Below are 57671 nucleotides of genomic sequence, written 5' to 3'. Positions count from 1 at the left end.
CCCATCCGCTGCTCGCCGTCGATGGTCATGGTGAGCTGGATCGGCTCCTGGCCGCCCAGCTCCTTCAGCTTGGCCTCCAGCCGGGCCCGCTCGGGGGTGCCGGGGGCGTAGCTGTGGACCGGCTCGTTCACCGGCGCGGGGACCTGGGTCACAGCATCCATGAGCGCGCGATCTCCTTCTCGTCATGGGGGAAGGCCGGGCGGGGGTCACACGCCGGCCATGAAGAAACGCTAAGCCGCCGAGGCCATGGCTTTGGTTGGCCTGGCAGCCAAAGTCGGCCCCTCACCCTTGTACGGGTGAACAGAGCCGACCGACCGGGCTAACCGACCGGCACTTGGGAGAGTGCCCCGCAGGGGCGCGAGGAACTGCGCGCAGGGGAACGGCAGCACGTGCAACTGGCTCGCGTGCCCCGATCCAGCTCTGGGCCGCCTTCCGAACTCGCGCAGTTCCTCGCGCCCCCGGCATCACCACTCACGCCAGCCCACCGTGAGCTCACCGCCACAGGACGGCGATCACGCCGAGCACCAGGAAGATCAGGGCGTGCACCGACAGGACGGTGCGCAGCACGTAGGTGGTGTCCACCTTCTCCGCGGTCGTGGTCGCGGTCTCGGTGAGCACCGCCACGCCGCCTGACGGGGCGTCGGCCGCGGCGGGCCCGGACGGGCCGGGGGCGTTCTCGGCCAGCTGGGCGGCCAGCACCACACGGGCCACCGCGCCGCCGGAGGCGAGGGCGGCGCTGACGTTCTGCACCGCGACCAGCTGGGCGGCCGGGTAGTTCAGCAGCTGGGCGGTGGCCGCCTGGCTGGAGGCGAACATCGCGTTGGCCCCGGTGTTGGAGCCCGCCAGGAAGCCGCCGACGGCGCCGATCCAGGGGGCCAGCAGCAGGTAGCCGACGCCGAGCGCGGCCCCGGCGTCGGCCAGCGCCCGGCTCATCCCGCTGGCCGCCAGCAGGGTGCCCAGCGCCAGGAAGACCACGGTGGTCAGGGTGACCTGCCACCAGCGGCCGAAGGTGGCCCGGGTGGCGGGCGGCAGCACGGCGCCGTCGGTGCCGAGCAGCCCGGGGGTGAGCGCGGCGGTCAGCAGCAGCCAGCCCGCCGGGCCGGCCAGCACCGCCCACCAGCCCTCCTCGATCCCGGCCAGGCCGAGCGCGAGCCGGCTCAGCAGCAGACCGCCGACCAGGAAGCCGTACGGGACCAGGGCCCGGCCGAGCGGGGTGCGGGCCGCGGCGACCGCGGCGGAGCCGCCCAGCCGGGAGACCAGCAGCAGCACCACGACGGTGGTGATGCCGCCGAGCACGCCGGCCAGCGGCATGCCGACGAAGAAGTCCACGGCCCAGACGGTCAGCCAGAGGGTGCCCGCCGCGAGCACCAGCTCGCCGGTCGCGGCCAGCGCCCGGCGCGGGCCGAAGGCGACCACCAGGGCGGCGGCACCGGCGATCAGGAAGACCGGGGCGGAGAGCAGCGCGGAGTTGATGCCCAGCTCCTGGAACTCCACCCCGCCGAGCTCGGCGGCGACCAGGCTGCCGGGGGCCAGCGAGCCCCAGGGCACGGTGACCAGGCCGAGCAGGCCGACCACGGCGGCCTTGGGCGCGGACAGGCCCAGCTGGCGCAGCAGCGGGATCGCCACCACCACGCCGATGCCGAAGCCGGTCAGCGACTCGGCGAAGGGGGTGACGCCCAGCTGGACCAGCAGCACCGCGCGGGCGGCGGTGCCGGCCGAGCCGCCGATCCAGTCGCCGAGGCGCTTCTGGGTGCCGGTGCGGCTCATCAGCTCGCTGAGCAGGATGCCGCCGAACAGGATGGCGGCGAGCTCCACGACGGTGGGGAGCATGTGCAGTTCGGCCCGCCCGAGGTCCCCGGCCGGCTGGCGGAAGGAGGTGAGGGTGACCACCACCGCCGTGGCCAGGGCGGCCAGCGCGGCGTACAGGGCTCGCACCCGGGCGGCCAGCAGCCCTAAGGTGACCAGGATCGGCAGGGTCGCCAGCGCGGCGTTCATCGCGGTCCTCCAGGGACGTTTCGGCGTGGTGGTGGCGCTCGGCGGTCACGGCCACCCCGGGCCGAGAATAGGAACGGCTCGCATCGCCGACGCACGATCGCCCCGAAGCCCGGACAGTCCGGCCGGGACTAGGTCAGGTCGGGGCACTGTGACGGGCCGTCAGGCCGAGCGGTCCTTACCGCACCGGGCACGAGGATGGGAGAACGGATGGCCGCCGCCGGGCTGCCGCTGCGTCAGCTGCTGATGTCGCTGGGCGAACCGCTGGTCGAGCTCCAGGCGGCCCCGGCCGGGCTGGACGTGCCGGTGCGGGACGTGGCGATCCTCGACCCGGAGGACCCGGCCACCGCCTCGGCCGGGGAGCTGGTGCTGGCGATCGGGGCCCGCGGCCGGGCGGCGCTGCCGGCCCTGCGGGCGGCCGGGCGGGCCGGGGCCGCGGCGGTGGCGGTGAAGCTGGACGCGCCGGGGCAGGCGGACGCGCTGCGCGAGGCGGCCACCGAGGCCGGGGTGGCGCTGCTGAGCGTGCGGCGGGAGACTCGCTGGGAGCACCTGGACTCGCTGGCCCGGGCGATCATCGCCGGCCCGGACGCCCCGGAGACCCCGGAGCACAACGCCGGTGACCTCTTCTCGCTGGCCCAGACCGTCGCGGTGCTGACCAACGGCATCGTCTCCATCGAGGACACCTCCAGCCGGGTGCTGGCCTACTCGCGCTCCTCGGACAGCGACGAGGTGGACGACCTGCGGCGGCTCTCCATCCTCGGCTGGCAGGGCCCGGAGCCGTACCTGTCCAAGCTCCGCGAGTGGGGCATCTTCCAGCACCTGCGCTCCTCCGACACGGTGATCGGGATCGACCCGCACCCGGAGCTGGGCATCCGGCGCCGGCTGGCGATCGGCATCCGGGCCGGGGCGCAGCCGCTGGGCACCATCTGGGTGCAGGAGGGCGCGCAGCCGCTGGCCCCGCTGGCGGACCAGGCGCTGGTCGGCGCGGCCCGGGTGGCGGCGGCCCAACTGGTGCGCCGCAGAAGGGAGTTGTCCGCCGACGTCCGGCTCACCCGGACCCTGCTGACCGGCCTGCTGGAGGGCTCCACCGGCCCGCAGACGCTGGCCACCCACCTCGGCCTGGACCTGCGGCGGCCCGCCACCGTGCTGGCCTACGCGGCCGGTTCGCCCTCCGAGGGCTCCGACCTGGAGCTGACCCGGGCCGAGGTGACCGGCCTGATCTCGGTGCACACCGCCGCCCGGCACCGCTCGGCGCTGCTCGCCCCGATCGACTCCCGGGTGTACGTGCTGCTGCCCGAACTCCCCGCCGGGCTGCCGATGTCCACCGTCCGGGCCTGGGCCCAGGAGGTGGTGGAGGCGGCCCGCGAGCACCTGGGCGTGCCGCTGCGGGCAGCGGTCGGCGCCACCGTGGACGGGCTGGCGGCCGTCCCCGAGTCCCGGGCGCAGGCGGACCGGATCCTGGACGCGATGGGCCGCGGCGGGGTGGCGCTGGAGGTGGCCGCGCTGATCGACGTGCAGGCCGAGGTGCTGGTGAGCGAGGTGCTGGCGCTGCTCCAGGAGCGCGGCGGGCTGCGGGACCCGCGGCTGACCGCGCTGACCGCGTACGACCGGCGGCACGGTACCCGGCTGGCCGAGTCGGTGCTGGCCTGGCTGGACGCGCTGGGCGAGGTCCGGGTGGCCGCCGACGCGCTGCACATCCACCCCAACACCCTGCGGTACCGGGTCCGCCGGGCCGAGCAGCTCACCGGGATCGACCTGGCCCAGCCGCAGCAGCGGCTGCTGGCGATGCTCCAGCTGCGGCTACCCGCGGACGAGGCCTGAGAGCCGGCGCAGCTGGTCGCCCCGAGGGCGCGGGTCACCCCGAGGACGCGGGTCACCCCGGGGGCGCGGGGAACTGCGCGAGTACGGAAGGCGGACCAGCGTGAGATCAGGGCAGGCGAGCCAGTTGCAGGTACTGCCGTTCCCCCGCGTGCCCCGCGGCGGAGCCGCAGATCGGCAGAGCCTCGCGCCCCCGGGGTGACCACCTGCGCCGGCGGGCCGCCCCGGCCGGTCCGCCGACCGACCGGGGGACCTGACGGGAGGTCAGTCCTGCGGCTCGGCCGCGACCGGCTGGGCGGCGCGGAAGTGGGCGTGGCTGCTCCAGTGGCTGGAGTCGGCGGCGTACTCGCCCTCCGTGCGGTCCTCGGCCAGGCCCTGGAGCTTGAGGATCGAGGTCACTGTGGTGTCCCTTCGTCGGTGACGGCCCCGGCGGGTCCGCCGGGGAGATCGGTGAGGCCGGGCAGCGGGACGGGGCCGAGCACCGCCTCGTGCAGGGCCAGCATCACCCCCGCCGCCCCGGTGGCCAGATCGGTGGAGAAGCGGTGCAGCCGCCGCCCGGGCACCGCCCAGTGGCCGCGCAGGCCGGCCACCTGGAGCCGCAGCTCCCAGAGGTGGCGGGCCATCAGTTCCCACTGCCCGCCCCGGGCCAGGTGCAGCAGCATCCCGGCCCGGCCCTCGAACAGGCCGGCCGCGGCCACCAGCCGGGGCCGGCAGGCCCGGTCGGCGGAGGCCAGCGCGGCCGCCAGGTCGGGCCTGGTGCGCCAGGCCGGGACGGCGGCGATCAGCAGCCCGGGCCCGACCCCGCCCGCGGCGAGGTAGGGCAGCAGGCGGCGCCCGTCCGGCTCGGTGAGCATCAGCATGCCCTCCGGGCGGGTGGCGCCGGCCAGTTCGGAGCGCAGCGCCGCCTCGGCGGCGGTGGCCCAGCGCGGCTCGCCGGAGTCGGCGTGCAGGTGGTGGAAGAGCGCGGCCAGCCCGGCCCGCCCGTCCAGCAGCCCGGGCGCGTGCGGGGCGCCCGGGGCGCCGTCGGGCACCAGCGCGGTGAGGCCGTCGGCCAGCGCGTACGCCCGCGCGGCCCGGCCGCGGTCCCCGGTGTGCCGGGCCGAGTCCAGCAGCGCCAGCGCCAGCCCGGCCCGGCCGGAGCCGAGCCCGGGGGTGCCGGGCGGGCCGGCCGCCTCGGCCCGGTCGAGCAGCTCCTCGGCCTGCTCCGGGCGGCCCATGCGGCGCAGCGCCCAGGCCACTCCCGCCAGGCCGTCGTACAGGCCGGGCCGCGGGTCGGTGAGCGCGCGGGCGCGCTCCACCAGCCAGTCCAGCTGCTCCTCGGGCACCCGGTAGCCGCAGCCGTGCAGCGCGTACAGCACCCCGGCCGCGCCGTGGGCCAGCGAGAGCGCGGGGCCGCCGGGCTCGAACTGGGCCACGTCGCCCGGGAACAGACGGTCCGTCCGCCCGGGGGTGGCGGTGGCCCGGATGCCCTCGGCCAGCGAGTCCAGCACCGGCCACCAGCCGGCCGGGCCGGTCACCCCCGGCGCGGGCCAGGGTGCGGGCGGCGGGCCGCCGGCCAGTTCGGCGCTGCCCCCGGGCAGTTCGCCGCCGACCGCCTCGCGCAGCGCCGCGCGGGTGGCGGCGGCGAAGCCCTCGGGCACCGGGTAGCGGGCCGGGATCTCGGCCAGCGCCTGCTCGGCCTTGCCGGAGTCCAGGTGGAGCAGCGGGTTGAGCGGGAGCAGCAGGTAGAGCCGCAGCGCCGCCAGCGCGTACCGGTCCACCGCCGTGCCCCGCCGGGCCGCCGGGCTGACGAAGCCGGGGGCGCCGAGCGCCGGGCCCTCGGCCGCGTCCACCGGGAAGGCCAGCTCGAAGTCGACCAGGGCGCACCGCCCGTCCGGGCGCAGCAGCACGTTCCCCGGGTGCAGGTCGCCGAAGACCAGCCCCCGCTCGTGCAGCCGGCCGAGCATCAGCTCCAACTGCCCGACGACGTCCAGCGCCCAGGCGGTGTACTCCGCCAGTTCGGCCGAGGAGGGGTCGGGCCGGGTGAGCGGGCAGCGCCGGGTGAAGGCCCGCTCCAGCGGCTCGCCCTCGATGTGCTCCTCGACCAGGAAGTGGTGCTCCCAGTCCTGCCGGTACTCGTACAGCGCGGGGACGAAGTCCAGGCCGGCCAGCCGCTCCAGCACCGCGCGCTCGCGGTGCAGGCGCTCCACCGCGTCCCGGCCGTCGGCGTCCAGGCCCGCGTGCGGGCGGGCCTCCCTGAGCACCACGGTGCGGCCGTCCCGGCGGTCGGTGGCCCGGTAGACGCCGCCGCCGTTGGAGAAGTGCAGCGCCTCGGCCACGTCGAAGGGGAAGTCCGGCTCGGGCGCGGCGGCGGCCTCGGCGATCTGCCCGGCCACGAACTCCGGCACCGGCGCCCAGTCCGGCACGGTGAAGACCACCCCGCGCACGTCGGGGACCAACGCGCCGTCAGGACCGCGCAGGGCCGGCACCCGCCGGCCGTCCGCGCCGGTGGTCCACTGCCGGCGGTAGGCGCCGTAGCGCAGGTAGAGCGGCCCCTCCTGCCAGCGCAGGTCGCTCAGCACGTACGGCCCGGGGGTGCCCTTGAGCGCGGCCGAGAGCTCGGTCAGGGCGTGGTGCAGCGCCTGCTCGCCCAGCGGGTAGAGGGTGAGCAGCTTGCCGCTCGCCTCGCGCGGGGCGTACTTGGCGTTGGCGGCCAGCAGCCGGGCCGGGGAGCGCAGGAACTTCACCGGCGTGCCGGTGGCCGTGCAGTGCTCCAGCACGGTGGTGATCACCCGCTCGGCCTCCGGCGCGGTGGCCGAGACGTGCACCTTCCACCCCTGCTCGGGCAGCTCGGCGCCGGGCGGGGCCAGGTTGACCCAGGGGCCGTGGACGACCCGCTCCCAGCCGGGCGGCAGGGCGGCGGTGGCCGCCGGGTAGGGCCGCTCGGTGGCGGGCGGCACGTCGTAGAAGAGCGGGTCGGCGAGGCAGTGGCGCTCGTAGCGGTCGTCCATCGGTCTCCCCCTCGCCCGCGGCCGTCAGAGCTCGGGCCGCTTCCAGCAGTCCTCGCCCCAGGCGGTGGTGGCCACGCAGACCGGCTCCCGGAACCCGTCCGCCCGGACGGTGTCCCGCTGGGGCTGCGTTCCGGCCGTCAGCGCCAGCGCGGTCAGCGCCAGGGCGAGCAGGGCGAAGGCTTTCCTCATGGTGGTTCCCCCGGTGAAGAGACGTGCGGCCCGGCCTCTGACGGTCCGTCGGCGAGGGGGCGCTCCGTGCACCACCCTGGCACCCGGGGCGAAGATCCGCTGCGGTTGTAATGTGGCCACTCCGTGCCATGCAGCTTGAGGAGGTACCCCATCGGAGCCGACGCCGCGCTGCCCGAGCTGGGGCCCGGAGCGCTCGCGCTGTACGCCTGGACGGTCCACAACGGCCGTCTGCAGGACGCGGACCGGGCCGCCGCGCTGGCCGGGACGGGGCTGGCCGGAGCCGAGCTGACGGCCGCGCTGGAGCTGCTGCACGCCGCCGGACTGCTGCGCCGGACCGAGCCGGACGGCTGCTGGCGGGCCGTCAGCCCGTCCGCCGCCGGAGCCCGGCTGGTCGCCCCGCAGGAGGACCAGCTCCAGCAGCGCGAGGAGGAGGTGCGGGCCGAGCGGGCCAGGCTGCGGCAGCTGCGCGAGTACTTCGCCGATCTGATGCCCGCCTACCTGGAGCGGCGCGAGCGCAGCCACCCGGAGGTGGCGGTGGACGTGCTGGAGGACCAGCGCGAGGTCCGCGCGGTGCTGGCCGAGACGGTGCGGGACTGCCGGGAGGAGGTGCTGGTCTCCAAGCCCGGTGGCGCCTTCCCGCCCGGCACGCTGCGCGAGGCGCTCCCCCGGGACCTGGCGCTGCTGGAGCGCGGGGTGCGGATGCGCAGCCTGTACCAGGACACCACCCGCTACGACCCGGCCACCCGGCGGCACGCGGCCGCGCTGATCGGGGCGGGGGCCGAGATCCGCACCCTGCCCGAGGTGATGCCGCAGCTGATCGTGGTGGACCGCCGGATGGCCTTCCTGCCCAACCGCTCGAAGGGCAACGGCGCGGTGGTGGTCCGCGAACCCGCCCTGCTGGACCACCTGCTGACGGTCTTCGACCGGGACTGGGCCTACGCGACGCCCTTCACCAGCGGCCCGACCGCCGCCCAGCAGACCACCGGCACGCTGCGGCGCAGCATCCTGGTGCTGCTGGCCAAGGGCTACAAGGACGAGACGGTGGCCCGGCGGCTGGGCTTCTCGCTGCGCACCTGCCGCCGGCACGTCTCGGAACTGCTGGACCACCTGGGCGCGGGCAGCCGCTTCCAGGGCGGGGTGATCGCCGAACGGCTGGGCCTGACCCAGCAGTTCGACCTGCCGGACGAGGAGCCGGAACGGCCGCCCGCCGGACGACCGCCGGCCGAACGGCGGCTGCCCGCCGACGGGGTCTGAGACCTCGTCGGCGGGCAGCCGGTGCGGCTCGCGCGGATCAGTCGTTGTAGCCATGGCCGCCGCGGTGGCGCAGGCGCCACCACGGGCCGGTGATGGCGACCAGGATGCCGGGGACCTGGATGTTGGCGAACAGGGTCTCGCCGTCCTCGGAGAAGTTCACGCCGGTGAACTCGCTGAACTCCGGCGCCTCGGGGGTGCCGATGTTCAGGTCGTTGCGGGCGATCGGGTAGGTCTTGCCGTCCTCGGTGGTGCCGAAGAGGTGCGAGACGCCCTCGCCGTCCTCGGCGATCACCAGGCCGCCGTACGGCGAGACGGTGATGTTGTCCGGGCCGTCGTAGTTGCCGTGGTCGCCCGTGACGTCGGTGTTGACGCCCAGCAGCAGCTTGAGGGTGATGGTGCGGCGCTTCGGGTCGTAGAACCAGACCTGGCCGTCGTGCGCGGCGCCCGGGCTCTCGGTGCGGGCGTAGCTGGAGACGAAGTAGAAGCCGCTGTCGCCCCACCACATGCCCTCGAGCTTGCGGGCCCGGGTGACCTCGCCGGCCGCGAACTGCTTGCGGACCGAGGTGGTCTTGGCGTCGCGGTCCTTGACCACGACCCAGTCGACGCCGTAGACGGTGCCGACCTTGGTGGCGCGGGACAGGTCGTCGACGAAGGTGCCCTTGGAGTCGAAGACCTTGAAGGCCTCCAGCACGCCGGCGTCGGCGGCCAGGGTGCGCAGCTTGCCCTTGCCGTGCTTGAAGCCGGCCGGCGGGGTCCAGCGGAAGAGCAGGCCGTTCGGGTTGGAGGCGTCCTCGGTCAGGTAGAGGTGGCCGCGCTTCTGGTCCACCACGACCGCCTCGTGGGCGTACCGGCCCAGCGCCTTGATCGGCTGCGGGTCGCGGTTGGCCGCCTGGTCGTACGGGTCCACCTCGAAGATGTAGCCGTGGTCCTTGGTGAAGCCGTTCTTGCCGGCCTTGTCCTCGGTCTCCTCGCCGGACAGCCAGGTGCCCCACGGGGTCGCGCCACCGGCGCAGTTGGTGGCGGTGCCGGCGATGCCGACCCACTCGCGGACCTGCTTGCCGCCGTTCTTCACCTCGACGACGGTGCAGCCGCCGGCCGCGCCCGGGTCGTAGACGTGACCCTCGATCAGCGGCACCGGGTGCGGCCAGTTGGCCCGCGCGCCGGCCAGCTCGTGGTTGACCACCAGCAGGGTGGCGCCGTGCCTGCCCTCGAAGGAGGCGGTGCCGTCGTGGTTGCTCGGGGTGGACTCGCCGGTGACCAGCTTGGTCTCGCCGGTGCGGGTGATGACGCGGTACTTGAAACCGCGCGGGAGCGCCAGGACGCCCTTCGGGTCGGCGATCAGCTCGCCGTAGCCGACGGCGCGGCGGGCCGCGGCGGCGGCCTCCGCCTCGGCGACGCCCTCCCCGCCGACCGGGGCCGCGATGGCCCCCGGGGCGGTGGCCAGCACCTCGGCGCTGCCGGCGATGAGGACACCGGCACCGATGGCGGTCGAACGGTTGACGAAGTCCCGGCGGGACAGCGACATGTTCACTCCTGTGAGTGTGGGAGGGCGCGACGCCCAGCAGACTCGGCGCCCACGGTGAACCTCGGGTGAACCCGACGCCTCGTCAGAGTGGTGATTTGCCTACCGTATTCGAACAACCGGAAGGGGGCCCCTCCGTTCGCCCACTCCCGGTCACCGCCCCACGCGCTCGATCCGCCACTGCTCCCAGGCCGTCAGCCACGCCTCCTCCGAGGCCGGGACCGCCCCCTGGGCCCGCGGCGCACCGCCCAACCAGAGGCGCTCCCAAGCCCGTTGGGCCGGCAGGCTGGGCACCTCGCTGGCGAACACGGTGTAGCGGACGACCTCCTCCACCGCCGCCGCGCCCTCCGGGGTGCCGACCGCCCAGTCGGTGTTCTGGGCCAGCCGGGTCAGGTGGTTGACCATCGCGGTCACCGCCTCCCCGGCCTCCTCCCTGGTCTCCGAGGCCAGCCGCATCTGCTGCCGCACCGCCGCCTCCCAGCGCACCGCCCCGGCCTCGCCGCGCAGCCTCCGGGGCAGCCGCGGCGCCGTCCTGGCCCGGGCCTGCGCGGCCAGCGCCACCGCCTCCTGCACCGCGTGGTCGATCACCGCCCGGTGCGCCTCCAGACCGGCCACCGGCGGGAGCTCGCGCTCCTCCAGCACGGCCAGCCGCTCCTGACGCAGCGCCAGCCGGCGCAGCAGGTCGGTGCGGCCCAGCACGTACCGCTCGAAGTCCTCGATCCGGCGCAGCTCCACCCCGCCCGGCGGCACCCCGCGCCCGGTCACCTGGACGGTCACGCCGTCCACCCGCAGCCGCCCGGCCCAGACCGGCGGGGCGGGCGGGTCGCCGTCCGGGCGGCGGTCCTCGTGGATCTGCAGCGCCCTGGGCTCGCCCTCGACGGTGATCCACTCGCGCAGCGCGCGGACGGTGCCGGGGCCGTCGCCCTCGTCCACCTCCAGCTGCTCGTAGACCCGGTCGCGCTCGTCCTCGACCACGTCCTCCAGCTCGGGCAGCTGACGGTGCTCCGCTCCGGGGCGGTAGGTGCGGACGGTCACGTACGGGCCCTCGACCGAGCTCCAGTCGCCGGAGCGCACCTCGACCCAGCCGAGCCGGCCGTTGCTGACCTCGAACTCGGCGAGCGCGTCGCCGTCCTCGGCACCCTCCGACCGATCCGGCCCCTCGGACCCCTCCGGCCGCTCGCCGTCCGGCGCGGCCCGGTGCAGGCCGTGGGCCTGCTCGGAGCGGTCCACGCCGTAGACCGGGAAGTCGGCGTCCGCGAGCACCCGCCGGCTGTGCTCCTCGTGGTCGGCGTAGAAGTCCTCGGGCTCCTGGGGCCTGGTCGCGTCCTGCCTCTTCATCCTCTGCCGCACCCCCGCGTGCTCGCCTCGCCGTAGGTCGCTCCGCAGCTCGCCCCACGTGCGACGAGTGCAGAACCTGCCCAACCTTACGGGCCCCGGACCTGCCGGGCCATCAGCTTCCCCCGTACGGTTGGCAGCTCGCCGCTCCGGCCCCGTACGCCCGGAAATGTCAGTAGCCTTGCCTACGCTGGGCGGCATGACCGCAGCCACGCCGTTCCCCGCCCGGATCAGCATCGTCACGCTCGGGGTGAGCGACCTCGCCGCCTCCGAGGCCTTCTACCAGGCCCTCGGCTGGCAGCGCTCCGGGGCGTCCAACGAGTCCATCGTCTGGTTCCGCACCGCCGACTCGGCGCTCGGCCTCTTCCCCAGCGAGGAGCTGGCCGCCGACGCGGGCGTCCCGGCCACCGGCGAGCCCTCCTTCCGCGGCGTCACCCTGGCGGTCAACCTCGAGTCCCGCGAGCAGGTGGACGCCGCCATGGCCCACGCCGTCGAGGCCGCCGGGGCCACCGTGGTCAAGCCGCCGACGGCCACCGAGTGGGGCGGCTACTCCGGCTACTTCGAGGACCCGGACGGCCACCTCTGGGAGCTGGCCCACAACCCCTTCTTCCCGTTCACCGAGGCCGGGCAGCTCGACCTCCCCTGAGGGTGCCGGCCCGCCCCCCGGCGGGCACCACTCCCGGAGGAGAACGCCGCGCCGCTCGGGAGGGCACCGTCGCATGGACGCCAACCACTACCACCTGGTCTCCACCTGGCTGCTCCCCGCCACCCCCGCCCGGGTCTACGCCGCCCTCCGCGACGTCGGGCACTACCCCGACTGGTGGCCGCAGATCCGCTCCGTCCGCCGCCTCACCGACCACAGCGGCGAGCTGGTGATCCGCTCCGTCCTCCCCTACTCCCTCCGCCTGACGGCCCGTGAGCAGCTCCAGGACGAGGCCGCCGGACTGCTGGCCGCCGAGCTCACCGGCGACCTGGTCGGCTGGTCCCGCTGGACCGTCCATCCCGACGACCCCGACGGCACCGGCACCGGCACCGGCACCCGGGCGGTCTTCGAGGAGGAGGTCCGCCCCGCCAAACCCCTGATGCGCCGTCTGGCCCCGGTCGCGCGCCCGTTGTTCCTGGCCAACCACGCCGCCATGATGCGCAGCGGCCGCCGCGGCCTGCTCCGCCACCTGGCCGTCTGACGGACCGTCACGGAAATCAATTCCGAGATTAGGCGATTCCTTGGCACGAATGAGGTTGACGCGCGAGGTGATTTCCCTCCGCCAAATGACGCGCGGCGCCCCCCGGAAAGCCGCTCCGGAAATCTGACTGACCGTCTGGTCTCTTTCCCGTATCGACCTCACCGCCAATGAGGACAAGGACGGACAAGCCTCCCCAATCTGGCTTGACCGCCCACTCAAACGGAATGCATCGTTCCCCGTCGACCGCCCGCACGAACCATTGCGGGCCCTTCGGAGGGAACACCGAACTCCATGTCCAAGCAGATACGCCACCGAGGCCTGCCACGGCCGGTCGGACTGGCGGGGCGGGCGGTCGTGGCTGCCACGACCACCCTGGGCCTCGCCGTCCTGTCCGTCCCGCCCGCCCTCGCCGGGACCGCGACCCCGGCGCCCGGCGCGACCACCGCCCCGGCCGCCCAGCCGCCCGCCGAGTCGGCCGCCACCAAGGCGATCCGCGCGGCCTTCGCCGAGGCCAAGCGGACCGGCCGCCCGGTGGTGGTCGACGAGCTGACCACCGAGACCAGCCAGACCACCGCCGACCCGGACGGGCGCACCCTCAGCAGCGACGCCGTCGCCCAGGACGTCCGCACCAAGCGCGACGGCCGGTGGCAGACGCTCGACACCACGCTGAAGGCGAACGCCGACGGCACCGTGACCCCGGCGCTGACCGGCTCCGACCTGGTGCTGTCGGGCGGCGGCACCGGCCCGCTCGCCACCATCTCCACCGCCGACGGCAAGAAGCTCTCGATCAGCGCGCCGTTCACGCTCCCCAAGCCCACCCTGAACGGCGGCACCGCGACCTACGCCTCGGTGCTGCCCGACGTGGACCTCGAGGTGACGGCCCGCCCGGACGGCGGCTGGCGCGACGTGATCGTGGTCAAGACCGCGCAGGCCGCCGCCGACCCCCGGCTGAAGAGCCTGCACTTCCCGCTGCGGACCACCGGCCTGCAGGTCGCCTCCGACCGGGCGGGCAACGTCTCGCTGACGGACGAGGGCGGCAAGGTGCGGATGCACGCGCCCACCCCGTTCCAGTGGGACTCCACCCGGCCGGCCCCTCCGGCGCCGCTGCTCAAGCCGGCCCAGGCCGCTCCGAAGTCGCTCTTCGCCGCACCGGCCGCACCGGCCGCGGCCGACGCGCAGGCCGAGGCCGACCGGTCGACCACCGGCCGCCCCGGCCCGGCGGCCGCGGTGTCCGCCATGGCCGTCACCGCCTCCGCCTCCGAGCTGGTCCTCACCCCCGACCAGAACACCTTCGGCAAGGGCACCGGCCCCTGGTACCTCGACCCCGAGACCAGCGTCGACAACGGCCGGCAGGTCAACGCCCAGGTCCAGGAGAACCACCCGGACACCTCGAACGTGAACACCCTCAGCAGCCTGGGCGTGGGCTACTGCGGCTACTCCGACTGCACCGGCTACGGCCGCTACCGGTCGTACTACCAGCTCTCCACCCCGAACGGCCTGTTCGAGGGCAACGGGCACGGCACCGCCAAGATCAACCGCGCCACCCTGCTGGTCGACGTGCCCGGGGCCTCCTCCCCCGGCACCAAGTCGACCATCAACGTCTACAGCGCCCCGGCCTTCCAGGGCACCACCACCTGGAACAACCAGCCCTGCGGCACCAACGGCAAGATGGTGGGCTGCACCTGGGCGGGCAACTCCGACATCACCGGCACCGGCTCGCTGAGCTACGACGTGACCTGGTGGATGCAGAAGATCGTCAACGAGAAGATCCCCGCCTGGACCATCGGGTTCTCGGCCGAGGACGAGTACGACAAGCTGCTCCGCCACCACCTCGGCGCCAACCCGCACGTCGTCACCTACTACGACATCGCGCCGACCGTCTGGGCCCCGCGCACCACGCCCCAGCCCGGGTACGTCAACGACCCGGTCTACGGCAACCAGCGCAACGACTGCCAGACCCCGGGCGGCAGCGCCTGGAACGCCCCCGGCTGGGTAGGCGCCAACCAGTTCGTCTACCTGCACGCCAACAGCTGGTCCCCGATCGGCGCGAACGTCACCACCAACTACCACATCTGGGACGACAACCAGGCCGGGTGGCACGCCTACCCCAGCGCCGCGGGCGGCTCCTGGAACAGCGACGCCCCGGCCTCGGTCGGCAACCTCACCGACGGCCACCAGTACGGCTGGCTGGCCAACGTCACCGACGGCTCGCTGACCTCCGGCGACACCCCCTGGTGCTACTTCCGCGTCGACAAGACCGCGCCGACCGTCTCGGTCACCTCGACCGACTTCCCCGCCAGCGGCACCGTCAACGCCACCCCGAAGCTGAAGGTCAACCAGCAGGGCACCTTCACGGTGACCTCCAGCGACCCCGCTCCGGGCACCAACCTGCACGCCTCCGGCGTCGCCTGCGTGCGCTGGTCCGCCGACCCGACCCCGGTCACCGGCTGGACCTGCTCCTCGCCGAACGTCGTGGACGCCACCAACACCTTCAAGTTCACCCCGGCCAGCTGGGGCACCAACACCCTCTTCGTCCAGGCGATGGACCGGGCCGGCAACTACAGCCAGCCCTTCCCGTACACCTTCTACGCCCCCTGGAACGCGGCCACCGGCGCTGCGGTCCCCGGTGACCTGAACGGCGACAAGCGGGTCGACCTGCTGCAGGCGGACGCCAAGGGCAACCTGCGGATGATGACCGGCAACACCGACCCGGGCACCGCCGTCTCGGCCCCGCCCGGCCTCGCGCCGGCCGGCAGCACCTGGGACAAGGTGCAGACCTCCCACCTCGGAGCGCTGCGCTCGTTCGGCGTGGACGACGTGCTGGTGCACGTGCCGTCCGCGGTCGACGCCACCAAGTCGCCGTTCCTGTACGTCTACCCGAACAAGAACGACGGCACCTTCAGCACCTCCGGCCTGGTCGGCCGTCCGTCCGGCTGGGTCGCCGCCGACGGCACCCTGCTCGACACCGCGCCGACCGGCTGGAACGCGGACTGGTCGCACGTCAGCCAGTTCACCGCCCTCGGTGCGCCGAAGGCCCTGCTCTCCCCGCTGGACAGCGACCTGGCCAAGGACTACACCTCGGCGGTCACCGTCGAGGACGGCCGGCTCTGGCTCTACCGCTCCAACAGCATCAACAACCTGGACGCCGACGCCACCGCCGTCTCCACCGCCACCACCTGGGGCGGCTACGAGCTCTACGGCCCCGGCGCGGCGAGCGGCTACGCCCAGCCGACCCTGTGGAGCCGCGACGGCAGCGGCACCATCCGCTCCTACGCCGTCAAGACCAAGGGCGACGGCACGCTGGACGTCGGGGCGCTGGCCACCCCGACCGGCGGCACCGTCCTCGGCACCGGCTACACCACGGGGCTCTACCCCAAGATGGGCTCCAACGGCGACCTGAACGGGGACGGCCTCGCCGACCTCTGGGCCCTGGACACCGCCAACCACCTGCGGATCTTCCCCGGCGTGGCCGGTGACTCCAGCAAGCCCACCGCCGTGACCGGGTTCGGCACCGCCACCGACCAGGGCGACGCCCGCCCGTACGTCGACCGGCTGAAGCTGGACACCAGCGCCGGCACCGCCCCGGTCACCACCCCGGACGTCTTCGGCCGGGCCTCCGGCGTCGTCAGCGGCGGCGTCACCTTCCCGACCGACACGGTCAACGGCCGAAGCACCAAGGTGGCCCGGTTCGACGGGGAGAACGGCGAGATCAAGACCCCCGGCCTCGGCGTCGACCCGACCAAGTCGTTCGCCGTCTCGCTCTGGACCAAGCCCGAGGTGCCCACCAAGAAGGACGCCAACGGCAACCTGATCGACGGCGTGGTGATCAGCCAGAGCAACAACGCCGACAGCGCCTTCATGGTCTGGGCCGCCACCCTCGGCGACGGCAACGTCAACTGGCACCTGGGCATGTCCACCGCCGACAACAACGGCTGGCCGTACGACACCACGGACACCCGCAGCGCCGCCGCCCGCGTCCAGTTCGGCACCTGGACCCGACTGACCGTCAGCTACAACGCCCAGACCGGGCAGATGGCGCTGTACGTCAACGGCGCGCTCGCCTCCACCGGCATCCACAAGACCAAGCAGGCCTCCACCGGCCCGCTGGTCCTCGGCCACTACCGCTACCAGAGCAGCGACGCCTGGAACTACTACAAGGGCTCCGTCTCCGACCTCACCGTCTACGACGGCTCGATCGACCCGGGCACCCTGTCCGGCCCGCTCACCGCCGACGCCGCCGCCAACGTCTGCGCCGAGGTCAAGGACGGCCTCACCGCCGCCGGCACCCCCGTCCAGACCCACACCTGCACCGGCGGCGCCGGCCAGCAGTGGAAGGCCCAGCCCAACGGCACCATCCAGCTCGCCGGCCGCTGCCTCGACGCCACCGGCGGCGGGACCGTCAACGGCACCCGCATCCAGCTCTGGGACTGCCTCGGCGGCACCGCCACGCCGAACGCCAACCAGGTCTGGACGATCCGTCCCGACGGCTCGATCTACAACGACAACTCCAAGCGCTGCCTGGACATCCCCAACGCCGTCACGGCCGACGGGAACCAGCTGGAGCTGTACGACTGCAACAGCACCCCGGCCCAGCGCTGGCTGACCCGCCCGGTGGTCTGACCCCCGGAAGGGCCCGGAACGACAGGGAGCCCGGCTCCGCAGGATGTCCTGCGGAGCCGGGCTCCGTGCTTCTCCGGACCGTCCGAATCCATCGACCGGATCCCACGGGTGGACATTTCCCACGGATTCCGGGATCCATTCGGAATATCGGCCGCCCGCGTGGTCAAACCAGCTTGAACTGGCTCCGGATCTCACCGTACTCGGCCGGCGTGACCAGGCACGTGTAGTGACGGCCGAGAAGCTCCGACAGCTCGATTCCGAGCTGCTGCGCCAGCATCGGGGCGCCCGTCCGGAGAGTCCGGGAGGGGTTCTTCACCGCCTGGTAGTGGGCCGTGACGCCGCGGATCTCCACCACCACGTACTCGATGCGCTCGCCCGCATCGACGGCAGCGTGCACGTGCTGGGAATCCACCAACTGCCCGCAGATTCCGCAGAGTTCTTCGTTTCGCGAGGTTTCCATGGCGCCGATCATAGCGCAGGGCTCCTGCCGGGCACAGTGTGCCACCTGCCCGGCAGGAGCCCCGTTCACCAACCCCTGAAATGAGGGCCGGTCATCCCCTCACCATGGGACGGGATGGATTCCTTCGGTCATCCGTCGAATGACCAGATGTTCATTCCTCCATTTCCGTCGGGCCACAGATATTCGAATGTGGACGCGGTGTCCTCGGCGGACAGCCTCATCTGTTTCTGGCACGGGCCGCACGGAGCCTTGGTGCCCGTGATGCGCACCATTCCGCCCTCGGGGACCGGGCTCGCCATGAAGTACGGGTCGTTGTGGATGACGTGGTCCTTCACCATCGGCGCGCCACCGGCGGCCCGGGCGGCCCGGTGCTCCGTGTGAACGGCCTGCCGCGCCCGGCCGACACCGATGGCGGCCTCCTCCGGCGAGGTGGAGCCGCTCCGCAGGCTGTACGTGTCGATCACGTTGCCGTGCGCGTCCGACACCTCCACGTCCGCGAAATGGGTGTCCGAGGTGATCGGGCCGCACTGCTCGGGCAGGTTGGCGTTGTGCACGAGGACCGGCACGCCGCCCGCGAGCACGTAGTAGGTGTGGACCCGGGTGATGGTGAGGTCGTGGGTGACGACCTGCTGGTGGTAGTTGCGGACGTCGAGGACGGTGACCTCGGTGCCGTCGACCTGGCGCAGCCGGTGGCCGGCCTGGAGGTCGTGGGCGTCCACCCACTTCCGGGTGGTGGCGTCCCAGTACGGGTGGTGCCAGGTCGAGGTGAGCTTCACCGGGCCGGCCGAGGTGCCGTCCGGACCCTCCGGACGCAGCACCAGGTCGGTGAAGTCCTCGTCGTCCGGGGTGGTGATGGTCGCGCTGACCGGCTCGGCGGTGGTCGCACCCGACTGCGGGTCGGTGGCGACGACCAGGTCGCCCTGCTGCACCTGCTCGATCGGCTTGGAGCTGCCGTCGGCCAGTCTGACCGGTGTCCCCTCGGGGAAGCTGTGCGGTCTCGGCGTCCAGGTGCAGGCCGAGGCACCACCGCCCTCATCGGCGTGGGTGGCCGCCTGTTCCGCCTCGGAGGCCTCCTTCTCGGTCTTCCGGGCCGTGCTCAGGGCCTCTTCGGCGTCCTTCGCGACGCGCTCGGCACCGCGGATGGCGTCGTAGGCCTTCTCACCCTCCTTCCAGAGCTTGAACGCCTTGATACCGACCTTGACGGCCTTGAAGACCTTGCTCCACGGGACGAAGTTCAGGGCCGTGTTGATGCAGCCCATCACGTCGCCCTTGGTGAAGCAGTCCCGGGCGTCGTTGAAGCCGATCAGGTCGCCGACGACGTCGACCACCTTGCTCATCAGCTCTTCGCGCTGCTGCTTGGCCTTGGCGAGGGCCTCGTCGGCCGCCTGCTTCTGCCGCTGGGCGGCGGCGAGGTCGGCCGCGGCCTTGCTCCGGGTGTCACTGGACGTCGACGTGGTGGTGGTGCCGGGGGCTCCGCCACCGGTACCGGTACCGGTGCCGCTGCTGCCGTTGGTCTGGTTGAAGTAGGCGGTCCAGGCCGCGGCCGACATGCACCGGCCGGCGTCGTCGGGGATGCAGGTCCCGGTCGGGTCGGCGTGGTTGACCGGGTTGTTGTCGGCGTACGCGTAGCCGTTCCAGGACTGCGGGTCGCCCTCGGTGAAGACCGGGTCGGCGGACAGGAACCGGCCGGCGACCGGGTCGTACTGGCGTGCCCCGAGATTGGTGAAGCCCGTGCCCTCGGTGGTGCCGCCGACGAAGCCCTTGCTGCCGGCCCACACACCCGCACCCGGCTGGCTGCCGCGCGGGTTGCCGAAGGGGTCGGTCGGCCGGCGGACCACGGTCAGGGTCGCGGCGTCCATCTGGACACCGTTGGTCCCGTGCGGATCGGCGGCCTGGTAGTAGAGCTTGCCGCCACCGGCGTCGGTCACGCGGGCGATGGTGAGCCCGCCCGGCCCCCCGTAGTAGCGGGTCGACGTCAGGGCCGTGGACGCGACGTCCATGGTGATCTCGTCGATGCCGAGGTTCAGCGTGACCTTGGAGTTGGTGCGGCGGATCAGCTGGTTGCCGCCCGCGTCGTAGACGTAGCTGGTCGGATCGGCGGTCCCGCTCTTGTCGACCTTGGCCACCTTGCCCTGGTTGTCCCAGGTCAGGCTCTTGGTGCCGTCGGTGTCGGTGATCGCCGTGGTCTTGCCGGTCTCGTCGTACGCGTAGGTGGCCTGCTTCGACGTGCCGTTCACCGTGGTCTTGGCGGTGAGCAGCGCGTGCGGACCGCCCGTGCCACCACCCGTGGACGGGTCGGTGGTCTTGGCGTTCGGGCCGGTCGCGAAGGTCTGGTCGACCGTCTTGTCCTTGGCCACCACGCCGGTCACGTCGTGCTGGACGAACTTGGTCCGGTTGCCGGTGAGGTCGTAGGAGTAGGACTGCCAGTACGGCGCCGGCCCACCGACCCGGGTGGTGGCGGTGGCCGCGGTCGGCTCGCCCCCGTTCGCACATCCGCCGATGCCCGGGACCGAGGGCGCCGGAGCGGTGGTGACGGTCCCCTTGTCGGCCCAGGCCGCGGTCAGCCTGCCCAGGTAGTCGTAGGTGAAGCACTGCAGGTCGGTGTTGGTGCCGTCCTGGAGGTCGCTCACCGAGGTGAGCGCCCCGGCCTTGTTGTAGGTGTAGCCGGTCAGGTCGACGTGGGTGGAGCCGGTCTGCCGGTCCAGGGTGGACTGGACGACGCGGCCGGTCCCCTGGTCGAACTGCTGGGTGGAGACGACCTGCTTGCCGTAGACGCCGACGGTGGTGCGGGTCGGGTGGGCGAAGACGTCGTACTGCACGTCGCTGACGAGCGCGTCCTTGCCGCTCGACCCGATGAAGTTGCCGTCGAGGTCGTAGGAGTTGGTGATCCGTTCGGCCAGGTAGCCGGTGGGACCGGTCAGCGTCGTGGTCTTCGGCAGTCCGAGGACGGCGCTGTAGGTGAGTGCGGTGTTGTAGGTGCCGCCGAGGGTCTTCTCGGTGGACGGGATGGAGACGGTGGTCCCGGTGGGCCGGTAGCCGAGGTCGTAGCCGGTGAAGGCACTGGTGTACGCCTGGCCGTTCAGGCCGCCCACGTAGGTGGTCGAGGAGGTGGGCTTGCCCTTGGCCTTGGTGTCGTAGACCCACGAGGCCGTCTGGTTGGCCGAGTTGGTGACGTCGGTCCCGTCGAACTGCGCGGTCTTCCGGCCGAGCAGGTCGTAGGTGAAGCTGGTCGACCTGCCCTTGGCGTCCGTCGCCGTGACCAGGTGACCCGCCCCGTCGTACGAGCTGGTGGAGGTGCCCGTGTCCGGGTCGGTCGCACTGACCTGCTGGCCCAGCAGATCGTAGGTGTAGCGCCACTCGTGGTTGGTCGAGTCACGACGCCAGATCGGCTTGCCCGAGGCGTCGTGGCCGTAGGTGGTGGAGTTGTACGCCCCGGTCGGGGTGTTCCCCTGGTACTGCCGGAGCTCCACCGTCGCGCCGGTGGCGTCGGTGACGGTCGAGGTCGCGTACCCGCCCGCGGGCGGGGTCAGGTCGACCCGCTCGGCGCCCGGGTAGGCGGTGGTGTTCCGCCACTGCTCCTGGGCGTAGGACATGAACTTGGCCGCGGTGATCCGGCCCAGTCCGTCGAACTCGTTCCAGCTCTGGGCCGGCACCTGCGAGTCCTGCGGGCTGAAGATCGTCGAGACCGGGCCCGAGTCCGCGTTGTAGTACGCGGCGGTGGCCTTGATCTGCCAACCGTGCGAGTCGAACTCGGCCTCCGAGATCAACCGTCCGACCGTCCCGAAGGCGGGCGTCGACTGACTCTGCCGCACGCGCCCGAGACCGTCGTAGATCTGGATGCTGCTGGAGTAGCTGCCGTCCTCGCGAATGCTCCGGCTGGTCACCGTGGACGGCCCGGTGGAGCCGTTCAGGGCGTACTCGAAGACCCGGTTGGCGCTCTGCGTGGCCCGGTCCCGGCCCGGCAGCCACACCGAGGTGAGGCGGCCGAAGGCGTCGTAGGCCTCCTCGGTGAGGTGGTTGTTCTCGTCGACCGCCTTGGTCGGCAGGCCGCGGCCCGGGTCCACGGTGGTGGTGGACTTCCAGCCCAGCGGGTTGGTCACCTCGACCGAGGTGGGCAGCTCACCGGTGGCGGGCAGGTAGACCGTGGAGGTCCGGGCGCCGTTGGGGTGGGCGGTGTCCTTGCGGGCGGGGTCGGTGGTCGCGCTCTGGCGGCCGTACGCGTCGTACTCGGCCTGGGCGGTGATCCGGTACTTCGGGGTCCCGTCGGTGTTGTAGGACTCCAGGACCCGGGTCTCGGTCTGGTTGGCCTCGGTCCCGAAGGTGGCGAGGGCCTTGCCGTCGTAGTAGGTCAGCGCGTCCGACACGGTGTTGGCCGCGGTCGGCGTCTGCCCGCAGGGCCCGGCCAGCGTCAGCACCCGGTACGGGAGCTCCATCAGCTGCCCGTTGGAGCCGGTGGCGTAGCTGGTGGTGGTGCACTGCTGCTGCTCGGCGACGTGGGCCAGGTCGCCCTTGACGTCGACGGTGACGACCCGGCCGCCCTTGGTCTCGTCGTAGGTGGCGTCCCGCTGGGTGGTGCGCCAGGTGCCGTCGGAGAGCAGGGCCCGGCTCTTCACCTGGGCGGTGTTGCTGTACCGCGCGGTGACCTTGGGCAGGTTGCCCGTCTGGGTGTGGGTGGCGGTGACGGCGGAGAGCCACGGGGTGGTCAGCTCACCGGAGACCACCTTGGCGCCTGCCGCGGCCGACTCGTAGGTCTGGGTCTCCCGGACGGCGCCCGCGAGCTCCTCGGAGTCCGTGATCGTGGAGCCCCAGCTGTCGGTGACCTGCCCGCCCATGCCGCGCAGGAAGGTGGCGACGGACTTGGTCTTCACCCCGTCGGTGCCGGTGCCGGTGGTGGTGGTGACGGTCTGGTAGCCGCGGAAGTTGTCGTACGTCCGGGTGTCGTCGTCGGCGAACTCGGAGTCGTTGCGGTGCCAGGCGGCGCCGCCGCCGTAGGTGTACTCGGTGAGCTTGGCGACCGTGCTGGTGACCAGCGACTGCTCGCTGATCGAGGCCACCATGACCTTGTGGAACCAGTCGTCGACCGGCTTGGTGTTGGCCGGGGAGCCCGGCGGGACCCACTTGACCGGCATGCACGGCATGGTGTTGCCGGCCTCGGAGGCCGGCATGGTGCCGTTCACCCGCGAGCACTCGACCGGGCGGTAGGTGACGTTGATCCGGCCGCCGGTCTCGGTGGTGATGGAGCTCATCCGGGGGCGGTTGAACTGCGGTGCGGCCGGCACCAGGCCGTCCACCCGGTTGGCCATCTGCATCGCGGTGAACGACACCGCGGGCAGGGTGGCGGAGGTCTGGCCGTTGCTGGCCGTGCGCTGGATCGAGGAGAGCCAGAGAGTGGGCGAGGTGCCGTCACCCGGGTCGGAGAACACCTGGTTCAGCGTCCAGGTGTCCACCACGCGGGCGGCGCCGGCCACCTGGATGGTGGTCTCCACCTTGGTCAGGCGCTTGGAGGTCCAGAACGACGGGCCGTAGTTGGTGCAGGTGCCGGTCGCGGCGCAGGCCTGGTCGAGCGGGGTGTCGGGCCAGGAGGACTGGTTGGCCACCACCCGCTGGGCGTCCGAGCAGGTGATCGAGCCGGCCGCGAAGCAGCGCTCCGAGGTGGTGAAGTCGATCCGGGCGGCGGGCTTGGCCGCGCCCTTGGCGGTGATCTGGTCGGCGAGCCGCTGGCCGTAGGCGATCTGCGTGACGTTGGAGTAGCGGTCGTACGCGGTGCGGGTGCCGGTGCCGTTGTTCTGGCCACCGCCGCGGGCGTAGTAGTTGCCCTCCTTGGCGTACTTGTACGAGATCAGGTTGCCGTGCAGGTCGACGATGTAGTCGAGGTTCCACTGCCAGCCCATCTGGCACCAGGACGCGAGCCCCGTGCCGGAGGAGTAGCAGGGGTCACCGGCGTGCGGGTGGTAGACCGGCACGGTGTTCACCGAGTTGGTGGCGGGGTCGGTGCCGTCGCCACCGGGGAGGTGGTTGGCGCCGAAGTAGTACTGGGTGCCGTCGGTGGTGGTGACCTTGAAGCCCTCGCCGTTCCAGGCGCCGTTGGCGAGCCCGGTCAGCGGGGTGATCTGGGTGCCGTCGTCGCCCTGGAGGCGCAGCACGCCGCTGGTGTCGTCCTTGACCACCGTGCCGGAGTGGCCGGCCAGGTTGAGCTGGAGCGACTGCCCGGCCCAGCACTCGTCGCCGGACATGTCGATGCCGGACTTGAGGCAGGGCTTGTACGAGCGCGAGATCGAGCCGGCCGAGTAGTCCCAGCCGTCACCGATCCAGGAGGACTGCGAGTTGTTCGCCGCCGTCCGCCCGTCCACCGAGGAGGAGTCGTACCCGAGCATCACGCCGGGCGCGGCGCCGCCGATCGAGGTCGGCATGTCGAAGGTGTACGAGTAGGTGAAGTTCCCGGCGTTGGAGCCGGCGCTCCAGGCCGCGGAGGGCGCGATCGGCGTCGCGGCGAAGGAGCCCATCGAGCCGGACGGGGCGGCCTGGGCGGCCAGCACCATCGCACCGCCGCCGACGGGGGCGGCGGCGGGGGCGGAGTCGAGTCGCAGGCCACCGGCGGGCTGCGCGTCCTTCGGCAGCTCCACCTTGGCGGTCAGCCGGCCGGTCCGGGCGTCGAGCACGGAGGGCACCGGGGTGCGCTGCTGGCACTCGGTGCGCTCGGGGGTGGTCAGCGCGCAGGCGGGCAGCTGGACCAGTTGGGCGCGGTCGGCCCAGCCGGTGACGCCGGGCAGGGCCGCGACGTCCAGGGTGACCTCGACCGGACCGGCCTGCGCCGCCGGGTCACCGGCGTTCTCCAGGGTGACCACGGCGCCGGTGGCCCCGGCCGCCTTGGCCCGGTCGGCGTCCAGGACGCCGACCTTCACCGCGGGGTCGCCACCGGCCCGGCCGGCCGCGGCGTCCGTGAGGTACACCGGGAGGTCCCCGGCCTGCCGGGAGGCGGTCCGGCCGGCGGACGGGGAGGCGCCGCCGGTCAGCTTGCGCGCGGCCGCCTGCTCGGGCGAGACGCCGGAGAGCGCGACGGTCGCGGTGCCGCTCTTGGCGGCGGGGGCCTTCGCCCGCCACTCGACCGGCACGCCGCCGTTGGTCTTCTGGCCCTTCTTCTCGGCGGCCTGGCCGGCCACCGAGGCGGTCCGCTCCAGCGGGGTGTTCGGCGGTGTCCACACCTTCGGGTGCGGTCCGCTCGCGGCCAGCGCTTCGGCGGACGGAATGGCCGGAACCGACATCAGAACGGCCAGTGCTATCAGTCCCGCTCCTCGCGGACGGCTTCTCAGCCGCCGCCGGGCGCGTCCGGGCACACGTGGTGAACCCACGAATTCTCCAAAGTTCGTCGCACGACAGAGAAATGACGCCCCGACCGCTGTCGGGGCGTCATCGAAAGAAATTCATGCAGACGCATGAGGCGACACGAACATAGGAAAACCAGGGGGTACACGCCAGGCCTGACCAGGGAATTTGGATACTCCTTTACTCAGGAGCAGCCCTCAATCAGGACAATGACGGCATTTGCTTTACAGGCGCCCGAATGCGAAGGAAATGGGCGGCCGCGCCTGCCCATAGGGACAGGATCGCAGCGCACGCCCTTACCCGCAATGGATTTTGACGACGCGTCAGCCCTTCTGCTGCGAGCGCGCCTTGAAGGCGGCCTTGCGGGCCTCCTTCGCCACCGTGCGGTCCAGGTGGAGCTCGCCGATGGCCTCCAGGACGTCGGCCGTGTACGGGTGGTCGATGCGCCAGAGCTCACCGAAGAAGCTGGCCGGGTTGGCGGTCACCGGCAGCTCCGCGACCAGCCGCCGCAGCACCTCGGCCTCGCCCTCGCTGGTGAGCAGCTGCGCCGCGAAGCCGTCGACCGCGGTCCAGAGCACCATCGAACGCTCCGGCGCCACCACCTGCTCCCCCTGCGCCAGCAGCCAGGCCCGCGCCGCGCCGCCCAGCTCCGGATCGTCCTGCACCTCCACCGCGGCCGCCCGGGCCTGCTCCCCGATCACCTCCAGGGTCTGCACCACCAGCAGCCGCCGCACCGGCGAGAACGCGTCGGCGCCCCGCGCGGCCGCCAGCAGCTCCCGCGCGGCCTGCGCCGGATCCTTGCCCGCCAGCCAGATCAGCAGCTCCCGCTCGGGCAGCACGTTGGCGGTCTCGGTGACGGCGCGGAGCACCGTCTCGGCGTCGCCCTGGGCGAGTTCGCCGACCAGCGGGGCGTCGTAGCCGTCCTCCAGCAGCCACTGCCGCACGCCGTACTGGCCCAGCGGGGTCAGCCGGACCAGGCCGAAGCGGGCCGACTCCTCCTCGCTGAGCTCCTCGTCACCGGCGGCCGGGGAGTCCTCCTCCTCGAACAGCTCGGGATCGATCGGCCGGTGCTCCAGCAGGCCGAGCTCGGCCAGGTCGGCCAGCATCGGGTCCAGAGTGACCATCAGGTCGGTGATGTCGCCGAGCAGTTCCTCGTCCGGCTCCTCCCCCTCGGGCACCACCAGCAGCGCGGCCAGCACCCCGAGCGGGACGGTCTCCTCACCGGGCTCGGCGAAGGCGGTGGTCTCGTAGAGCACCTGGAGCGCCTCGTCGAGCAGCTCGGCCGCCGCCTTGCGGGACTCCTCGACCGCCGAGAGCCGGTCCTCGTCCTCGTCGTCGGCGCCGCCGTCCTCGTCCTCCAGGTCCAGCGAGTCGGCCTCGGCGGCCAGTTCGCGGACGATCCCGGCGGCGGTCAGCCAGAGTTCGAGGACGGTCTCCTCGTCCCCCTGCTCGGCCGCCTCCAGGTCGGGGCCGGGGATGGCCACGTGCTCGCCGGCCTCGGTGGTGCCGATCTCCACCAGGTCCAGGTCGCAGGCGAGCGACCACGCCCGGACGGCCTCCACCTCGGCGTCCTCGCCCTCGCCGAGCCCGATCAGCCGGGCGGCGGGCGCCCGGTCGGCCGCCGGGAGGTCGCCGAACTCGTCCACCGGCCGGTGCGGGGCGGCCCAGCGGGCCAGCTTCAACGCCTGGCCGATCAGCGGCACCGCGAGCGCCGCGTCGGCCAGCTCGCGGTCCGAGGGCAGCTCGACCGGCGGCACCAGCACCGCCGCGTCGTCCTCGTCCGGGCGGCCGTGCGCGGCGAAGGCCCCGTAGAGGTCGGCGAGGTCGTAGTCGGCGGGCAGCAGGCTCTCGGCGGCCGGGCTGTCCGACGGGTTGTCAGGGGTGCTGCGTCGTCCGGCCATCGTGCTGCGCTCTCCCGGTGTGGCGGTGGTCACTGCCGACCGGATGGTGCCGGTCCGTCAACTCAGCGTAGCCGTCCGAGCCCCCGCCCGCCCGGGCCGCACGCCGCGCGCCCCCGCCCCGACCTCGGCACTCGCCCCGGGCCGCCCGGACCTGACGCAGTCCCGGGCCCTACTTGCCGAAGTGGCGCAGACGACACTCCGGAGGGCGATTTGCCACCCTTTCGAACACGTATCCTTCAGCAGGCGCGCGGTACCACAACCCACGGACCGCACCCAGGGCAACGTCGCCCACCCCCTCGTTTTCCCCCGCCCCACCAGGGCTCCGCCGGCAGGCCACCACCCCAGGCCCGGGCCGCCCTCGGTGGTGCCCGGCCACAGGAGACCCCTGCCATGGCGGACCTCTCCCCCGCCGGCGCCGGACTGGGCAGTGCCCAGTTCGAAGGACGCCGGCTCTCGGAGGCCCTGCTCCCCCTGGAGCTCGCACCACGCACGCAGCTCCAGCTCTCCGCGATCAGCCGCTGGAACGCGCTGCGCGGCGTACGCGTCGGCCTGGTGGCCACGGCCCTGCTGCTCCTGCTGATCGGCGCCAACCTGGCCACCCCGATCTACCCGGTGCTGCAGCGTCAACTCGGCCTCACCGCGCTCGACACCACCATCCTCTTCACCGTCTACGTCTTCGCCCTGGTCCCCGTGCTGGCCGCCGTCGGCCACTGGTCCGACCACCTCGGGCGCCGGGCGATGATCCTGCCCGCCGTCGCGCTGGCCGCCGCCGGCGACGCGCTCTTCGCCACCGCCGGCAGCTTCTGGCAGCTGGCCGCCGGCCGCGCCGTCCAGGGCGTCGCCGTCGCACTGGCCACCGGTGCCGCCGGAGCCGCCCTGGGCGACCTGCTCCCCGACCACCAGACCCTGGCCGCCAAGCTCACCCTGGCCTGCTCGGCCGGCGGCGTCGCCCTCGGCCCGGTGATCGGTTCGCTGCTCTCCACCGGCGAGCACCCGCTGCTGACGCCCTTCCTGGTGCACGCGGTGCTGCTGCTGGTCCTCTGCGTGCCGCTCGCCCTGGTCCACCCCCGCAAGCCCGGCGGCCGCCGCCCCGCCGCCGCCCCGCCCCGCATCACCACCCCGGCCCACCTGCGGCCGCGGCGGCTGCGGCTGCCGCAGGTGGGCCGCCGCGAGTTCCTGCTCGCCGCCGGGGCCGGCTTCGCCTCCTACGCGGTCTTCGGCGTCTACCTCAGCCTGGCCCCCGCCTTCTCCGCCAAGCTGCTCGGCAGCAGCTCCTCGCTGATCGGTGCCGTGGTGGCCGCCCTGCTGCTCGGCTCCTCCGCGGTGGCCCAGCTGCTCATCCCGCCCACCTCCGACCGCGTCGTCATCGCCGTCGGCATGGCCGGCCTGGCCCTCGGCCTCGGCCTGGTGGTCACCGCCGCCTGGACCGGCACCGCCGCGCTCCTCTTCCTCGGCAGCGTCCTCGGCGGCGCCTGCCAGGGCGTGGCCTTCCGCTCCCTGTTCACCACCGCCGTCGCCGCGATGGACCCCGAACGCCGCGGCTCGGAACTCTCCACCCTCTGGGTCATCGTCTACCTCGGCTCATCCCTCCCCATCGTCGGCGTCGGCGCCGCGGTCCAGGCCTACGGCCTGCTCCCCGCCGTCTCCGCCTTCGTCGGCCTGGTCGCGGTCGCCTGCCTCGGCCTGGCAGGAGCGGTGCTCCGCCGCGCGGGCGCGCGGGGGAACGGCACACCCGGCTGACGGAAGTGGTCACACCGGGGGCGCGAGGCTCTACCTAATCTGCGGCTCCGCCGCGCGGGCGCGCGGGGGAACGGCACACCCGGCTGACGGAAGTGGTCACACCAGGGGCGCGGGGAACTGCGCGCGGTGGAAAGGCAGCACCGGCAACTGGCTGACGGTGGGTCAGTTGCCGGTGAGCCGCCTTCCGAGCCGCGCAGTTCCTCGCGCCCCTGGCGCCGCTAAGGTGCGCTGTCGTGCGATCACTTCACGTCAAGGCAGCCCTGCTGCTGTCAGCCCTGTTCACCGCCCTGATACCCGGTCAGGCCAAGGCCGCCGCCGTCGAGCCGCCGCTCAAGGTGGTCACCTACAACATCTGCGGCCAGTCCTCCTGCCAGTCCCCGCTGGCCCCCGCCGAGTGGACCGCCGCCATGACGGCGGCACTCACCTCCGCCGACCCGGACGTCGTCAACCTCCAGGAGGTCTGCGCCGGCCAGGCGGACCTGCTCCGCGCCGCCCTCCCCGCGTACACGCTCTCCTACCTCAAGGGCCTCGACCTCAGCCCCACCCAGCGCGGCTGCCAGAAGTGGGGCGGCGTCACCACCTCCTTCGGCGCGGCCCTGCTGGTCAAGACCGTGCACCAGCCGGTCTTCCGCAGCCTGGTGCTCAAGCCGCTCGACCCGGCCCGCGAGCCCCGCCCGCTGATCTGCGCCAACGCGACCGTCGGCACGCACCCCGTCCAGGCCTGCGACGTCCATCTGGACGGCGGCCTCGGCGGCCTGCGCGCCCAGGGTCTCCCGGTGGTGCTGGACCGGATCCAGGAGTGGGGCCAGGGTCGGCCGACCGTGCTGTCCGGTGACTTCAACGCCGACCCGACCGACCCCAACCTCGGGCTGCTCTACCAGGCCCAGGAGGGCAACGGCGGCTTCATCGAGGCCGACCAGCGCGACCGGCTGTACTTCCCGCCTGTCTGCCGCCACCTGACGGACTGCCGCTCCGGCGAGTCGACCACCTTCGACACCGCCCCGAACACCGTCCCGATCGGCGACGACCGCAAGTTCGACTACGTCTTCGGCACCGCCTCCGCCTTCACCACCCCCACGGCCTGGACCGACCCGGCCGGGCACCTCTCCGACCACGCCGTCTACCACGCCGAGCTGACCTGGAGTCAGGACACCGCCGCCCCGTCGGCCCCGCTGGTCTTCAACTCCCCCGGCCTGATCGGCTCCGGCAACGACTGGGTCAACGCGGTCGACCGCACCGCCGGTGACTTCACCGGCGACGGCGCCGCCGACCTGGTGCTGCGCTACGCCACCGGCACCGTCGTGCTCCACCCCGGCGACGGCAAGGGCGGCTTCGGTGCGGCCCGCCAGCTGGCCTCCGGCTGGACCGCCGTCCGCTCCCTGACCGCCGGGTACTTCAACGAGGACGCCCTCGCCGATCTGCTGGTCCAGTACGACGACGGCACCGCCGCCGTCACCGAGGGCCAGGCGGACGGCACCCTCTCCGCCCCGTACCCGCTGCCCGTCCCCGGCGGTCTGCTGAACGCGGTCGACCTCGCCTACGGGCACCTGCTCTCGCCCACCAGCCGTGACCTGCTGGTCCGCTGGGCGGACGACCACTTCAGCGCCCGACCCGTCGTCAAGACCGGTGGCGCGTACGCCGTCTCGGGGGCCGTCACCGTCCGCCCCGGCGGCGCCGACAAGCTCCCCGGCACGGCCGACCTGCTGGCCGGGGACTTCACCGGCAGCGGCTCCACCGCCCTGCTGATCCGCGACACCACCGGGGCGACGGCGCTCTACCCGGCGACCGGCCCGGGCCTGTACGCCACCAAGGTCCCGGTCTCCGACGGCCGGAGCTGGCAGGCGGTCGAGGACCTGGTCGCCGCCGACTTCACCAAGGACGGCAAGGACGACCTGGTCCTCCAGTGGGCCAACCAGTACAGCTCCACCGCCCCCGGCAAGGGCCAGACCGAGTTCCTGCCCTCCACCGGCACCGCCCCGGGCCTGTTCGGCACCCCGGCCGTCCTCAAGTGGGCCTCCGTCAGCCCCTGGGGCAACGCCCCCGACGTGCTGACCGCCGACTTCGACGGCGACGGCAACGCCGACCTGCTGACCCGCCGCCCGCGCTCCCCGCTCCGGCTGAACCTGGGCGTGGGCACCGGCGGCTTCCCGAACGACGCCGCCCACCAGAAGGACTTCGGCCCGAGCGGGAACTGGGACTGGGCCACCGGCCTGGTGGCCGGGGACTTCGACGGCAACGGCACGGTGGACCTGATCGGGTACGACACCTTCCACGCGCTGTTCTACCCCGGCTCGGCCACCACCAGGGGCACCTTCGAGCCCTCCACCACCCTCACCTCTCCCATCGACTGGCGCTTCGTCGCCGACGTCACGGCCGGCCGCTTCGAGACCGGCGGCCGCAGCCAGTTGGTGATCCGTCAGACCGACGGCCAGGTGCTCCGGTACCCCACCCCGGCCTCGGCCGGCGTCCCGGTCACCGCGGCGGGCACGCCGGTCTCCTGGGGCGATGCCACCTCACTGACCGGCGGCGACTTCACCGGTGACGGCAAGGACGACCTGCTGGTCCGCTGGACGGCCGGCAGCGCCTTCGTCTACCCGGGCGACGGCACCGGCGCCTTCGGCGGCTCCCGCCCGGTGCTGGCGGCCGGCGCGCTCTCCGACCTCACCGAGCTCGGCCAGGGCAAGGTCTACGCCACCCAGCCCCCGGTCAACCTCTACCGCTGGTCCGACGGCACCCTGCTGGTCGACCGCAAGCGCACCGCCGACCTGACCGCCCCCGCCACCCCGAAGGCCGCCACCAGCCTGCTGGTCCGCTCCTCCGACGACCACGGCCGGATCGCCGCCTACGAGTACTCCTTCGACGGCGCCCCGCCCGCCACCCTGGACGCCTTCCACAACACCCTGTCCGTCCCGCTGGACGGCCTGACCACCGGCACCCACCGCCTCACCGTCACCGCCCTCGACCCCAGCGGCAACCGCTCCGCCCCGACCGCCTTCGACTTCACCCGCTCCTGACCGAACGCCGAAGGCCCGGATCCCCCACGGGGAGCCGGGCCTTCCTGACGACCACTCAGACGTTGAAGCCGAGCGCGCGGAGCTGGTCGCGACCGTCGTCGGTGATCTTGTCCGGGCCCCACGGCGGCATCCAGACCCAGTTGATCCGGAGGTCCTTGACCAGGCCGTCGGTGGCGGTCTTGGCCTGGTCCTCGATCACGTCGGTGAGCGGGCAGGCGGCCGAGGTGAGGGTCATGTCGATGGTGGCGACGTCGCCCTCGTCGATGTGGATCCCGTAGATCAGGCCGAGGTTGACGACGTCGATGCCCAGCTCGGGGTCGACCACGTCCATCAGGGCCTCGGTGAGGTCCTCGACCGAGACCGTGCCGGCGGTGGTGCCGACGATCTGGACCGGGCCCTCGGCCGGCGTGGTGCCGGCCTCGGTGTCGCTCATGAGTCAGTCCTCATCAGTAGTTCAGTCGTTGACGACGGGGTGCTCGGAGAGCGCCTGGGCGGTGGCGTCCTTCCAGGCCATCCAGCTCAGCAGCGCGCACTTCACCCGGGCGGGGAACTTGGAGACCCCGGCGAACGCGACCGCGTCCTCCAGGACCTCCTCGTCGCCCTCGCCCTGACCCTTGCTCTGCATCAGCTCCAGGAAGGCCTCCTGGATCGCCTGGGCCTCGCCGACCGTCTTGCCGACCACCAGCTCGTTCAGCACCGAGGCGCTGGCCTGGCTGATCGAGCAGCCCTGGGAGTCGTAGGAGACGTCCGCGACCACCGGGCCGTCGAGCTTCACCCGGAGGGTGATCTCGTCGCCACAGGTCGGGTTGACGTGGTGCACCTCGGCGTCGCCGTCGCGCAGACCCTTGCCGTGCGGGTTCTTGTAGTGCTCCAGGATGATCTCCTGGTACATCGAGTCCAGCTTCATGCCGCGCTCACCCCTCAGCCGAAGAAGTTGCGGACGTGGTGCAGGCCGTCGATCAGCGCGTCGACCTCACCCGGCGTCGAGTAGAGGTAGAACGAGGCCCGGGTGGTGGCCGGCACGCCGAAGCGCAGGCAGACCGGCCGCGCGCAGTGGTGGCCGACCCGGACCGCGATGCCCTGTTCGTCGAGCACCTGGCCGACGTCGTGCGGGTGGATGTCGCCGAGCGTGAAGGAGATCGCGGCGGCCCGGTCCACGGCGCTGCGCGGACCGATGATCCGCAGGTCCGGGACCTCCAGCAGGCGCTGCACCGCGTACTCGGTGATCGCGTGCTCGTGGGCGGCGATCTTCTCCATGCCGATGTTCGACAGGTAGTCGATGGCCGCGCCGAGGCCGACCGCCTGGGCGATCGGCGGGGTGCCCGCCTCGAACTTGTGCGGGGCCGGGGCGTAGGTCGAGGCGCCCATGGTGACGGTCTCGATCATCTCGCCGCCGCCGAGGAACGGCGGGAGGTCCTCCAGCAGCTCCTGACGGCCCCACAGCACGCCGATGCCGGTCGGGCCGAGCATCTTGTGGCCGGTGAAGGCGACGAAGTCGGCCTCCAGCGCCTGGACGTCCAGCACCATGTGCGGGGCGGCCTGCGAGGCGTCGATCAGCACCAGGGCGCCGACCGACTGGGCCTTGCGGACGATGGTCTCGACCGGGTTGACGGTGCCGAGCAGGTTGGAGACCAACGTGAAGGAGACGATCTTCGTCTTCTCGGTGATCAGCTCGTCGATGTTGGAGAGGTCGAGACGGCCCTCGTCGGTGAGGCCGAACCACTTCAGCTTGGCGCCGGTGCGCTGCGAGAGCAGCTGCCACGGCACGATGTTGGAGTGGTGCTCCATCTCGGTGATGACGATCTCCGAGTCGGCGTCCACCTTGTACGGCTCGTCGGCCCAACCCAGCATGTTGGCAACGAGGTTGAGGGACTCCGAGGCGTTCTTGGTGAAGATCACCTCATCCCGGCTCGGCGCGTTGATGAACGCCGCGACCTTGTCGCGGGCACCCTCGTAGAGCGCCGTGGCCTCTTCGGCCAGCACGTGCACACCACGGTGCACGTTGGCGTTGTGCCGCTCGTAGTACGCGTTCAGCGCGTCCAGGACCTGGCGGGGCTTCTGCGAGGTGGCCGCGTTGTCCAGGTAGACCAGCTGCTTGTCGTCGTGCAGCAGCCGCTGGAGGACCGGGAAGTCCTTGCGGATCGCGTCAGTGTCCAGGAGCCCGGTCAGCGCCGAGCCGGGATGAATGATCGTCACTCGGAAGCGCCGCCCTTCACATATGCCTCGTAGCCCTCGTTCTCCAGCTTGTCGGCCAGCTCGGCACCGCCGGACTCGACGATGCGGCCGCCCGCGAAGACGTGGACGTGGTCGGGCTTGATGTACCGCAGGATGCGGGTGTAGTGCGTGACCAGCAGGGTGCCGACCTCACCGGTCGAGCGGACCCGGTTGATGCCCTCGGAGACGATCCGCAGCGCGTCGACGTCCAGGCCGGAGTCGGTCTCGTCGAGGATCGCGATCTTCGGCTTGAGCAGCTCCAGCTGGAGGATCTCGTGGCGCTTCTTCTCGCCGCCGGAGAAGCCCTCGTTGACGTTGCGCTCGGCGAAGGCCGGGTCCATGGACAGCGCGGCCATGGCCTCCTTGACCTCCTTCACCCAGGTGCGCAGCTTGGGGGCCTCGCCGCGGACGGCGGTGGCGGCAGTGCGCAGGAAGTTGGAGACCGAGACGCCGGGGACCTCGACCGGGTACTGCATGGCCAGGAAGACGCCGGCCCGGGCGCGCTCGTCGACCGACATCTCCAGCACGTCCTCACCGTCCAGCAGGACGGTGCCGCCGGTGACGGTGTACTTGGGGTGGCCGGCCAGCGAGTAGGCCAGGGTGGACTTGCCGGAGCCGTTCGGGCCCATGATCGCGTGCGTCTCGCCCTGCTTGACCGTCAGGTCGACGCCCTTCAGGATCTCGCGGGGGCCGTTCTCGGCCTCGACGGAGACGTGCAGGTCACGGATTTCAAGCGTTGCCATGTGTACTCAGGACTCCTGGTTGACGGAGACGAGCACATCGTCCCCTTCGATCTTCACGGGATAGACGGCGACCGGCTTGGTGGCGGGCAGACCGTTGGGCTTGCCGGTGCGCAGGTCGAAGCTGGAGCCGTGCAGCCAGCACTCGATCATGCAGTCCTCGACCTCGCCCTCGGAGAGCGACACGTTCGCGTGCGAGCAGATGTCGTTGATCGCGAACACCTCGCCCTCGGTGCGGACGACGGACACCGGTACGCCGTTCAGCTCGACGCGCTTGGGGGTGTCCTCGGCCAGCTCGGACAGCGCGCAGGCTCGGAGAAAGCTCATCAGACGGCCGCTTCCAGCTCGGCTTCGATCTTCTCCATCAGGTGGTCCTGGATCTCCGGGACGCCGATCTGCTGGACCAGCTCCGCGAAGAAGCCGCGGACCACCAGGCGCCGGGCCTCGTCGGCCGGGATGCCACGGGCCATCAGGTAGAAGAGCTGCTCGTCGTCGAAGCGGCCGGTCGCCGAGGCGTGGCCGGCGCCGACGATCTCGCCGGTCTCGATCTCCAGGTTCGGGATCGAGTCGACCCGGGCACCGTCGGTGAGCACCAGGTTGCGGTTGAGCTCGTAGGTGTCGGTGCCCTCGGCGGCGGCGCGGATCAGCACGTCGCCGACCCAGACCGCGTGCGCGTCCTGGCCCTGCAGCGCGCCCTTGTAGACCACGTTGGACCGGCAGTGCGGGGTGTCGTGGTCGATCACCAGGCGGTGCTCCAGGTGCTGCCCGGCGTCCGCGAAGTACAGGCCGAAGAGCTCGGCCTCGCCGCCGGGGGCGGCGTAGCTGACCCGCGGGTGCAGGCGGACCACGTCGCCGCCGAAGGTCACCACGACCGACTTGAGCGAGGCGTCCCGGCCGACCAGGGCGGTGTGCTGGGCGGCGTGCACCGCGTCCCGCTCCCAGTCCTGGATGGAGACGAAGGTGAGCTTGGCGCCGTCGCCGAGCAGCAGCTCGACGTTGGCCGCCCGGACGCCGGTGCCGGTGTGGTTGATCACCACGACCGCCTCGGCGAAGGGCTTGACCTCGACCAGCACGTGCGCGAAGGCGGTGCCGCCCTCGCCGTGCACGTCGATCCGGACCGGCTCGGTGAGCACCGTCTCCTTGGGGACGGTGACGACCAGGGCCTGCTGGAAGGCGGAGAACGCCTGCGCGGCGACCCGGTCCACCGGCTTGCCGGCCTTGCCCAGGCGGGCGTCGTCCCGGCCGACGGTCTCGGCGGTGACGCCCTCGGGCAGGCTCAGCTCGACCTTGTCCTGGCCGGCCGCGCCCTCGGCGGCGGTGCCGTCGTGCAGACCGCCGAGGCGGTGCAGCGGGGTGAAGCGCCAGTCCTCCTCGCGGCCGTGCGGCACCGGGAAGTCGTTGACGTCGTACGAGGGCTTGACCGCGACGCGGGCGTCGATCGGCTGCTTGACGGTGGCCCGGCCGGTGCCGGGGCCCGCGAGCTGGGCGCCGGCACCGGCGGTGCCGACCTCGATCGAACCGGCGGTGGTGGAGCCGGAAGTGTTCTGCTCAGCCATGGCTGTTCGTGGTGCTCTCTTCCTCAAAAAGTCGGGCGGGTGACGGCGGCTGACGGTGGGTCAGCCGACCGAACCCTCCATCTGCAGCTCGATCAGCCGGTTGAGCTCCAGCGCGTACTCCATCGGCAGCTCGCGGGCGATCGGCTCCACGAAGCCACGGACGATCATCGCCATCGCCTCGAACTCGGTCATGCCACGGCTCATCAGGTAGAACAGCTGGTCCTCGGAGACCTTGGAGACCGTCGCCTCGTGGCCCATCGAGACGTCGTCCTCGCGGACGTCGACGTAGGGGTAGGTGTCCGAGCGGGAGATGGTGTCCACCAGCAGCGCGTCGCAGAGCACGTTGGACTTGGCGCCCTTGGAGCCCTCGCCGATCTCGATCAGACCGCGGTACGACGTCCGGCCACCGCCGCGGGCCACCGACTTGGAGACGATGTTCGAGGAGGTGTTCGGGGCCATGTGGACCATCTTGGCGCCGGCGTCCTGGTGCTGGCCCTCGCCCGCGAAGGCGATCGACAGGGTCTCGCCCTTGGCGTGCTCGCCCATCAGGTAGACGGCCGGGTACTTCATGGTGACCTTGGAGCCGATGTTGCCGTCGACCCACTCCATGGTGGCGCCCTCGTACGCGACGGCGCGCTTGGTCACCAGGTTGTAGACGTTGTTCGACCAGTTCTGGATGGTCGTGTAGCGGCAGCGGCCGCCCTTCTTGACGATGATCTCGACCACGGCGCTGTGCAGCGAGTCCGAGGAGTAGATCGGGGCGGTGCAGCCCTCGACGTAGTGGACGTAGGCGTCCTCGTCGACGATGATCAGCGTCCGCTCGAACTGGCCCATGTTCTCGGTGTTGATCCGGAAGTAGGCCTGCAGCGGGATGTCCACGTGCACGCCCTTCGGCACGTAGATGAACGAGCCGCCGGACCACACGGCCGTGTTCAGCGCGGCGAACTTGTTGTCGCCGGCCGGGATCACGGTGCCGAAGTACTCCTTGAAGAGCTCCGGGTGCTCCTTGAGCGCGGTGTCGGTGTCCAGGAAGATGACGCCCTGCTCCTCCAGGTCCTCGCGGATCTGGTGGTAGACGACCTCGGACTCGTACTGCGCGGCGACACCGGCGACCAGGCGCTGCTTCTCCGCCTCCGGGATGCCCAGCTTGTCGTACGTCGCCTTGATGTCGGCGGGCAGGTCCTCCCAGGACTCGGCCTGCTTCTCGGTGGAGCGCACGAAGTACTTGATGTTGTCGAAGTCGATGCCGGTCAGGTCGGAGCCCCAGGTCGGCATGGGCTTCTTGCCGAAGAGCTTCAGGCCCTTCAGGCGCAGGTTGAGCATCCACTCCGTCTCGGACTTCTTCGCCGAGATGTCGCGGACGACGTCCTCGCTGAGGCCGCGCTTGGCGGTGGCACCGGCGGCGTCCGGGTCGGACCAGCCGTACTCGTAGGTGCCGAGGCCCTCGAGCTCCGGGTGCGAAACGGTGTCAGTCATGCGAGGTTCCTCCGCGCGGACGCAGGTACTGGTGGAGTGGACGTACCGGCAGTCGGCACGGCACCGGGCAGCTGGCGGGCGCCAGCTGACGGTGCGGCACCGGGTGCCGGCACATAGGTGGTGCAGACCCCGTCGCCGTGGGCGATGGTGGCCAGCCGTTGCACATGGGTGCCCAGGAGCTGGGAGAAGACTTCCGTCTCCGCCTCGCAGAGCTGCGGGAACTGCTCGGCGATGTGCGCGACCGGGCAGTGGTGCTGGCAGAGCTGGGCGCCGGCCGGCGCCTTGGGGGAGGCCGCCGACGGCACTCGCCGCACCGTGGCAGCGTACCCGTCGGCGCTCAGCGCCTTCGCCAGCGCCTCGGCGCGCTGGCCGGAATCGGCCAGCTCCAGCTCGGCGCGGTAGCGCTCGCCCTGGCGGCCGAAGCGGGCCCGGGCGAAGGCGGCGACCGCCTCCTCGCCCGCCTTGCCGCCGCCCACCGACTCGGAGATCCAGTGCAGCGCGTCGGCGGCGAGCTGGTCGTAGGCCTGGTAGAAGGCGGACCGGCCCGCGTCGGTGAGGGCGAAGACCTTGGCCGGGCGGCCGCGGCCGCGGCTGCCGTAGACCCGCTGCTCGCGCGCGTCGACCAGCCCGGCGGCGGCGAGGCCGTCCAGGTGGCGGCGGACGGCGGCGGCGGTCAGGCCCAGGCGGCTGGCCAGGTCGGCCGCGGAGGACGGCCCGTGGTCCAGGATCGAGCGGGCGACCCTGTCCCGGGTGGCCGGATGGCCGTCCGTCTCCGGGGACGCGGGCACGGCGCAGCCGGGGGCCGCGTGGGCCTCCGGCAGCTGGGCGTGCTCGCGCATGTTTTTCACAACACGATTGTTGCGTAATTCCTTCCGGAGGTTCAAGCCGTGATCCACACCTCACCGATGACATCTGTCACGCAGGTAAGCCTTACCTGACCTGGGATTTGTGATCATCGAGGCCCCGTCCGGGGGCCGGTGCGGGCCCTCTTAGACTCAGCCGCATGCATAGCGAACCAGCGGTCCAGGTCACCGGGCTGGTGAAGAGGTACGGCCCCAAGACGGCCGTGGACGGGCTCGACCTGACCATCGCCCGGGGCAGCGTGACCGCCGTCCTGGGGCCGAACGGCGCGGGCAAGACCACCACCATCGAGACCTGCGAGGGATACCGCCGTCCGGACGCCGGGACCGTCCGGGTCCTGGGCCTCGACCCGGTCACCGAGGCGGCCGCGCTGCGGCCCCGGATCGGCGTGATGCTGCAGTCCGGCGGCGTGTACGCCGGGGCCCGCGCGGTCGAGATGCTGCGGCACACCGCGAAGCTGCACGCCCACCCGCTGGACGTGGACGCGCTGGTCGAGCGGCTGGGCCTCGGCTCCTGCGGCCGCACCACCTACCGCCGGCTCTCCGGCGGGCAGCAGCAGCGGCTGGCGCTGGCGATGGCCGTGGTCGGCCGCCCCGAGCTGGTCTTCCTGGACGAGCCCACCGCCGGGCTGGACCCGCAGGCCCGCCGGGCCACCTGGGAGCTGGTCCGCGACCTGCGCCGGGACGGCGTGACGGTGGTGCTGACCACCCATCACCTGGACGAGGCCGAGGAGCTGGCCGACCGGGTGGCGATCGTGGACGCCGGCAGGGTGATCGCCGACGGCACCGTGGAGGAGCTCTGCCGCGGCGGCTCCGAGTCCGCCCTGCACTTCGAGGCCCCGGCCGGCCTGGACCTCGGCGGCCTGCGCAAGGCCCTGCCGGACGGCGCCCACGCCACCGAGACCTCCCCCGGCAGCTACCGGGTGGAGGCCACCCTCGATCCGGCGCTGCCCGCCACCGTGACCGCCTGGTGCGCCTCGGTGGGCGTGCTGCCCGAGAAGCTGACGGTGCGTCGGCGCAGCCTCGAAGACGTCTTCCTCGAACTGACCGGACGGGAACTGCGATGACCACCTACGAGCCGATGCCGGGTGCCGCCCCGGTCGGGCGGATGCTGCTGGCGCAGACCGCGTTCGAGACCAAGATGCTGCTGCGCAACGGCGAGCAGCTGCTGCTCACCGTGGTCATCCCGACGGTGCTGCTGGTGCTGTTCTCGGCCGTGGACGTGGTGGACGTGGAGGGCCCGGGCAAGCGGGTCGACTTCCTGGCCCCCGGGCTGCTGGCGCTCGCCGTGATGTCCACCGCCTTCACCGGCCAGGCCATCGCCACCGGCTTCGAGCGGCGCTACGGCGTGCTCAAGCGGCTGGGCGCCAGCCCGCTGCCGCGCTGGGCGCTGATGACCGCGAAGACCGGCTGCGTGCTGGTGACCGAGGTGCTCCAGGTGGCCCTGCTCTCGGTGATCGCCCTGGCGCTGGGCTGGTCCCCGCAGGGGAGCCCGCTCGCGGTGGCCGCCCTGCTGCTGCTCGGCACCGCCGCCTTCTCCGGCCTCGGCCTGCTGATGGCCGGGACGCTGCGCGCGGAGGCCACCCTGGCGGCGGCCAACCTGGTGTTCGTCCTGCTGCTGCTGGCCGGCGGCGTGGTGGTGCCGCTGTCCAAGTTCCCCGAGGCCGTCCGGCCGGTGCTGGAGCTGCTGCCGATCAGCGCGCTCTCCGACGGGCTGCGCGGGGTGCTCCAGCACGGCGCCGGGATGCCCTGGGCGGACCTGGGCATCCTCGGCGCCTGGGCGGTACTGGGGCTGGGCCTGGCGGCCCGCTTCTTCCGCTGGGAGTAGCCCTCAGCGCGAGCGGCGGCGTCCGACCAGGACCAGGGCGCCGCCGACCAGCAGCACGCCCGCGCCGGCCAGGGCGATCGGGACGGCGCTTCCGCCGCCACCGGTCTCGGCCAGCTGCGGGGCGCTCGGCTTGGGGCTCGGCTTCTTCGACGGCGTCGCGCTGGGCGTCGGGGTCGGGGTCGGGGTGGCGCTCGGGGTCGGCGTGGGCGTCGGGGTGGGCTTCGGGCAGGGGGCGCTGGTCGCCGTCTTGGTGATCGGGGACTTGGGCTCCTGATCGGTGGTCACCGTGAGGGTGACGGTGAGGTCCTCGGTGTGCGCGGCCACCGGGAACTCCTTGGTGAACGCGGTGGAGAACTTCTCCTCCGTGAGCACCGCCTTGCCGCCGATCTCCAGCGAGACCCGGTTGGTGAACTGCTCGCCGTAGCCGGACAGCCGGACGCTGACCTTGTCGCAGCCGACCGTCCACTCGACGCCGTGCTGCGGCGAGACGGCCGCTGCGCCGCCCGCCAGCAGTACAGGGGCCAGGATCCCCGTCGCCAGTACCGCGCCGAACACCCCACGCTGCCGTGCCATCCGCTGCTCCCTCCCGAACGACCTTGCCCGGCAAGGGTCTTGACTCCCCCGCGCGGACCTTCGAGCGGACTCTACCGGCGGACGGCCGCGGCACCGGCGGGCTTGGCGAAAAAAGTACGCACCCGCCGTTCGATTCCGAACGGCGGGTGCGTGCCCTGCTGACGGCCGGTCAGGCGCGGCGGCCCTTGCGGCGGCGGGTCGCCACCACGACGGCCGCGCCGGCGCCGACGATCACCACGCCGCCGATGGTCAGCGGCAGCAGGCCGCTGGCGCCGGTGAAGGCCAGGCCGCCCCCGGGCGAGGAGGGGGAGGCGCTCGGTGCGGTGCCGCCGGGGGTGGTGGCGGAGCCGGACGGGGTGCCGCTGCCGCCGGCCGAGGGGGTGCCGGAACCGCTGGGCTGCGGGGAGGAGCCGGTGCCCGGGGTGCTCGGCGACGGGCTGGCCGACGGCGAGACCGAGGTGCTCGCGGACGGCGAGGGGCCGGTGCCCGGGGTGCTCGGCGACGGGCTGGCCGACGGGGTCACCGGCAGGCAGCCGGTGAAGGGGTAGTGGTGGGTCTCCGCGCCGCCGGTGCCGACCAGCGACTTGGCGATGACGGAGCCGTTGACCGGGCCGCCCTTGCCGAGGTCGAAGTGGGCGTTGGGGGCGAGCACGCTGCCCGGCCAGGCGTTGCCGCTGTTCTTGACGACCTGGGTGGCGGTCGGGAAGTTCCAGAGCAGCTTCTCGCGGACGGCGCCGCCCGCGACGCTCTGCAGCTTGTCGTCCAGCACGCCGTTGAGCAGGAACCCGGTGGTGCCGGCCTTGGCCTGGTCGTAGGAGCCGCCGGTCACCGTGACGACGGTGACGGCGCCGGCCGGGACGGTCAGGTGGACCTCCTTGGCCTTCTCCAACTGCTCGGCGGGGACGACGAAGTGGTTGAGCTTCTGGTCGGTGCCGGTGAGGCGCAGCGCGTTGCCGTCGGTGACGGCCTTGCCGTTGGCGGGCGCGGCGGCCAGCTGGGTGGAGGCGGCCCGCAGCTTGGCGAACTCGGCGGCGAAGTCGATCGGGGACGGGCCCTTGGCGATCTTGCCCTGGTGCGCCTCCAGCTTGCCCGTCAGGGTGCCGCCGTAGACGCCGTTGCCCTTCATGACCTGGACGTTGCCGGAGACGTTGCCGGCCACCACGAAGGCGTTCTTCCCGGGCAGCCGGTCGATCTGGGCGGCGGTCAGCTCGTTGCCGACGGTGAAGGTGCCGCTGAAGTTGCCGCCGACGGCGACCGCGCCCTCGGCGTCGGGGCTGTGCGAGTCGTCGCCCTCGATGAACTCGCCGTAGAGGTTGGCCACGCCGAGGCCGGCGCACTGGTCCCCGTTCGGGACCGCGGAGGCCGTCGGGACGGTGAGGGGGGCGAGGGCGAGCGAGCTGCCGAGGAGGAGTGCGGCGGCGGGCACGGATATGCGCATGTGCAGGATCTCCGCTGTGGGTGCGGCCATGACGGAACACGGGTCAAGGCGCACTCTTTCCAGCCAACCCCCGACTGGTCAAGACCAATGTCGCGAATGCCCGAGACTGCCCCTGAATGCCCTGCAGTTCGGGAGAGTTGACGCTTTATGAGGATGAAACGGGCACTCCCCCGATCTGACGGTGGCCCGCCAGCCTTGGGGTGTACGTAATCTCGATCCGGTCACAAGGAAGGCGCAGAACCCCTCAGATCGGACATTGACGGTCAATCAGCCGACGGGGCTGCACTAGCGTCAGCCACGGTGACCACCTCTCCCCTCCTCGGCGCCCTCCCCCAGGCGCCCGTGCCGGCCACCATCCGGGTCGACGGGGCGGTCGCACCGGCCACCACCCCGGCCCGCTGAACCTCCCCGCCCGCGGCACCGCCTCCCCCCGCACCGCCCGCTCCGTCCTCACCGCGCAGGAACCGCCCATGTCCAGCCACCCGCAGCACATCGAAACCGTCCAGCTGCGCGTCCTACCGCAGCCCCGCATCCCCGAGGAGTGGCAGCTCCCCGAGCCTGCCGCCGCCGGGCCCGAGGCCGAGCCCGAGCCCGCCCCGGTGAAGCGCGGCGGCGGCCGCGACCGCTACCTCGACCTGCTCCGCGCCCTCGCGCTGGGCCGCGTGGTGCTCTACCACAACTTCAGCTGGTCCTGGCTGCCGCTGGTCTTCCCGTCCATGGGCGTGATGTTCGCGCTGGCCGGCTCCCTGATGGCCCGTTCGCTGGCCAAGCCCGCGCTCGGCGTGATCCGCGGCCGCCTGCGCCGCCTGCTGCCGCCGCTCTGGCTGTTCGGCGCGGTGATCACCACCCTGTGGATCCTGGACGGCTGGGGCCCGAACTCCGAGGGCCACCCCGGCTGGTGGTGGGGCAAGATGGCGCTCTGGCTCGTGCCGCTCTCCACCCCGCCCTACCCCGTCGGTGACCTGCCCGGCTTCGGCGGGCTGATGGAGCACAGCTGGGGCGAGCAGGTCGGCGTCCCGCTCTGGTACCTGCGGGCCTACCTCTGGTACGTGCTGCTCTCCCCGCTGATGCTGCGCTGCCTGCGCCGCTTCCCGGTGGTCACCGTGCTGACCCCGCTGGCACTGGCGATGGCCAGCGGCTACCTCCCCGAGGACGGCCGGATCTGGGAGACCCTCAGCGACTTCCTGGTCTTCGGCTCCTGCTGGATCCTCGGCATGGCCCACAACGAGGGCCTGCTCAAGAAGCTCCCGCAGTACGTCGCCCCGTCCGTCGCCCCGCTGGTGATGCTGGCCGGCTTCTGGTGGTACACCAGCCGCCCGGTGATCGACCCGACCGAGGTCACCGACCTGGAGAGCGTCCCGGTCGGCCAGGCGATCTGGTCCTTCGGCTTCGTCCTGCTGCTGCTCCACCTCAGCCCGTCGTGGAAGGAGTGGCCGCCGAGGCTGGAGCGCTGGAACGGTCTGATCAGCCTGCTCAACGCCCGCGCCGTCAGCGTCTACCTCTGGCACACCCTGGCGCTGGAGCTCTCCGTGCCGATCATCGACCTGTGCTGGCGCAGCGACTTCCTCTCGGAGAACTTCGGCTGGCTGCTGCGCACCATGTACCCGCAGTTGCTGGTCGGCGTCCCGTTGATCGGCCTGTTCGTCCTCTGCTTCGGCTGGATCGAGGACCTGGCCGCCAAGCGCAGACCCCGGCTGTTCCCCTGGCCCCGCCGGATCAAGGGGAAGAGACGCGCCTGACGACGGGCGGCGCCCTGGTGCATTGATCACGAATAAGGCGAATTACAGTGTCAGGCGTGCGTACCCCCTCCTCCTTGCTCGCCGAGCGCTGGCACCCGACCGCCGAGACCGTCCGCCGGGCCGCGCTGGCCGCGCTGGTGATGAGCGTGGTCATCGTGGTGACCGGCGGCGCCGTCCGGCTCACCGCCTCCGGGCTGGGCTGCTCGACCTGGCCGCGCTGCACCGCCGAGAGCCTGACCCCGACCGCCGAGATGGGCGTGCACGGGGTCATCGAGTTCACCAACCGGATGCTCACCTACGTGCTCTGCGCGGCGGTCGCCTGGGTCACCCTGGCGGGGCGGTGCACCGAGCCCTGGCGGCGGAGCGTCAGCCGGCTGGGCTGGGCCCAGTTCTGGCTGGTGATGAGCAACGCCGTGCTCGGCGGCATCACCGTGCTGACCGGCCTCAACCCCTACATCGTCGGCGCCCACCTGATCGCCGCGATGGGCCTGGTCTGGGTCGCGGTGCTGACCTGGGAGCGGGCCAAGGAGGGTGACGGGGAGCCCGAGCCGCTGGTGCCCCGCCCCGTCCGGCAGCTGGCCGACGTGCTGGTGGTGGCGATGGGCCTGCTGGTGGTGGCCGGAACCCTGGTCACCGGCGCGGGCCACCACCCCGGCGCCTCCAGCTCAGACGGCAAGCCGGTCGCCCGGATCCCGGTGGACTACGACCGGCTCGCCCAGCTGCACACCGACTTCGTCTTCCTGGCCCTCGGCCTGACCGTCGCGGTGATCTTCACGCTGGCCGCCGTCAAGGCCCCGAAGGCCGCCCGCCGCCGGGCCGTCGAGCTGCTGGTGCTGCTGCTCGCCCAGGGCCTGATCGGGTTCGTCCAGTACTTCACCGACGCCCCGGAGATCCTGGTCGGCCTGCACATGCTCGGCGCCGCCCTGGTCTGGATCGCCGCCCTGCGGGTGCCGCTCTCGCTGCGCCACCGCCCGGTGGTGGCCGCGCCCGTGCCGGTGCCCGCCCAGGCCCTGCAGGACGCCTGACGGTACGACGGAGGCCCGGACCCACCCCGGGTCCGGGCCTCCGTCGTACGGTCCGTCAGCCGCCCAGCTGGAGGCCCGCCATGCGCTTCCACTCGTAGCCGCTGGTGCGCACCTTGAGGGCCAGCTCGCCCTCGAAGTCCTCGTGCAGCTTCACGCCGGCCAGCTCGGCGGCGCGCAGGCCGACGGCCTGGCTGGGCGCGACCTGGTCGCCCCAGGAGCCGTCCGCGCCGACCAGCACGATCCGGGTGGCGATGCCGCTGACGTGCTCGACCACGCCCTCGACGGAGCCGCCGTGCTGCTTGGCGAAGCTCTGGATGTTCTTGGCGATGCGCTTGGCACGGCGCTCGGCGCGGGCGTCCGGCGCGGCGGTGGTGGCGGTCTCTGCGCTGCTCATGGACCGCATGCTACCGACGGGTAGTCGGTCTGGCGACGGGATCGGCGTGTGCGGCCGAACACATCGGCGGAGTGCATAGGCTGGCCGGGTGACCTTCCAAGGCTGGCCCGCCGAGGCCTTCGAGTTCTTCGAGCAGCTGGAGACCGACAACTCCAAGCCGTTCTGGCAGGCCCACAAGGCCCGCTACGAGCAGGACGTCCGCGCGCCGATGCTCGCCCTGCTGGACGCGCTGGAGCCCGAGTTCGGGCCCGGCAAGGTGTTCCGGCCGTTCCGGGACGTGCGCTTCAGCAAGGACAAGACCCCGTACAAGACCCACATCGGGGCCTGGCTGGACAGCGGGGGCTACATCCAGCTCTCCGCCGACCACCTGGCCTGCGGCAACGGCATGTACCGACTGGCCACCGACCAACTCGCCCGCTACCGGGCGGCGGTGGCCGAGGACGTGACCGGCGCCGAGCTGGAGCGGGTGATCGCGGCGGTCGAGGCCGGGGGCCTCGCGGTGCACGGGCAGGAGCCGCTGAGGACCACCCCGCGCGGCTTCACCAAGGACCACCCGCGGATCGGGCTGCTGCGCAACAAGGGCCTGGTCGCCTGGCAGGAGTGGGAGCCCGCCGCCTGGATGGGCACCCCGGAGGCGGCGGAGACGATCGCCGGGTTCATCCGCGACTCCCAGCCCCTGATGGCCTGGCTCGACGACCACGTCGGCCCCAGCGAGCTCCCCGCCCGCTGACCCGCCTCCGGCGGGGGTCCCCTGAGGGCGAGTCAGGCACGAAGCCCGCCCGGGGGGCCTCCGCCGTGACGTCACGTCAGCCGATGAACGGGCCCGCCGCGACGACCCGCGACCCACCCCACCCCCGAAAACGCCGAAAGCCCCCCGCAGGGGGCCTCCGCCGTGACGTCACGTCAGCCGATGAACGGGTCCACCGCGATGACCACGAACAGCAGGGTCAGGTAGGTGATCGACCAGTGGAACAGCCGCATCTCCTTCAGCTTCGCCCCGACCACCCCGGCCTTGGCCCGGGCGTGCAGCCCGTGCGCCTCCTTCAGCCAGAAGGCACCGAGCACCGCCGCCGAGACGGGGTACAGCCAGCTGGTGTGCGCCAGCGGCCAGAGCAGCATCGACACGGCGACCATCACCCAGGAGTAGGCGACGATCTGACGGGCCACCGCGAGGTTGCCCTTGAGCACCGGCAGCATCGGCACGCCGGCCTTGGCGTAGTCCTCCCGGACCTTCATCGACAGCGGCCAGTAGTGCGGCGGCGTCCAGAAGAAGATGACCAGGAAGAGCACCAGCGCCGACCAGGACAGCGAGTTGGTCACCGCCGCCCAGCCGACGAAGACCGGCATGCAGCCGGCGATGCCGCCCCAGACGATGTTCTGCGCGGTGCGCCGCTTCAGGCCCAGCGTGTAGACGAAGACGTAGAAGAGGAGCGCGGCCAGCGCCAGCCCGGAGGCCAGCGGGTTGACCAGCAGCCAGAGCCAGGCCGTCGACAGGACGGCCAGCGAGATGCCGAAGACCAGCGCCTCGCGCGGCGAGACCATGCCGGTCACCAGCGGGCGGCGCTCGGTCCGGGACATCACGGCGTCGATGTCGCGGTCGATGTACATGTTGAGCGCGTTGGCGCCGCCGGCGGAGAGGTACCCGCCGACCACCACCCAGACGACCAGCAGTGGGTCGGGCACTCCGCGCTGGGCCAGGAACATCACCGGCACGGTGGTGATCAGCAGCAGTTCGATGATCCGGGGCTTCGTCAGCGCGACGAACGCCCCGACGCGGGCCCCGAACGGCCTGCGGGCAGGGGAAGTCCCCAGCACCCCGGCAGGACGGGATTCAACGGCGGTCACGGACACCCCAACTCACGGTGAATCTTCACAGGCGTCCCCGGAACCAGAACGTGCCGAATCCGTCCGCACTGCGCGTACCACGCCACCTTAGACGCTCCATATACCGGGACCGGCGCCGGGGTCCTCCGGCGAGGCGGAACCGCACACCGCCGGGTGAATCGTGGCAAAGCGGCCGCGTCCCCCGTCCTGCTCACCTGACGGGCCGTCGGACGGGTTCCGCGTGAGGCTGGGAGGTGAGCAGGTGACACGGTCCACCGGAATCCCGGGAGGTACGTCCGGGATGTCCTGCCACGCAGGGTGAAGGCCCGCCCGGGCGGTAGGCTCGCACAGAGAAGCGGGATCAACCCTCCGTGACCGGAACCAACGAGACGTCAGGTCCACAGTGCCGTGGCCGGCCCGGTCCATCACGGGGTCACTCTTCATATGGAAGGAGCCCTGAGAAAGGGTGAGCACCACGCCGAACGCATTCGAGTGGACCGAGCTGGACCAGCGGACCGTCGACACCGCCCGTGTCCTGGCCATGGACGCCGTCCAGAAGGTCGGCAACGGACACCCGGGGACGGCCATGTCGCTGGCCCCCGCCGCGTACGTGATCTTCCAGCGCTTCCTGCGCCACGACCCGACCGACCCCGCGTGGGCCGGCCGTGACCGCTTCGTCCTCTCCCCCGGCCACACCTCGCTGACGCTCTACACCCAGCTCTACCTGTCGGGTTACGGGCTCTCGCTGGACGACCTGAAGGCCTTCCGCGTCGCGGGCAGCCGCACCCCGGGCCACCCGGAGCACGGCCACACCGCCGGGGTCGAGACCACCACCGGCCCGCTGGGCCAGGGCATCGCCAACGCGGTGGGCATGGCGATGGCCGCCCGCTACGAGCGCGGCCTGTTCGACCCGGAGGCGGCCGCCGGCACCTCCCCGTTCGACCACACCGTCTGGGCCATCGTCAGCGACGGCGACCTGGAGGAGGGCATCTCGGCCGAGGCGTCCTCGCTGGCCGGCCACCAGAAGCTGGGCAACCTGGTCGCGCTGTACGACGACAACCACATCTCGATCGAGGGCGACACCGAGACCGCCTTCTCCGAGGACGTGCTCGCCCGCTACGAGGCGTACGGCTGGCACGTGCAGCGGATCACCCAGAAGGCCGACGGCGACGTGGACGTCCACGCGCTGGCCGCCGCGCTGGCCGCCGCGAAGGCCGAGACCGCCCGCCCGTCGATCATCGCGATGCGCACCATCATCGCCTGGCCGGCCCCGGACGCCCAGAACACCGCCAAGGCGCACGGCTCCGCGCTCGGCGACGCCGAGATCGCCGCCACCAAGAAGGTGCTGGGCTTCGACCCGACCAAGACCTTCGAGGTCTCGGAGGCGGTCATCGACCACGCCCGCGAGGTCGTCCAGCGCGGCAAGGCCGGCCGGGCCGAGTGGGAGAAGGGCTTCCACGCCTGGCGCGAGGCCAACCCGGAGCGGGCCGCCGAGTTCGACCGGATCTCCGCCGGCGAGCTGCCGGACGGCTGGGAGAAGGCCGTCCCGGTCTTCGAGTCCGGCAAGGAGGTCGCCACCCGCAAGGCCTCCGGCGACACCCTGAAGGCGCTCGGCGCGGTCATCCCCGAGCTCTGGGGCGGTTCGGCCGACCTGGCCGAGTCCAACCTGACCACGATCGACGAGCACAGCTCCTTCCTGCCGGAGGGGAACCCGCTCAAGTCGGCCTCCCCGTACGGCCGGACGATCCACTTCGGCATCCGCGAGCACGCCATGGGCTCGACCATGAACGGCATCGCGCTGCACGGGAGGACCCGCGTCTTCGGCGGCACCTTCCTGGTCTTCGCCGACTACATGCGCCCGGCGGTCCGCCTCGCCGCGCTGATGAAGCTGCCGGTCACCTACGTCTGGACGCACGACTCGATCGGCCTCGGCGAGGACGGCCCGACCCACCAGCCGGTGGAGCACCTGGCCTCCCTGCGCGCGATCCCGGGCCTGGCCATGGTCCGCCCGGCCGACGCCAACGAGACCGCCGTCGCCTGGCGCACCGTGCTGGAGCGCCAGACCAGCCACCCCGGCCCGGTCGGCCTGGCGCTGACCCGCCAGAACGTGCCCACCTGGGACCGCGAGGTCTTCGGCTCCGCCGAGGGCACCGCCAAGGGCGGCTACGTGCTGGCCGAGGCGTCCGACGCCGCGCCCAAGGTGATCCTGATCGGCACCGGCTCCGAGGTGCAGCTGGCCGTCCAGGCCCGCGAGGAGCTGGAGGCCGACGGCATCCCGACCCGGGTCGTCTCGATGCCCTCGATCGAGTGGTTCAACGAGCAGGACCAGGCCTACCGGGACAGCGTGCTGCCCCCGAACGTGAAGGCCCGGGTCTCGGTCGAGGCGGGCATCGCCCAGGGCTGGCGCGAGCTGGTCGGCGACGCCGGCCGGATCGTCAGCCTGGAGCACTTCGGCGCCTCCGCCGACTACAAGGTCCTCTTCCGCGAGTTCGGCCTGACCGCCGACGCCGTGGCCAACGCCGCCCGCGCCTCGCTGCGCACCGTCGAGGCCGTCTCGCGCTAGTCGCACCCGGGGTGGGTGCCCTCCGCGGGCACCCACCCCTCCCTGACTTCTCATCAGAACAAAAGAGGAATGAGCACCATGACTGACGCACTGAAGCGCCTCAGCGACGAGGGCGTGGCGATCTGGCTGGACGACCTCAGCCGTGACCGGCTGAACTCCGGGAACCTGGCCGAGCTGGTGCAGAGCAAGCACGTGGTCGGCGTCACCACCAACCCGACCATCTTCCAGAAGGCCATCGGCGGCGGCAGCGACGCCTACGCCGGCCAGCTGCGCGACCTGGCGGTCCGCAAGGTCACCACCGACGAGGCGATCCGCATGATCACCACCTCGGACGTGCGCGACGCGGCCGACGTGCTGCGCCCGGTCTACGACGCCAGCAACGGCCGCGACGGCCGGGTCTCCATCGAGGTCGACCCGCGGCTGGCGCACGAGACCGCCGCGACGGTGGCCGAGGCCAAGCAGCTGTGGTGGCTGGTCGACCGCCCCAACGTGCTGATCAAGATCCCCGCCACCAAGGCCGGCCTGCCCGCCATCACCGAGGTCCTCGGCAAGGGCATCAGCGTGAACGTCACGCTGATCTTCTCGCTCGAGCGCTACCGCGCCGTGATGGACGCCTACCTGGCGGGTCTGGAGAAGGCCAAGGCCACCGGCCTGGACCTGTCCCAGATCGAGTCCGTCGCCTCCTTCTTCGTGTCCCGCGTGGACACCGAGATCGACAAGCGCCTGGACAAGATCGGCGGCGAGGCCAAGGACCTGCGCTCCAAGGCCGCGCTGGCCAACGCCCGCCTCGCCTACCAGGCGTACGAGGAGGTCTTCGGCAGCGAGCGCTGGAAGGCGCTGGAGGCGGCCGGTGCCAAGCCGCAGCGTCCGCTCTGGGCCTCCACCGGCGTCAAGGACCCGAACCTCCCGGACACCCTGTACGTCACCGAACTGGTGGCGCCGGGCACCGTCAACACCATGCCCGAGGCCACCCTGGACGCCACCGGCGACCACGGCGTGGTCACCGGCGACACCATCACCCCCAACTACGCCGACGCCAAGGCCGTGATGGACGCCATCGCCGCCGCCGGCGTGGACTACGACGACGTGGTCCAGGTGTTGGAGGACGAGGGCGTGCAGAAGTTCGAGCAGTCCTGGACCGAGCTGCTGGACACCGTCACCGCCTCGCTGGCGTCCTTCGCCGACGAGCACTGACACCCGCTCACACCGACGTTCACGAAGCGGAGTTCACCACCAGTGAGCACTGAAACCTTCCCCGACCTGTCCGGGGCCGAGGGCGAGCAGGGCGAACCCCCGCTCGCGCCCTCGAATCCGCTGCGTGACCCCGCAGACCGACGGCTCCCGCGCATCGCGGGCCCGTCGGGCCTGGTCATCTTCGGGGTCACCGGCGACCTGTCGCGCAAGAAGCTGATGCCGGCCATCTACGACCTGGCCAACCGCGGCCTGCTGCCGCCGGGCTTCTCGCTCGTCGGCTTCGCCCGCCGCGAGTGGGAGGACGAGGACTTCGCCAAGGAGGTCCACGACGCGGTCAAGCAGCACGCCCGCACCCCCTTCCGCGAGGAGGTCTGGCAGCAGCTGGCCAAGGGCATGCGCTTCGTGCAGGGCACCTTCGACGACGACGAGGCGTTCGAGCACCTGCGCAAGACGATCATCGAGCTGGACGAGGCACAGGGCACCGGGGGCAACTTCGCCTTCTACCTGTCCGTCCCGCCCGGCGCCTTCCCGATCGTGGTCAAGCAGCTCAAGAAGCACGGGCTGGCCGACCCGCCGAAGGGCTCCTGGCGCCGCGCGGTGATCGAGAAGCCGTTCGGCCACGACCTGGCGAGCGCCCAGGAGTTGAACCGGATCGTCCACGAGGTCTTCCCCCGTGACGAGGTCTTCCGGATCGACCACTACCTCGGCAAGGAGACCGTCCAGAACATCCTGGCGCTCCGCTTCGCCAACTCGATGTTCGAGCCGATCTGGAACCGGTCCTACGTGGACCACGTGCAGATCACCATGGCCGAGGACATCGGCATCGGCGGCCGGGCCGGGTACTACGACGGCATCGGCTCGGCCCGCGACGTCATCCAGAACCACCTGCTCCAGCTGATGGCGCTCACCGCCATCGAGGAGCCGGCCTCCTTCCACCCCAAGGCCCTGGTGGCCGAGAAGCTCAAGGTGCTCAGCGCCGTCAAGCTCCCGGCCGACCTGGGCAAGCACACCGTCCGCGGCCAGTACGCGGCCGGCTGGCAGGGCGGCGAGGAGGTGGTCGGCTACCTGGACGAGGACGGCATCAACCCCGAGTCCAAGACCGACACCTACGCCGCCATCAAGCTGGAGATCAACAACCGCCGCTGGGCCGGGGTGCCGTTCTACCTGCGCACCGGCAAGCGGCTCGGCCGCCGGGTCACCGAGATCGCGGTGGTCTTCCAGCGCGCCCCGTACCTGCCGTTCGACTCCTACGCGACCGAGGAGCTGGGGCAGAACGCCCTGGTCATCCGGGTCCAGCCGGACGAGGGCGTCACCGTGCGGTTCGGTTCCAAGGTGCCGGGCACCTCCTTCGAGGTCCGCGACGTCACGATGGACTTCGCCTACGGCGAGTCCTTCACCGAGTCCAGCCCGGAGGCGTACGAGCGGCTCATCCTGGACGTGCTGCTCGGCGACGCCAACCTGTTCCCGCGCCACCAGGAGGTCGAGCTCTCCTGGCAGATCCTCGACCCGATCGAGCAGTACTGGGACACCCACGGCAAGCCCGCCCAGTACTCCTCCGGCACCTGGGGCCCCGCCGAGGCGGACGAGATGCTCGCACGAGACGGCAGGAGCTGGCGCCGGCCATGAAGACCGACCTCACCAACACCACCTCCAGCAAGATCAACGCGGCCCTGATGGACGCCCGCCGGGACAGCGGCTCCACCGCGGCCGGCATGGTCCTCACGCTGGTGATCGTCACCGACGAGGGCAGCGCGTACGACGCCCTCAAGGCCGCCAACGACGCCTCCCGCGAGCACCCCTCGCGCACCCTGGCCGTCATCAAGCGGGCCGGCCGCTCCCCGCGCGCCCGGGCCGAGACCCGGCTGGACGCCGAGATCCTGGTCGGCTCCGACGCGGGCTCGGGCGAGACCGTCATCCTCCGGATGCACGGCGAACTCGCCTCGCACGCCCAGTCGGTGGTCCTCCCGCTGCTGCTGCCGGACGCCCCCGTGGTGGTCTGGTGGCCGGAGAACGCCCCGCTGCACCCCGCCCAGGACCCGCTCGGCGCGCTGGCCCAGCGTCGGATCACCGACGCCGTCACCGCCGAGTCCCCGGTCGGCCAGCTGGCCCAGCGGGCCGCCAGCTACACCCCCGGCGACACCGACCTGGCCTGGACCCGGATCACCGGCTGGCGCTCCATGCTGGCCGCCGCCCTGGACCAGCGCCCGGTGACGATCACCTCCGCGGTGGTCGAGGGCGAGTCGTACAACCCGAGCGTCGAGCTGCTCGGCCTCTGGCTGACGACCCGTCTGCGGGTGCCGGTGGAGCGGGTGGTGACGGCCGGTCCGGGCATCACCTCGGTGACCCTGCGGACCGAGGACGGCGACATCGTCCTGGACCGCCCGGACGGCCTGATGGGCACCCTGTCGATGCCCGGTGCGCCGGACCGTCAGGTCGCCCTGAAGCGGCGGGAGACGGCCGAGCTGATCGCCGAGGAGCTGCGCCGGCTCGACCCGGACGACATCTACGCGGCCGCCGTGAAGACGCCGATCGAGCGCCTCAAGGAGCCCAGGTCGGAGCAGGTGACGGCTGCTCCGGTGGTCGAGGCCGCCGTCGCCGCCCCGCCCCGGGTCACCGCCCGGGTCGAGGAGGAGGCACCGGCCGCGACGGCTCCCGTGAAGAAGGCGCCGGCCGCGAGGAAGGTGCCGACCGCGAAGACGGCCACCGCCAAGAAGGCCGCCCCGGCCAAGAAGGCGGCACCGGCCAAGAAGACCGCCACCCGGAAGAAGGCCGGCTCGTGAGCACGGCCGCCACTCCCCAACTGGTGGTCCACGGCGACAAGGAGCTGATGGCGCAGGCGGCCGCGGCCCGGTTGATCACCCGGATCGTGGACGCCCAGGCCGCCCGCGGCACCGCCTCGGTGGTGCTCACCGGCGGCCGCAACGGCAACGCGCTGCTGGCCGCCATCGCCGCGTCCCCGGCCAGGGACGCGGTGGACTGGGCCCGGCTGGACATCTGGTGGGGCGACGAGCGCTACCTCCCCGCCGGGGATCCGGAGCGCAACGCCACCCAGGCCCGGGCCGAGCTGCTCGACGCGCTGCCGCTCGACCCGGCCCGGGTGCACGAGATGCCCGCCTCGGACGGCCCGGACGGCTCGGACGTGGAGTCCGCCGCCGCCCGGTACGCCGAGGAGCTGGCGAAGGCCGCCGGCCGCGGCGAGGTGCCCGAGTTCGACGTGCTGCTGCTCGGCGTCGGCCCGGACACCCACGTCGCCTCGCTCTTCCCCGAGCACCCCGGTGTGCGGGAGACCGAGCTGACCGTGGTCGGGGTCCGGGGCGCGCCCAAGCCCCCGCCCACCCGGGTCTCGCTGACCCTGCCCGCCATCCGGTCGGCCCGCGAGGTCTGGCTGCTGGCGGCCGGCGAGGACAAGGCCGGCGCGGTCGCGCTGGCCCTCTCCGGGCCGGGCGAGCTGCTGGCCCCGGCCTCGGCCGCCCAGGGCACCGTCCGCACCCTCTGGCTGCTGGACAGGGCGGCCGCGGCGAAGATCCCGCCGCAGCTGTACCCGCCCGCCTCGGCCTGACCCCGGGCAAGCGTCAGGGCCCGGTCTCCTCGTGGAGGCCGGGCCCTGCTGCGTGCCTGCTGTGGTCGACGCTCGTTCAGATCTCGCCGCGGAGCTTGGCCAGCGCCTCGGCGAGGATCGCCTCGCCGTCGGCGTCGGTGCGACGCTCGCGGACGTAGGCGAGGTGGGTCTTGTAGGGCTCGTTGCGCGAGGGCGCCGGCGGGTTGTGCTCGTCCTGGCCGGCCGGGAAGCCGCAGCGGGGGCAGTCCCAGGTGTCCGGGATGACCGCCTCCGCAGCGAAGCTCGGCTTGGTCTCGTGCTTGTTCGCACACCAGAAGGAGATCCGGTTGCGGGGGGCGGACTCGCCGCGCTCCGCCTCGCCCATCGGGCCGGCACCGACTCTGCTGCCACGGATGGCGTTGCCACTTGCCACGGTCTGACTCCCTGCGAAGGCTTACTGGTGCGTTGCGATCTCGGCCGCTGCCCGGGAAAGGGGCTGGAACGCCCACGCCCGGTGGCGAAGTCGTCCTAGTGTAAGCAGCGGTTAAGGATCTGTCCGCACCACTCCCGGCACTTCACCGCTTTCGAGCATAAGCCGCGATGCGACGCCGCGTCAGGAGTCCGGCAGTACCCGCGGGACCCGAAGTGTGGTGTCAGCCCTTGTACTTGAGCACCAGGCCGAGCACCACGATGCTGGCGAACCAGCCGATGCCGACGATGATGGTGATCCGGTCGAGGTTGCGCTCGGCGACCGCCGAACCGCCACCGGTGGACATCGCGCCACCACCGAACATGTCGGAGAGACCGCCGCCCTTGCCCTTGTGCAGCAGCACCAGGAGGACCATCAGCAGGCTGAAGACGATCAGGGCAATCGTGAACCCGAGAACCACAGCGGGACCAATCTCTCGTATCTTCGGCGAAGGGGCCGGGCCGCTGACGGCGGTCCCGGCCCCAAAGCCTACGTTGCTGGAGCGGCGTTAGCCTACTGCCTGCTCACGGTAGCGCACGATCTTGACGAACTCGTCGGCGTCCAGCGAGGCACCGCCGATCAGCGCACCGTCCACGTCGGGCTTGGCCATCAGGCCGGCCGCGCTCGAGGACTTGACCGAACCGCCGTACAGCACACGGACCTTGTCGGCCAGCTCGGCCGAGTACAGCTCGCCCAGGCGGACCCGGATCGCGGCGCAGACCTCCTGCGCGTCCTCCGGGGTGGCCACCTCGCCGGTGCCGATCGCCCAGACCGGCTCGTACGCGACCACGATCGACTCGGCGTCGGAAGCCGGGACGCCGTCGAGCGCACCGTCCAGCTGGGCCAGGGTGTACTCGACGTGGGTGCCGGCCTTGCGGATGTCCAGCGGCTCGCCGACGCACAGGATCGGGGTGACCCCGTTCCGGTAGGCGGCCTTGACCTTGGCGTTGACGATCTCCTCGTTCTCGCCGTGGTACTGGCGGCGCTCCGAGTGGCCGATGGCCACGAAGGTGCACTTGAGCTTGGAGAGCATCGGGCCGGAGATCTCACCGGTGTAGGCACCGGAGTCGTGCGCCGAGAGGTCCTGGGCACCGTACTTGAGCTTCAGCTTGTCGCCGTCCACCAGGGTCTGCACGGAGCGCAGGTCGGTGAAGGGGACCAGGACGGCGACCTCGACGGCCTCGTAGTCCTTGTCGGCCAGCGAGAACGCCAGCGCCTGGGTGTGGCGGATGGCCTCGAAGTGGTCGAGGTTCATCTTCCAGTTGCCCGCCATCAGCGGGAGACGGTCCGTCATGTCTCAGTCCTCCAGGGCGGCGAGACCGGGGAGGGTCTTGCCCTCCAGGTACTCGAGGCTGGCGCCACCGCCGGTCGAAATGTGCCCGAACTCGTTCTCGTCGAAGCCCAGGATGCGGACGGCGGCGGCGGAGTCGCCACCACCGACCACGGTGAACGCGTCACTGTCCAGCAGCGCCTGCGCGACGGCCTTGGTGCCCTCGGCGAAGGCCGGGTGCTCGAAGACGCCGACCGGGCCGTTCCAGAACACGGTCTTCGCGTCGGCCAGCTTCTCGGCGAAGAGCCGCTGGGTCTTCGGGCCGATGTCCAGGCCCTCCTTGTCGGCGGGGATCTTGTCCGCGTCGACGATCTCGAAGTCCTCGACCGGGGCGTGGGTCTTGGTGTCCGGGAAGCTGGCGGAGATCGCCACGTCGACCGGGATCACGAACTCGACGCCGGTCTCCTCGCCGCGCTTGAGGTACTCCAGCACGGTGGGGATCTGGTCCTTCTGCAGCAGCGAGATGCCGACCTCGTGGCCCTTGGCCGCGAGGAAGGTGTACGCCATGCCGCCGCCGATCAGGATGCGGTCGGCCTTGCCGAGCAGGTTGTCGATGACGCCGACCTTGTCGGAGACCTTGGAGCCGCCGAGCACCACCACGTAGGGGCGCTCCACCTCCTCGGTCAGGCGCTTGAGCACGCCGACCTCGGTGGCGATCAGGTCGCCGACCGCGTGCGGCAGGCGCTTGGGCAGGTCGTACACCGAGGCGTGCTTGCGGTGCACCGCACCGAAGCCGTCGCCCACGTAGAGGTCGGCCAGGGCGGCCAGTTCGTCGGCGAAGGCACCGCGCTCGGCGTCGTCCTTCGCGGTCTCGCCGGCGTTGAAGCGCAGGTTCTCCAGCAGCGTGACCTCGCCGTCGCCCAGGGCGGCGACGGTGGCCTTCGCGCTCTCGCCCACGGTGTCGGCGGCGAAGGACACCGGCCGGCCGAGGATCTCGCCGAGTCGCACGGCGACCGGGGCGAGCGAGAACTGCGGGTCGGACTCGCCCTTGGGGCGGCCCAGGTGGGAAGCGACGATCACCTTGGCACCGGCCGCGACCAGCTTGGCGATGGTCGGGGCGACGGCGCGGATGCGGCCGTCGTCGGTGATGGCGCCGTTGGACAGCGGCACGTTGAGGTCGGCGCGGACGAACACCCGCTGGCCGTTGACCTGGAGGTCTTCGATCTTCTTCACGGTGGACGGATCTCCTGGGAAGAGGAGGTGGAAGCGGCACGACGGCGGACCGCTCGGCAGTGGCTACCCGGGGGTCCCGACCCGGGTTCGAGACGCAGAGCAGGGGCCCGAACGCGGGGCGTCCGGGCTCCTGCTCACATCACATCAGCTTCCGCTGGATCAGAGCTGGCCACCGACGAGGGTGGTGAGGTTGACCAGGCGGTTCGAGTAACCCCACTCGTTGTCGTACCAGCCGAAGACCTTGACCTGGTTGCCCTGGACCATGGTCATCAGCGAGTCGAAGATCGTGGAGAACGGCGAGTTCACGATGTCGGAGGAGACGATCGGGTCCTCGGTGTACTGCAGGATGCCCTTGAGGGAGCCCTCGGAGGCCTTCTGGAAGGCCTCGTTGACCT

Annotated in this window: 44 protein-coding genes (2 of these 44 cut by a window edge); 17 read left to right on the top strand and 27 right to left on the bottom strand. The window is 72.2% G+C overall.

Annotated features, from left to right (window positions below):
• Positions 1-161: the 5' end (the start) of an L-glutamate gamma-semialdehyde dehydrogenase gene (gene pruA, locus ACWCYY_RS17315; RefSeq protein WP_449796497.1), read on the bottom strand. Its footprint begins 1468 nt before the window's first position; only the first 161 of its 1629 coding nucleotides appear in the window; its start codon is at positions 159-161; its stop codon lies beyond the left edge, outside the window.
• A 331-nt stretch (positions 162-492) separates the two neighbouring features.
• Entirely contained in the window at positions 493-1995 is a 1503-nt protein-coding gene (locus ACWCYY_RS17310) for an L-lactate permease (RefSeq protein WP_380149027.1), read from the bottom strand.
• Between the two features lie 207 nt (positions 1996-2202).
• Here ACWCYY_RS17310 and ACWCYY_RS17305 point away from each other — a divergent pair, with 207 nt between their 5' ends.
• Positions 2203-3813 carry a PucR family transcriptional regulator gene (locus tag ACWCYY_RS17305; protein WP_380149025.1) on the top strand — a complete coding sequence of 537 codons (1611 nt, stop codon included), beginning with the start codon at positions 2203-2205 and terminating at the stop codon, positions 3811-3813.
• 261 nt (positions 3814-4074) lie between these two features.
• Here ACWCYY_RS17305 and ACWCYY_RS17300 read toward each other — a convergent pair whose 3' ends face one another.
• The 3 genes from ACWCYY_RS17300 to ACWCYY_RS17290 are packed head-to-tail and all read right to left on the bottom strand — an operon-like array spanning position 4075 to position 6989.
• Positions 4075-4209, bottom strand: a complete 135-nt coding sequence (locus ACWCYY_RS17300) for a hypothetical protein (protein WP_380149023.1) — start codon at positions 4207-4209, stop codon at positions 4075-4077.
• Positions 4206-6800, bottom strand: a complete 2595-nt coding sequence (gene lanKC, locus ACWCYY_RS17295) for a class III lanthionine synthetase LanKC (protein WP_449796496.1) — start codon at positions 6798-6800, stop codon at positions 4206-4208. Before lanKC ends, ACWCYY_RS17300 begins: the two co-directional genes overlap by 4 nt.
• Before the next feature lie 24 nt (positions 6801-6824).
• Positions 6825-6989 (bottom strand): hypothetical protein, encoded by a 165-nt coding sequence (locus ACWCYY_RS17290; RefSeq protein ID WP_380149019.1) that lies wholly within the window; start codon positions 6987-6989, stop codon positions 6825-6827.
• 135 nt (positions 6990-7124) lie between these two features.
• On the opposite strand from ACWCYY_RS17290, the gene ACWCYY_RS17285 reads away from it, so the two are divergent.
• Entirely contained in the window at positions 7125-8243 is a 1119-nt protein-coding gene (locus ACWCYY_RS17285) for a LuxR family transcriptional regulator (protein ID WP_380149017.1), read from the top strand.
• Positions 8244-8280: 37 nt separating this feature from the next.
• On the opposite strand, the gene ACWCYY_RS17280 is transcribed toward ACWCYY_RS17285, so the two are convergent.
• The gene (locus tag ACWCYY_RS17280; protein ID WP_380149015.1) at positions 8281-9768 is read right to left on the bottom strand and encodes an alkaline phosphatase PhoX; all 1488 of its coding nucleotides are present in this window, start codon (positions 9766-9768) and stop codon (positions 8281-8283) included.
• Positions 9769-9918: 150 nt separating this feature from the next.
• Positions 9919-11103 (bottom strand): hypothetical protein, encoded by a 1185-nt coding sequence (locus ACWCYY_RS17275; protein ID WP_449796495.1) that lies wholly within the window; start codon positions 11101-11103, stop codon positions 9919-9921.
• A gap of 196 nt (positions 11104-11299) precedes the next feature.
• Here ACWCYY_RS17275 and ACWCYY_RS17270 point away from each other — a divergent pair, with 196 nt between their 5' ends.
• The 3 genes from ACWCYY_RS17270 (at position 11300) to ACWCYY_RS17260 (ending at position 16904) form a co-directional block, all read left to right on the top strand.
• Positions 11300-11746: a VOC family protein gene (locus tag ACWCYY_RS17270; protein WP_380149011.1), complete on the top strand. Its 447-nt coding sequence runs from the start codon at positions 11300-11302 to the stop codon at positions 11744-11746.
• Between the two features lie 73 nt (positions 11747-11819).
• Positions 11820-12284, top strand: a complete 465-nt coding sequence (locus tag ACWCYY_RS17265) for an SRPBCC family protein (protein WP_449796494.1) — start codon at positions 11820-11822, stop codon at positions 12282-12284.
• A gap of 354 nt (positions 12285-12638) precedes the next feature.
• A complete protein-coding gene (locus tag ACWCYY_RS17260) occupies positions 12639-16904 on the top strand; it encodes a ricin-type beta-trefoil lectin domain protein (RefSeq protein ID WP_449796493.1) in 4266 nt (1421 codons plus the stop codon).
• A 163-nt stretch (positions 16905-17067) separates the two neighbouring features.
• Here the strand turns inward: ACWCYY_RS17260 and ACWCYY_RS17255 are convergent, their stop codons facing one another.
• From ACWCYY_RS17255 to ACWCYY_RS17245, 3 genes are all read right to left on the bottom strand, one after another.
• On the bottom strand, positions 17068-17376 hold the full coding sequence (locus ACWCYY_RS17255) for a hypothetical protein (protein ID WP_449796492.1): 309 nt from the start codon (positions 17374-17376) through the stop codon (positions 17068-17070).
• Between the two features lie 116 nt (positions 17377-17492).
• Positions 17493-24626 (bottom strand): RHS repeat-associated core domain-containing protein, encoded by a 7134-nt coding sequence (locus ACWCYY_RS17250; RefSeq protein ID WP_449796491.1) that lies wholly within the window; start codon positions 24624-24626, stop codon positions 17493-17495.
• 384 nt (positions 24627-25010) lie between these two features.
• A complete protein-coding gene (locus tag ACWCYY_RS17245; protein WP_345280674.1) occupies positions 25011-26621 on the bottom strand; it encodes a hypothetical protein in 1611 nt (536 codons plus the stop codon).
• A gap of 357 nt (positions 26622-26978) precedes the next feature.
• Here ACWCYY_RS17245 and ACWCYY_RS17240 point away from each other — a divergent pair, with 357 nt between their 5' ends.
• Together ACWCYY_RS17240 and ACWCYY_RS17235 are read left to right on the top strand one after the other, a co-directional pair.
• The gene (locus tag ACWCYY_RS17240; protein WP_449796490.1) at positions 26979-28328 is read left to right on the top strand and encodes an MFS transporter; all 1350 of its coding nucleotides are present in this window, start codon (positions 26979-26981) and stop codon (positions 28326-28328) included.
• Between the two features lie 233 nt (positions 28329-28561).
• On the top strand, positions 28562-31342 hold the full coding sequence (locus ACWCYY_RS17235) for an FG-GAP-like repeat-containing protein (protein WP_449796489.1): 2781 nt from the start codon (positions 28562-28564) through the stop codon (positions 31340-31342).
• Between the two features lie 55 nt (positions 31343-31397).
• Here ACWCYY_RS17235 and ACWCYY_RS17230 read toward each other — a convergent pair whose 3' ends face one another.
• Genes ACWCYY_RS17230 through ACWCYY_RS17195 form a run of 8 tightly spaced genes read right to left on the bottom strand, consistent with a single transcriptional unit; the run spans position 31398 to position 38167 of the window.
• Positions 31398-31775 (bottom strand): metal-sulfur cluster assembly factor, encoded by a 378-nt coding sequence (locus ACWCYY_RS17230; RefSeq protein ID WP_345280668.1) that lies wholly within the window; start codon positions 31773-31775, stop codon positions 31398-31400.
• A gap of 21 nt (positions 31776-31796) precedes the next feature.
• A complete protein-coding gene (sufU, locus tag ACWCYY_RS17225; protein ID WP_345280666.1) occupies positions 31797-32249 on the bottom strand; it encodes a Fe-S cluster assembly sulfur transfer protein SufU in 453 nt (150 codons plus the stop codon).
• 14 nt (positions 32250-32263) lie between these two features.
• Positions 32264-33529 carry a cysteine desulfurase gene (locus tag ACWCYY_RS17220; RefSeq protein ID WP_380149102.1) on the bottom strand — a complete coding sequence of 422 codons (1266 nt, stop codon included), beginning with the start codon at positions 33527-33529 and terminating at the stop codon, positions 32264-32266.
• Positions 33530-33534: 5 nt separating this feature from the next.
• Entirely contained in the window at positions 33535-34299 is a 765-nt protein-coding gene (gene sufC / locus ACWCYY_RS17215; RefSeq protein WP_345280664.1) for a Fe-S cluster assembly ATPase SufC, read from the bottom strand.
• Positions 34300-34305: 6 nt separating this feature from the next.
• Entirely contained in the window at positions 34306-34623 is a 318-nt protein-coding gene (locus ACWCYY_RS17210) for a bifunctional 3-phenylpropionate/cinnamic acid dioxygenase ferredoxin subunit (RefSeq protein WP_345280662.1), read from the bottom strand.
• A complete protein-coding gene (sufD, locus tag ACWCYY_RS17205) occupies positions 34623-35852 on the bottom strand; it encodes a Fe-S cluster assembly protein SufD (protein WP_345280660.1) in 1230 nt (409 codons plus the stop codon). The genes ACWCYY_RS17210 and sufD overlap by 1 nt, the downstream gene beginning before the upstream one ends.
• A 60-nt stretch (positions 35853-35912) precedes the next feature.
• The gene (gene sufB / locus ACWCYY_RS17200; RefSeq protein WP_345280658.1) at positions 35913-37328 is read right to left on the bottom strand and encodes a Fe-S cluster assembly protein SufB; all 1416 of its coding nucleotides are present in this window, start codon (positions 37326-37328) and stop codon (positions 35913-35915) included.
• Entirely contained in the window at positions 37325-38167 is an 843-nt protein-coding gene (locus tag ACWCYY_RS17195; protein ID WP_345280656.1) for a helix-turn-helix transcriptional regulator, read from the bottom strand. Before ACWCYY_RS17195 ends, sufB begins: the two co-directional genes overlap by 4 nt.
• 164 nt (positions 38168-38331) lie before the next feature.
• On the opposite strand from ACWCYY_RS17195, the gene ACWCYY_RS17190 reads away from it, so the two are divergent.
• Positions 38332-39255 carry an ABC transporter ATP-binding protein gene (locus ACWCYY_RS17190; RefSeq protein ID WP_345280654.1) on the top strand — a complete coding sequence of 308 codons (924 nt, stop codon included), beginning with the start codon at positions 38332-38334 and terminating at the stop codon, positions 39253-39255.
• Complete coding sequence (locus tag ACWCYY_RS17185; protein ID WP_449796488.1) at positions 39252-40016, top strand: ABC transporter permease; 765 nt, start codon at positions 39252-39254, stop codon at positions 40014-40016. The genes ACWCYY_RS17190 and ACWCYY_RS17185 overlap by 4 nt, the downstream gene beginning before the upstream one ends.
• Before the next feature lie 3 nt (positions 40017-40019).
• Here ACWCYY_RS17185 and ACWCYY_RS17180 read toward each other — a convergent pair whose 3' ends face one another.
• Entirely contained in the window at positions 40020-40589 is a 570-nt protein-coding gene (locus ACWCYY_RS17180) for an LPXTG cell wall anchor domain-containing protein (protein WP_345280650.1), read from the bottom strand.
• 169 nt (positions 40590-40758) lie between these two features.
• A complete protein-coding gene (locus ACWCYY_RS17175; RefSeq protein ID WP_449796487.1) occupies positions 40759-42027 on the bottom strand; it encodes a choice-of-anchor A family protein in 1269 nt (422 codons plus the stop codon).
• Positions 42028-42497: 470 nt separating this feature from the next.
• Between ACWCYY_RS17175 and ACWCYY_RS17170 the strand changes: the two genes are divergently transcribed.
• Both ACWCYY_RS17170 and ACWCYY_RS17165 read left to right on the top strand, forming a co-directional pair.
• Positions 42498-43766 (top strand): acyltransferase family protein, encoded by a 1269-nt coding sequence (locus ACWCYY_RS17170; RefSeq protein ID WP_449796486.1) that lies wholly within the window; start codon positions 42498-42500, stop codon positions 43764-43766.
• 56 nt (positions 43767-43822) lie between these two features.
• The gene (locus ACWCYY_RS17165; RefSeq protein ID WP_345280644.1) at positions 43823-44791 is read left to right on the top strand and encodes a COX15/CtaA family protein; all 969 of its coding nucleotides are present in this window, start codon (positions 43823-43825) and stop codon (positions 44789-44791) included.
• Between the two features lie 55 nt (positions 44792-44846).
• Here the strand turns inward: ACWCYY_RS17165 and ACWCYY_RS17160 are convergent, their stop codons facing one another.
• Complete coding sequence (locus tag ACWCYY_RS17160) at positions 44847-45185, bottom strand: hypothetical protein (RefSeq protein WP_345280642.1); 339 nt, start codon at positions 45183-45185, stop codon at positions 44847-44849.
• Positions 45186-45273: 88 nt separating this feature from the next.
• Between ACWCYY_RS17160 and ACWCYY_RS17155 the strand changes: the two genes are divergently transcribed.
• Entirely contained in the window at positions 45274-45915 is a 642-nt protein-coding gene (locus ACWCYY_RS17155; protein ID WP_449796485.1) for a DUF2461 domain-containing protein, read from the top strand.
• 173 nt (positions 45916-46088) lie between these two features.
• On the opposite strand, the gene ACWCYY_RS17150 is transcribed toward ACWCYY_RS17155, so the two are convergent.
• Positions 46089-47030 carry a heme o synthase gene (locus ACWCYY_RS17150; protein ID WP_345280638.1) on the bottom strand — a complete coding sequence of 314 codons (942 nt, stop codon included), beginning with the start codon at positions 47028-47030 and terminating at the stop codon, positions 46089-46091.
• A gap of 445 nt (positions 47031-47475) precedes the next feature.
• Here ACWCYY_RS17150 and tkt point away from each other — a divergent pair, with 445 nt between their 5' ends.
• The 5 genes from tkt to pgl all read left to right on the top strand — a co-directional run bounded on the left by tkt (position 47476) and on the right by pgl (position 54325).
• Positions 47476-49572: a transketolase gene (tkt, locus tag ACWCYY_RS17145; RefSeq protein ID WP_345280636.1), complete on the top strand. Its 2097-nt coding sequence runs from the start codon at positions 47476-47478 to the stop codon at positions 49570-49572.
• A 78-nt stretch (positions 49573-49650) separates the two neighbouring features.
• Complete coding sequence (tal, locus tag ACWCYY_RS17140) at positions 49651-50766, top strand: transaldolase (protein ID WP_345280634.1); 1116 nt, start codon at positions 49651-49653, stop codon at positions 50764-50766.
• 66 nt (positions 50767-50832) lie between these two features.
• Complete coding sequence (gene zwf, locus ACWCYY_RS17135) at positions 50833-52392, top strand: glucose-6-phosphate dehydrogenase (protein WP_380149100.1); 1560 nt, start codon at positions 50833-50835, stop codon at positions 52390-52392.
• Positions 52389-53546, top strand: a complete 1158-nt coding sequence (gene opcA / locus ACWCYY_RS17130) for a glucose-6-phosphate dehydrogenase assembly protein OpcA (RefSeq protein WP_345288660.1) — start codon at positions 52389-52391, stop codon at positions 53544-53546. The genes zwf and opcA overlap by 4 nt, the downstream gene beginning before the upstream one ends.
• 47 nt (positions 53547-53593) lie before the next feature.
• The gene (gene pgl / locus ACWCYY_RS17125; protein WP_380149098.1) at positions 53594-54325 is read left to right on the top strand and encodes a 6-phosphogluconolactonase; all 732 of its coding nucleotides are present in this window, start codon (positions 53594-53596) and stop codon (positions 54323-54325) included.
• A gap of 76 nt (positions 54326-54401) precedes the next feature.
• Here pgl and ACWCYY_RS17120 read toward each other — a convergent pair whose 3' ends face one another.
• From ACWCYY_RS17120 to gap, 5 genes are all read right to left on the bottom strand, one after another.
• Complete coding sequence (locus tag ACWCYY_RS17120; protein WP_082598926.1) at positions 54402-54737, bottom strand: RNA polymerase-binding protein RbpA; 336 nt, start codon at positions 54735-54737, stop codon at positions 54402-54404.
• A 220-nt stretch (positions 54738-54957) separates the two neighbouring features.
• Positions 54958-55194 carry a preprotein translocase subunit SecG gene (gene secG / locus ACWCYY_RS17115; protein ID WP_345288657.1) on the bottom strand — a complete coding sequence of 79 codons (237 nt, stop codon included), beginning with the start codon at positions 55192-55194 and terminating at the stop codon, positions 54958-54960.
• An 87-nt stretch (positions 55195-55281) separates the two neighbouring features.
• Positions 55282-56067 carry a triose-phosphate isomerase gene (gene tpiA, locus ACWCYY_RS17110; RefSeq protein WP_449796484.1) on the bottom strand — a complete coding sequence of 262 codons (786 nt, stop codon included), beginning with the start codon at positions 56065-56067 and terminating at the stop codon, positions 55282-55284.
• A 3-nt stretch (positions 56068-56070) separates the two neighbouring features.
• Positions 56071-57276, bottom strand: coding sequence for a phosphoglycerate kinase (locus tag ACWCYY_RS17105; RefSeq protein WP_449796483.1), 1206 nt, complete (start codon positions 57274-57276; stop codon positions 56071-56073).
• Between the two features lie 159 nt (positions 57277-57435).
• On the bottom strand, positions 57436-57671 hold the final stretch of the coding sequence (gene gap, locus ACWCYY_RS17100; protein ID WP_345288654.1) for a type I glyceraldehyde-3-phosphate dehydrogenase. It continues 769 nt past the right edge of the window; only the last 236 of its 1005 coding nucleotides appear in the window; its start codon lies beyond the right edge, outside the window — the gene reads right to left on this strand; the stop codon is at positions 57436-57438.

The organism is Kitasatospora sp. NPDC001664 (assembly GCF_053596675.1).
This window is presented reverse-complemented; position numbering and strand designations above follow the sequence as displayed.

Coding starts and splice junctions, on each gene's coding strand:
- tal (WP_345280634.1), top strand. CDS start 49,651: ATGACTGACGCACTGAAGCGCCTCAGCGACGAGGGCGTGGCGATCTGG.
- ACWCYY_RS17270 (WP_380149011.1), top strand. CDS start 11,300: ATGACCGCAGCCACGCCGTTCCCCGCCCGGATCAGCATCGTCACGCTC.
- ACWCYY_RS17195 (WP_345280656.1), bottom strand. CDS start 38,167: ATGCGCGAGCACGCCCAGCTGCCGGAGGCCCACGCGGCCCCCGGCTGC.
- ACWCYY_RS17250 (WP_449796491.1), bottom strand. CDS start 24,626: ATGTCGGTTCCGGCCATTCCGTCCGCCGAAGCGCTGGCCGCGAGCGGA.
- ACWCYY_RS17160 (WP_345280642.1), bottom strand. CDS start 45,185: ATGAGCAGCGCAGAGACCGCCACCACCGCCGCGCCGGACGCCCGCGCC.
- ACWCYY_RS17265 (WP_449796494.1), top strand. CDS start 11,820: ATGGACGCCAACCACTACCACCTGGTCTCCACCTGGCTGCTCCCCGCC.
- ACWCYY_RS17240 (WP_449796490.1), top strand. CDS start 26,979: ATGGCGGACCTCTCCCCCGCCGGCGCCGGACTGGGCAGTGCCCAGTTC.
- tpiA (WP_449796484.1), bottom strand. CDS start 56,067: ATGACGGACCGTCTCCCGCTGATGGCGGGCAACTGGAAGATGAACCTC.
- ACWCYY_RS17290 (WP_380149019.1), bottom strand. CDS start 6,989: ATGAGGAAAGCCTTCGCCCTGCTCGCCCTGGCGCTGACCGCGCTGGCG.
- ACWCYY_RS17280 (WP_380149015.1), bottom strand. CDS start 9,768: ATGTCGCTGTCCCGCCGGGACTTCGTCAACCGTTCGACCGCCATCGGT.
- ACWCYY_RS17210 (WP_345280662.1), bottom strand. CDS start 34,623: ATGAGCTTTCTCCGAGCCTGCGCGCTGTCCGAGCTGGCCGAGGACACC.
- pgl (WP_380149098.1), top strand. CDS start 53,594: ATGGCGCAGGCGGCCGCGGCCCGGTTGATCACCCGGATCGTGGACGCC.
- ACWCYY_RS17190 (WP_345280654.1), top strand. CDS start 38,332: ATGCATAGCGAACCAGCGGTCCAGGTCACCGGGCTGGTGAAGAGGTAC.
- opcA (WP_345288660.1), top strand. CDS start 52,389: ATGAAGACCGACCTCACCAACACCACCTCCAGCAAGATCAACGCGGCC.
- ACWCYY_RS17275 (WP_449796495.1), bottom strand. CDS start 11,103: ATGAAGAGGCAGGACGCGACCAGGCCCCAGGAGCCCGAGGACTTCTAC.
- sufD (WP_345280660.1), bottom strand. CDS start 35,852: ATGGCTGAGCAGAACACTTCCGGCTCCACCACCGCCGGTTCGATCGAG.
- ACWCYY_RS17230 (WP_345280668.1), bottom strand. CDS start 31,775: ATGAGCGACACCGAGGCCGGCACCACGCCGGCCGAGGGCCCGGTCCAG.
- ACWCYY_RS17185 (WP_449796488.1), top strand. CDS start 39,252: ATGACCACCTACGAGCCGATGCCGGGTGCCGCCCCGGTCGGGCGGATG.
- ACWCYY_RS17310 (WP_380149027.1), bottom strand. CDS start 1,995: ATGAACGCCGCGCTGGCGACCCTGCCGATCCTGGTCACCTTAGGGCTG.
- ACWCYY_RS17255 (WP_449796492.1), bottom strand. CDS start 17,376: ATGATCGGCGCCATGGAAACCTCGCGAAACGAAGAACTCTGCGGAATC.
- ACWCYY_RS17305 (WP_380149025.1), top strand. CDS start 2,203: ATGGCCGCCGCCGGGCTGCCGCTGCGTCAGCTGCTGATGTCGCTGGGC.
- ACWCYY_RS17175 (WP_449796487.1), bottom strand. CDS start 42,027: ATGCGCATATCCGTGCCCGCCGCCGCACTCCTCCTCGGCAGCTCGCTC.
- ACWCYY_RS17170 (WP_449796486.1), top strand. CDS start 42,498: ATGTCCAGCCACCCGCAGCACATCGAAACCGTCCAGCTGCGCGTCCTA.
- sufB (WP_345280658.1), bottom strand. CDS start 37,328: ATGACTGACACCGTTTCGCACCCGGAGCTCGAGGGCCTCGGCACCTAC.
- lanKC (WP_449796496.1), bottom strand. CDS start 6,800: ATGGACGACCGCTACGAGCGCCACTGCCTCGCCGACCCGCTCTTCTAC.
- sufC (WP_345280664.1), bottom strand. CDS start 34,299: ATGGCAACGCTTGAAATCCGTGACCTGCACGTCTCCGTCGAGGCCGAG.
- ACWCYY_RS17180 (WP_345280650.1), bottom strand. CDS start 40,589: ATGGCACGGCAGCGTGGGGTGTTCGGCGCGGTACTGGCGACGGGGATC.
- sufU (WP_345280666.1), bottom strand. CDS start 32,249: ATGAAGCTGGACTCGATGTACCAGGAGATCATCCTGGAGCACTACAAG.